We start from the raw sequence: 48,614 nt of genomic DNA, 5'->3' as shown, positions 1-48,614 counted from the left end.
CTGGGCGCTGGCGGCGGGGGCCGCAGCCGGCTCGGCCGGGCGCGCGCCGGGCTTGGGGGCCGCGGGCCTCGCGCCGGGCTTGGGCGCGGACGGCGTCTTGGCCTCCTTCTTCGCCTCTGCGGGCCTGGCGGCCTTGGGGGCCGCGGCCTGCGCCGCGAAGTGCTCGCGCACCCGCCGCGCGACCGGGGGCTCAACGGCGGAGGAGGCCGCCTTGACGAACTCCCCCTGATCCTTGAGCCACGAGAGGATCATCTTCGAGGTGATCTTCTTGCCAGTGGGGTCGAGCTCCTTGGCGAGCTCGTGAACGCGTGGTTTTGCCACTTTTCTCCTGTCAGGTTGCCCGCTCCCCGACAGGAGCGAGCGCTAGTAGAGGCAGCTCATCGCTGGGTACTCATCGGGTGCCCATCGGCTTCCTACCCGCCTTCGCTATCGGTGGTCCGGCCCCATGCGGGACCGGTCGGAATCATGCGCGGCCGCCCTCGCCGCGTGGGCGGCGAGCCAGTCTCGCACGGGGGCCGCGTCCAGCGGTCCCTCGGCGCGCAGCGCGCGCCCGAGGGCGCGCCTGCGCTCGGCGAGATCGAGGCACGCCGGATCCGCGTGGATCCAGGCGCCGCGCCCGGGCATGCGCGCCCGCGCGTCGACCGCGAGCTCGCCACTCGCGGCCAGGACCAGCCGCAGCAACTGCGGCCTGGGGGCCTTGGCGCGGCAGCCGATGCAGGTCCGCTCGGGAACATGCGAGGAGGCTGTCACCGACTCACCGTGTCCTTCCAGGAACTCATCGCCCACCGCTCGCGGGGGCGCGAGCGCTCCTCAGCGCTCCCGCGACCCGCCCAGGGCCCGCCGGAATTCTACCGAAAGCGCTGTCAGGAGCCGTCGTCGGGGTTTGAGGTACCTGTCACGTCGTCGGCACGCGATCCGTGGCCCGGCGCGATCTCGCCGAGCTCGGCGTCGGCGTGGATATCGATCTTCCAGCCGGTCAGACGCGCGGCGAGGCGGGCGTTCTGCCCCTCCTTGCCGATGGCCAGCGAGAGCTGGAAGTCCGGGACGACGGCGCGGGCGGTGCGCTCGGCCTCGTCGATGACCGTCACGGAGGCCACCCGGGCCGGGGACAGGGCGTTGGCCACGAAGCGCGCCGGGTTCTCGGAGTGGTCGACGATATCGATCTTCTCCCCGCCGAGCTCGGCCATGACGGCGCGCACGCGCTGGCCCATGGGGCCGATGCAGGCGCCCTTGGCGTTGACGCCACGGGTGCGGGCGCGCACAGCCATCTTGGTGCGGTGCCCGGCCTCGCGGGCGATGGCCACGATCTCGACGTCGCCGGAGGCGATCTCCGGGACCTCTCGCTCGAAGAGCTTCTTGACCAGACCCGGATGGGTGCGCGACAGGATGATCTGGGCGCCCTTCATGCCCCGGGATATCTCGGTGCAGTAGACGCGGACGCGATCCCCGTGCCGGTAGCGCTCCCCGGGCACCTGCTCATGCGGGGGCATGATGCCCTCGTGCTCCTCGTCGAGGCGCACGTGGATGATCCTGGGGTCGCGGCCCTGCTCGACGACGCCGGAGATGAGCTCCCCGGTCTTGTCCTTGAAGGCGCCCAGGACCTCGAAGTCGCGGCGGTCCTGGATGCGCTGGACGATGACGGAGCGGGCCGTGGCCTGCGCGATGCGCCCGAAGTCGTCCGGGGTGTCGTCGAAGAACTCGCCGGTGGGCTCGTCCTGCTCATCGACTTCCGGGGCCAGAACCGACATGTGCCCGGTCTTGCGGTCGATCTCGACGTGGGCGCCCCGGATGGCCCCGGGCACCTTGGAGTAGGCGCCGAGGATGGCGTCCTCGATGGCGGGCAGCAGGGCCTCGAGGTCGATGCCCAGCTCGTCGGCTGCGACGCGCAGCTCCGGCATGTTGATGTCCATGGTTCCTCTTGTCTGGTGCCGTAGGCGGATTCGGGGGCGGCGGGGGCCCGGGCGGTCAGAAGACGACGATCATTCGCGCGCTGGCGATGTCATCGAGCCGGAGCACCGTGGCGGTGCCATCGGCCTCGATCGTGACGGCCTCGTCGTCGGCACGGGACACGACGCCGGTCACGGTGATGGGGTCCGAGCCCTCGTCGCCGACGGTGGTGACGGTGGCGCTGTGGCCGACGGCGCGGCGGAAGTGCCGGGGGGAGCGCAGCTCGCGCTCGGCGCCGGGGGTGGAGACCTCGAGGGTGTACTGGCCCTTGACCGGGTCGGCGTCGTCGAGGGCGGCGGAGAGAGCTGCGGTGGCCTCGCCGATGCGGTCGAGGTCGAGGTCGCCGGGGCCATCGGGGAGGTCGACGATCACCCTCACCGCCGAGTGCCTGCCCGCCCGGGTGGTCTCAATGCCCTCGAGGAAGAGGCCCTCGGCCTCGACGACGGGGGCCAGCAGGTCGGTGAGCCGCGACGCGAGCGTGTCCGTCATGGTTTCCCTCGTTCCTCATCGGCGTGGCGCCGGCTGGTTCCGGCTGGTGCTGGCTGGTTCCGGCCGGCACTGGCATGGTCTCGGCGTGATGCCGGCGGGCATCGGCGCGTTCGGTCGGGCCAATCGTACCTGCCCGCGCCGACCGCCCGGGTCAGCGAGCGAGCGGCCCGCCGGGCCCGGCCCGGGCCCGGCCGCGCGCCCCATGGGCGCCTCTTGCTGAAGGATGGCCCGCCGCGTGGGAGGATCGACCCGTGAACGACATCGCGCGCCCACGCACCCCCCACCACTGCCACCAGGCGGCCCGCCCCCTGCCCTCCAGGCGATCCGCCCTGTTCAGGGTGGGTGCTGCCGCGCTCGGGGTTGCCGCCATCGCGGGGACCGCGGCCTGCGAGGTCCCCCTGGGCGACTCGGAGCCGGATCCCCTGCCGACGATGACGGGGGATGAGGCCTCGCGCGAGGCACTGGCCCGCCGCGCCGCGCTCATCGGCTCCACCGCGCGAGCCATCGCCGACTCCCAGGGCGGCCAGGGGGATTCCGGCGCGCAGGCGACGGTGATCGCGCAGGAGGCGGACGCCCAGCTCACGGCCCTCGGGGGCGTCTGGGAGCCCTGGCCCACCGGCGCGCCGACGGGCTACCCCACCGCCACTCCTGTGGAGACGGCCGCCGCGACGTCCACGAGCGAGGATCTGATCGCAGCGCTGAACGACGGCGCGGCCTCGGCGCGATCGGCGCTGGAGACCGCGCAGGAGGAGGGCTTCGCGAGGCTCGCCGCCTCGCTGCACATCGCGTGGTCCCTGCGCCAGGAGGCGCTCTCCCCCGGCTCGGTGACGGCTCCGGCGCGATCGGCCTCGACGATGGCCTCCCCGCTGCCGGACCCCGCCCTGGCGCTCTACGACCAGCTGCGCTACACCGGCGAGCTGCTGGCGGCGCAGTCGCCCTCCGACTCGACCGTGCGGGCGCGGGGCCTCGACGACGCCACGGCCGCCACGGCGGTGGTCAACGCCTCGATCGCGGCCGGGGGACCGGCGACGGCGCGGGCCACCGACCCGCGCCAGCCCGCCTACGGGGCGCCCACCGGGACGGATTCCGCCGATGCCCCCTCCGGCCAGTGGATGGGCGCGCTGTGGCGCTCGATCATGGTCGAGGAGATGTCGATCGCCGTCGCGGGCTCGGGCGAGCAGCGCCTGGTGGCCGCGGACGCCTCCGTGGCCGCCGCGCTGCGGGCATCCTCCTGGGGAGTCGAGACCGCCGAGGCACTGCCCGGAACCTCGGGCTGAGGCGCCAGGAGGCCGACGGGAGCGCCGCCGCGCCCGTCGTCGGCCTATCGGGCGAGGGCTTCGCGCACGAGTGCGCTGACCTGCTCGGCGGCCTGTTCGGCGGGCACGGAGCGGCGCTCGCCGCTGCGGCGGTCGCGGATCTCCACGGTGCCCTCCTTGGCGAGGTCGCGACCGACCACGATGGTGCAGGGCAGGCCCAGGAGCTCGGCGTCGGCGAACTTGACGCCGGCGGAGACCTTCCGGCGGTCGTCGTAGAGGACCTCGACGCCGTCGGCGTCCAGGGCGGTGGCGATGCCCTGGGCGGTGGAGAAGACGGCGTCGTCCTTGCCGGTGGCCAGGACCTGCACGTGGAAGGGGGCCACCGCGATGGGCCAGGCCAGGCCGCGCTCATCGTGGTAGGCCTCCGCCAGGGCCGCCATGACGCGGGAGACGCCGACGCCGTAGGAGCCCATGGTGACCACGCGGGACTTGCCGTTCTCGTCCAGGACGCTCAGTCCCAGGGCCTCGGAGTACTTGCGGCCCAGGGCGAAGATATGGCCGACCTCGATGCCTCGGGCGAGGCTGAGCGGGCCGGAGCCGTCGGGGGCGGGGTCGCCCTCGCGGACCTCGGCGGCCTCGATGGTGCCGTCGGCGGTGAAGTCGCGGCCCATGACGAGGCCGAGCACGTGCTTCTTGGGCTCGTTGGCGCCCGTCACCCAGCTGGTGCCGTTGACGACGCGGGGGTCGACGAGGAAGCGCACGGAGCCCACGAGGCGCTCGGCGCCGTCCTCGGCCCTCTCCACGCGGCGCAGGGGCGAGTTGGGGCCGACGGCGGCCGGCCCGATGTAGCCGCGCACGAGCTCGGGGTGCCCCTCGAAGTCCGCCTCCTCGGCCATGGCGACCTCGGCGGGGGCGACGGCCGCCTCCAGGCGCTTCATGTCGAGGTCGCGGTCGCCGGGGATGCCGATGACGAGCAGCTCGCGCTCACCGCCGGGGTGGGTGAGGGTGACGACGAGGTTCTTGAGAGTGTCGGCGGCCTCCCATGCGCGCCCGTCGGCGCGCGGGTAGGCCTCGTTGCACAGGGCGACGAGGGTGTCGATCGTGGGGGTGTCGGGTGTGTCGACGACGCGCGCCTCGGGCGCCCCTGTGGCGTCGACCTCGTCGGGAACGACGGTGGTGACGGCCTCCGCGTTGGCGGCGTAGCCGCCGGCGGAGCGCACGAAGGTGTCCTCCCCGATGGGCGAGGGGTGGAGGAACTCCTCGGAGTGGGAGCCGCCCATGGCGCCGGACATGGCGTTGACGATGACGTAGTTCAGGCCCAGCCTCTTGAAGAGCCGCTCGTAGGCGTCGCGGTGGAGCTGGTAGGAGGCATCCAGGCCGGTCTCGTCGATATCGAAGGAGTAGGAGTCCTTCATGACGAAGTCGCGGCCGCGGATGATGCCGGCGCGGGGGCGGGCCTCATCGCGGTACTTGGTCTGGATCTGGTAGACGATGGCGGGCAGGTCCTTGTACGAGGAGTACATGTCCTTGACCGCCAGGGTGAACATCTCCTCATGAGTGGGGGCCAGGAGGTAGTCGCCGCCCTTGCGGTCCTTGAGGGTGAACAGGGTGGGACCGTACTCGGTCCAGCGGCCGGAGGCCTTGTAGGGGTCGGCGGGCAGCAGTCCGGGGAAGTGGACCTCCTGGCCGCCGATGGCGTCCATCTCCTCGCGCACGATCGCCTCGATCTTGCGCAGGGTGCGCAGCCCCAGCGGCAGCCAGGTGTAGATGCCCGGCGCTGCGCGGCGGATGTAGCAGGCGCGCACGAGGAGCTTGTGGCTGTCGACCTCGGCGTCGGCGGGGTCCTCGCGCAGGGTACGGATGAAGGCGTTCGACATCGTCTGTAGCACGTGCCGATCCTACGTGCTCGGCGCGCGGGCGCCCGAATCAGGGCGGGAGGAGCGGGGCCGGGACGGCGGGGCCCGGATGCCCCGAGATCCCCGCGAGTCCGGTGGGACCGCCCGCCGCGCGGCCCCTGATGGTTCACAGCAGGATGGTGGCGAAGGCACCGTGCCGGGTGAAGCCGAGCGAGTGGTAGAGCGCCTGCGCCGGGGCATTGAAGTCGTTGACGTACAGGCTCACCCCACCGTCGGGCCCCACATGCTCGCGCCGCACGGCGTCGACGGCGGCGGCCAGCGCCACGCCGCCCACTCCCCTGCCCCGCATGTCCGGGCGCGTCCACACGCCGGTGAGCTGGGCGACCGCGCCGTCGGGCGCGTGCCAGATCCCGCCGACGTCGACCTTGAAGGCCACTCGCGCCGGGCCCCCGGGGCGCGCGGGACGCCCCTGGCCGTCGTCGAGGAGCACGTAACTGCGGCCCTCGCTCACGAGCCAGGAGACGTGGCGGGCGTAGGAGCCCCCGGAGGACATGGGGTCGTAGCCGACCTCCTCGGTGAACATGGCCACCGAGGCCGGCAGGACGAGGGGCTCCTCCTCGGGGCGCGCCTGGCGCGTCCCGCGCGCGGCCCAGTCCAAGGAGGGGCGTCGGGCCAGCGCCTGGGCGGCGAGTCCCCCGGGCGGGCTCGGCGCGACGAGGACGGGCTGGTTCCACCGCGCCTCCCGGTGCCGCATCCCGGCCGCCTCCAGGTGCTCCCACAGCAGGGCCACGTCCTCGGGGCTGCCGAGGATCGAGCCGTTGCGCGTCAGGCGCGGGCGGGAGTGCTCGGCGAGCGCTCGGGCGCCGACGCGGCCCGCCCCGGGCAGGCCCAGCTCGGGGCGCGGGGCGAGGCCCATGACGATGAGGGAGCCCGTGGACCAGGCCGCAGCGTCGGGGGCGGCGGGCCGCCCCAGGACGACGACGTCCCCCGATCCCCAGTGCCTCCAGCGCTCGAGCTGCTGGGCGAGCGGCAGGGACAGGACGGGATCGCGGGAGCACAGCGCGAGCACGCCCCCGACGCGGCGGGGGCTGACGGGGGTCAGTCGGCGCGTGAACAGGGGCATGACGATACGGGCGAGGCGGGCCGCTCCCGCCGGACTGCCGTCCCTCAGACCGTCAGGACCGAGGGGGCCGTGCCCTTGAGGGCGTCCTCGCCGAGCTCGGCGCGCATCTGCTCGGCCATGGCCTCGGCATGCTTGATGAGGGTCTCGACGACCTGGTCCTCGGGCACGGTCTCGACGACCTTGCCGTGGACGAAGATCTGGCCCTTGCCGTTGCCCGAGGCGCAGCCGAGGTCGGCCTCGCGGGCCTCTCCGGGACCGTTGACGACGCAGCCCATGACGGCCACGCGCAGCGGGGCGCTGATGGACTTCAGGCCCTCCTCGACGGACTCGGCGAGACTCCACACGTCCACCTGGGCGCGGCCGCAGGAGGGGCAGGAGACGATCTCGAGCTTGCGCTCGCGCAGGCCCATGAACTCCAGCAGCTTGGTGCCGACCTTGACCTCCTCGACCGGCGGGGCGGACAGGGAGACGCGGATGGTGTCCCCGATGCCCTGGGCGAGGAGGGTTCCGAAGGCGGCGCAGGACTTGATGGTGCCCTGGAAGGCGGGGCCGGCCTCGGTGACGCCGAGGTGGAGCGGCCAGTCGCCCATCTCGCTCAGCAACTGGTAGGCCCGCACCATGGTGACGACGTCGTGGTGCTTGACGGAGATCTTGAAGTCGTGGAAGCCGCACTCCTCGAAGAGGCCGGCCTCCCAGACGGCGGACTCCACGAGGGCCTCCGGGGTCGCCTTGCCGTGCTTCTTGAGCAGGCGCGGGTCCAGGGAGCCGGCGTTGACGCCGATGCGCAGGCTCACCCCGGCGTCGGAGGCGGCCTTGCAGATCTCGGCGACCTGGTCGTCGAACTTGCGGATGTTGCCGGGGTTGACGCGCACGGCCCCGCATCCGGCCTCGATCGCCTGGAAGACGTACTTCGGCTTGAAGTGGATGTCGGCGATGACGGGGATGCGGGACTGCTTGGCGATGATGGGCAGCGCCTCGGCGTCCTTGTCCGTGGGGCAGGCGACGCGCACGATGTCGCAGCCGGAGGCGGTGAGCTCGGCGATCTGCTGGAGGGTGGCCCCGATGTCGTGGGTCTTCGTCGTCGTCATGGACTGCACGGTGATGGGGGCGTCACCGCCGACGGAGAGGTCGCCGACCCGGATCTTCCGGGTGGGCCTGCGGGGGGCGAGAACAGGGCGCTCCTCGCGCATGGAGGGGATGCCAAGGGCGATCGCTTCAGTCACGCGCCCCAGTATGGCACCGCGCTGGGCGCGCGCACGACGCCGCCGGGTGTGGTGAGCGAGCCATCGCGTTGCCGTTCGCTCCGGCGCCCGCCTGGTCGGCATATGGAAGAGGATGGCGATGACGGGCAACAAGGCCGGCCCGTCAGCAGGGCATCACCTGGTCAGTGCCCCTATCCGGTGATCGGGGCGACGAGGTCGACCCACACGAGGATGACGGTCATGACGATGAGGATGCCGAAGACCACCTGCCCCACGGGCAGCATGCGGGCGGTGTCCACGGGGCCGGGGTCGGGGCGCCCGTGCGCCAGCGCCCAACGACGCCGGGCCCCCTCCCAGAGCGCACCGGCCACGTGACCGCCGTCGAGGGGGAGCAGGGGGATGAGGTTGAAGGCGAAGAGCGCCAGGTTGAGCGAGCCGAGCAGCATGAGCATCTGGGCCACGCGCAGCTCCAACGGGATGCTCGCCGCGGACGTGCCCGTGCCGGCGCTGGACACCTCGCCCGCGATGCGCCCGACACCCACCAGGCCGATGACGCCGCCGGCGGAGCGCTCCTCATGGCCGAGCCCGGCGGCCACCGCGTGGTAGAGGCCCACCGGCAGGGTGGCGATCACCTTGACCGTGCCGGTCACGGCCTGCCCGATCGTGGATGGGAGCTCGCCGATCGGCAGGGGCACCGCCCCGTAGGCGGGGCTGATGCCGACGTAGGGGCGAGTGGTGGTCATGGGACTGCCGTCGGAGTCGAGCACGGGGTTTCCCTGGGCGTCGAGGACCCGGCGCTGGACCTCGGCGGCGGTGACGGTCAGGGTGACCTCGGCGCCATCGCGCTCGACGACGACGGGCACGGAGCGCGTTCCGGAGGCGGCGATCGCGGCCTGGATGTCCTTCCAGGAGGAGGTGCGCGCGCCGTCCCAGGAGCGGATCTCATCGCCCGCTCGGAGATCCGCGGCTGCCCCGGGCGCCACGGGATCGTCGTCGGTGCAGGCGGTGTCGGAGTCGACGTCGGAGGTCAGGCAGGTCGAGACGGTCTTGAGCGTGGTGGTGCCGCCCGGGATGCCGATGCCGCAGAAGGCGATGGCGAGCAGGAGGGCTCCCAGCACGAGGTTGGTGAGGATCCCGCCCGCCATGACGAGGAGCTTGCGGGGCACGCTGAGGCGGTAGAAGGCCCGGTGCTCCTCGCCCGGCCCGATCTCCTCCAGGGCCTCGGCGCGGGCCTCGGCGATCTGGGATCCGGGCTTGTCCGGGCGGCCCGGCCGGGCCGGGGGAATCATCCCGACGAGTTTGACGTAGCCGCCCAGCCAGATCCATTTCACCCCGTACTCGGTCTCCCCCCGGCGCGTGGACCAGACACGGGGCCCGAAGCCGATGAAGTACTCGGGGACCTTCACGCCGAAGCGCTTGGCGGGGATCATGTGCCCGAGCTCGTGGAGGGCGACCGAGATGCCGATCCCGATGACGAGGACGAGGACGCCGAGGGCGTATGCGAGGGCCTGAGTCATGCGCGCAGTCTGCCACGGGAGGAGATGAGCTCGTCGGCGCGCGCCCTCGCCCAGGCCTCCACCTGCGCCACCTCGTCGAGCCCGGGCGCGGCCAGGCCCTCGTGCTCGCCCAGGACGGCGGCGTCGATGCCCACGATGTCCAGCCACTCCAGGCCGCCCGCCAGGAAGGCGGCGACGGCCTGCTCGTTGGCGGCGTTGAGGACGGCGGGGTGGGTGGCCGAGGCGGCCACGGCGCTGCGCGCCAGGCCGACGGCGGGGAAGGCATCGTCGTCGAGGGGCTCGAAGCCCCAGGCCGCAGGGGCGCTCCAGTCGTTGGGGGCCACCAGCCCTGCCAGGTCCGGGCGCTCGGGCCAGGTCAGCCCCAGCGCGATGGGCAGTCGCATGTCCGGCGGGGAGGCCTGGGCGATCGTGGCGCCGTCGATGAACTCGACCATCGAGTGGATGACCGATTGGGGGTGGACGACGACGTCGATGCGCTCGGGCGGGATGTCGAAGAGGAGGTGCGCCTCGATGAGCTCGAGCCCCTTGTTGACGAGGGTGGAGGAGTTGATGGTCACCACGGGGCCCATCGCCCAGGTGGGGTGGGCCAGGGCCTGCTCGGCGGTGACGCCGGTGAGCGAGGCGCGGTCGCGTCCGCGGAAGGGCCCGCCGGAGGCGGTCAGGATCAGGCGGCGAACCTCGCTGGCGCCGGTGATGACGGGACTGGTCAGACCCTTCTCGTGGCGGCCGGAGGCCAGGGCCTGGGCGATCGCGGAGTGCTCGGAGTCCACGGGGACCACTTGACCGGGGCGGCGCAGGGCCTCCTTGACCAGTGCCCCGCCGACGACGAGCGATTCCTTATTGGCCAGGGCCAGGCGCGCTCCGCTGGCGAGCGCGGCCAGGGTGGGGCGCAGGCCCACCGAGCCGGTGATGCCGTTGAGGATCGTGTCCTGCTCCCCCGCGCCCGAGGCCCCGATGGCCGCCGTGGCGGCGTCGGGACCGATGAGGATGGTGGTGACGGGATCCGGGAGCCCCAGGTGCTCGGAGGCGGCGGACAGGGCGTCGCGCAGCCCCCGCTCGATACCCGGGCGCGTATCGGCCAGGGCCACGATCGGCACCTCGAAGCGCAGCGCCTGCTCGGCCAGGAGGCCGAGGCGCGAGCCCCCGGCGGCGAGGGCGGCGACGCGGGGGGCGCGATCCCCGAGGCGCCGGACGACCTCGAGGGCCTGGGTGCCGATGGATCCGGTGGAGCCCAGGAGGACGAGCGCCCCGGGGGCGCCGACACGGGCGGTCATGCTCGTCCCCTTCCGGACGCGGCCCTGGTGGGCGTCACTCGACGGAGAAGACGACCTCGACGACGCGCGCGAGGTACCGGTCGACGCTGGACTCGTCGTAGGCCTTGGAGCCCCGTGCCGTGCCGAACACGGCCGTGCGGACCTCGGCGGAGGTCAGGGGCGCCTCGGAGTCGAAGTAGGCGGCGATGCGATCCATGAGGGCATCGACGTCGGCCTTGGCGTAGCCGTGGCGGCGGGCCGGGGCGAAGCGCTCCCCGGAGGGGCGCAGGAGGCGCGGGTAGAGCGTGGTGGCGAGCTCGGCCACCTGGTCCATCCAGGCCTGGCGCCCGTTCTGGGCGACGAACTCGGCCCGGCGCCGCTGCAGGAAGGCGGTCTCGAGGCGGTCGAGGGCCGCGTCGACGGCGCCGGGCTCGTAGCCCCGGCGCACGATGTCGAAGGCGACGGTGCGCACGCCCTCGGAGTCCATCTCATCGAGGTCCTCGGACTCATAGATGTCCTTGGCCGTCTCGAAGTAGCCGTCCACCTGCGAGGGACGGTATCCCCGGCGGAAGAACGACGTCCTGGGGAACATGGTCATGACCTGATCCTCTCCTGTTTGAGAACCTCCGCCGCCAGCTGGCCGCAGGCGCCGTCGATGTCGCTTCCGCGCGTGTCGCGCACGGTGGTGGTGATGCCGGCGCGCCGCAGCGTGCCCACGAATAGATCTTGCACGCTCGGCTCGGAGCACGTCCAGATCGATCCCGGCGTGGGGTTGAGCGGAATCGGATTCACATGCGCCCAGCCGCGGCCGCGCCGGTTCAGCTCATCGGCGAGCATCTGGGCCCGCCAGGCGTGGTCGTTCATGTCCTTGATGAGGGCGTACTCGATGGACACGCGCCTGCCGGTGACGCGGAAGTAGTCGTGGGCGGCGTCGAGGAGCTCGCCGACCCTCCACTTGGAGTTGACCGGGATGAGGGCGTCCCGCAGTTCGTCGTCGGGGGCGTGGAGGGACACGGCGAGTGTGACGGGCATCCCCTCCCCTGCCAGCTTGCGGATGAGCGGCACGAGGCCGACGGTGGAGACGGTGATGCCGCGGGCGGACAGGCCGAAGCCCTCCGGGGAGGGGTTGACGAGGCGGTGGAGGGCGGCGACGACGTTCCTGTAGTTGATCATCGGCTCGCCCATGCCCATGAAGACGACGTTGCTCAGGCGCGCGGGACCGCCGGCCAGGGCGCCGTCGGCGGAGGCGCGGGCGGCGCGGCGGACCTGCTCGACGATCTCGGCGGTGGTGAGGTTGCGGGTCAGGCCCATCTGCCCGGTGGCGCAGAAGGGGCAGGCCATGCCGCAGCCGGCCTGGGAGGAGACGCACAGCGTGGTGCGGTCCCTGTAGCGCATGAGCACGGACTCCACGCGCACCCCGTCGTGGAGCTCCCAGAGGTGCTTGAGGGTGCGGCCGCCGTCGGCGCGCATGACTCTGGCCTCGGTGATGAGCTCGGGCAGGAGCTCGGCCGCCAGCTGCTCGCGCGCCCCTGCCGGCAGGTCCGTCATCTCAGCGGCGTCACGGGTGAAGCGGGTGAAGTAGTGGCGGGAGAGCTGATCGGCGCGGAAGGGGGGAAGACCGGCCTCGGCGAGCGCCGTCCTCCGGCCGGTGAGGTCGAGGTCGGCGAGGTGCCGGGGGGCCTTGCCCCGGGCGGGCGGCACGGCGAAGGACAGGCGGGGACGCGCGTCCGGGGTGGCGGCGCCCTCGGGCGGCTGGTCCGTGGGCATCACCTGGACCTCGCCGGGCACCGGCCCACCGGCCCGGCGCCGGAGGGCGGCGGGCTCGGGGCTCCTGGTGCGGGCGGCGGGGCTCACGGGGCTCGGGGTCCTTTCTCTCACTGACGTCTCATGCTCTCGTTCCGCGTGGCTCTCACCAGGGGATGAGGGTGAACAGGTACACGATAGGCGCGGTGACCAGGATCGAGTCGAGCCGGTCCATGAGCCCGCCGTGACCGGGCAGGAGCGTGCCCATGTCCTTCAGGCCGAGATCGCGCTTGAGGAGCGACTCCCCCAGATCCCCGAGCGTGGCCACGATCGTGCAGCAGGCGCCGAGCGCGGCCCCCGCCCACAGCTCCCCGTCGAGGAGCGCCAGGCAGCCCACGCCCGCCCCGACGGCCGCGATGAGGGATCCGGCGAACCCCTCCCAGGACTTCTTCGGGGAGACGGAGGGGGCCATGGGGTGGCGGCCCATCGTGATTCCGGCCAGCCAGCCGCCGGTGTCGTTGGCGATCGGCAGGGCGAAGAGGGTGATCACCTTGGTCACGCCATGGTCCTGGGCGACGAGCAGCACGGCGAAGCTCGCGAGGAACGGCAGGTAGGTGGCGGCCAGGACGGAGGCCGTGGCATCGACGGAGCGCGAGCGCCGGGCCTCGTCATGGGCGTCGGTGCGCGGCACGTCGTGGGGGCTGGCCTCGAGGACGGTGCCGTCCTCGGCCTCGGCGTGGTCCACGAAGGACCACAGGACGCACGCCCCGGCGGTCGCGAGGTAGGCCCCGAAGGCGCCCTCCGCCCCGAGGGTCCAGGCGGTTACGGCGACACCCGCGGTGCCCACCCACAGGGGCAGGAGCGGCAGGGCGATGCCCTTGCGGGCGAAGGCGCCCGCGAGCTCCCAGAGCGCGCCGCACACGGCGAGGATGACGACGCCGACGAAGTACTTCTTCTCGAAGATCAGGGAGGCCAGGATCGCGCTGATGAGGACCACGGAGACGCCGACCGCGGCCGGCAGGTTGCGGCCGGCCCGGCCCGTGGCGGGCAGGGGCGCGCGGTTGCGCGTCGGTGGCGGTGTCAGCAGGGCGCTCAGAATGGTCACGAGGGGTTCTTCGGGGTAGGGGGGCCGCGCCGTTCGTACCGGCCTCACGAGGGGCGGGCGGCGGGATCAGACGGAGAGGAGCTCCTCCTCCTTGGAGGCCAGGGCCTTGTCGATGGCGTCGACGAAGCGCTTGGTGAGGTGGTCGAGCTCGCCCTCGGCGCGCTTGACGTCGTCCTCGCCGGCCTCGCCGTCGCGCTTGATGGCCTCGAGCTCCTTCTTGGCCTTGCCGCGCACGCCGCGGACCTGGACACGGGCCTCCTCGGCGCGCGAGCGCGCCAGCTTGACGTAGTCCTTGCGGCGCTCCTCGGTCAGCGCGGGCAGGGTGACGCGGATGACCGTGCCGTCATCGGTGGGGTTGACCCCGAGGTCGGATTCGCGGATGGCGGTGGTGATCGCCTTCATCGCGGAGCGGTCGAAGGGGCTGACGATGACCGTGCGGGCCTCGGGGATCGTCAGGGAGGCGAGCTGCTGAAGGGGTGTGGGGGCGCCGTAGTAGTCCACCATGATCGAGTTGAACATGGAGGGGTTGGCGCGGCCGGTGCGGATGGCGGCGAGCTCGCCCTTGGCGGCCTCCAGGGCCTTGTCCATCTTCTCCTCGGTGGAGAGCATGACATCGTCGATCATCGTTCTTCCTTCGCTTGAGAGGTATCTGGGTGGTCATCGCGCCGCCGCGCGGCACTGGTCGTCGGACTGGATCGGTTCGGCGCCCTGCGGCTCAGGGCCTCTCGCTGGAGACGAGCGTGCCGATCTTCTCACCCAGGAGGGCCTTGGTGATATTGCCGTCCTCGCCCATCCCGAACACGCGCATCGTCAGGCCATTGTCACGGGAGAGGGCGAAGGCGGAGGCGTCGACGACGGCGAGGCCGTCGGACAGGGCGCGCTCGTACGTGAGGTGGTCGAGCTTGACGGCGCTGGGGTCCTTGCGGGGGTCCGCCGTGTAGACGCCGTCGACGCCGTTCTTCCCGACGAGCAGCTCATCGCAGCCGGTCTCCAGGGCCCGCTGCGCGGCCACTGTGTCCGTGGAGAAGTAGGGCAGGCCGGCGCCCGCGCCGAAGACAACGACGCGCCCCTTCTCCAGGTGCCGGATGGCGCGCAGCGGGATGTAGGACTCGGCGACCTGCCCCATGGCGATGGCGGTCTGCACGCGGGCGGGCACCCCGGCCTTCTCGATGAAGTCCTGGAGGGCGAGGGCGTTCATGACGGTGCCGAGCATGCCCATGTAGTCGGCGCGGGCGCGCTCCATGCCATGGGCCGAGAGCTCGGCGCCGCGGAAGAAATTGCCCCCACCGACGACGACGGCGACCTGCACGCCGGCGCGCACGGCGTCGGCGATCTGCTCGGCGGCATCGGAGACGACGTCGGGATCGAGGCCGATGGAGCCCCCGCCGAAGACCTCGCCCGAGAGCTTGAGCAGGACGCGCCGCGGGTGGTGGCCGTGCGCGACGCGGTCGTCTCTGCTGCTCTTGTCTGCCATCTCTGCCTCTCTGCCTGTGCCGTGGGCGCCCTCGCGGCCCCGGGAGCCGATCATGCGCCGGCGGGGCGGCCGTCGCGGGCGGGCATTGCGCCGCCCGGTAGAGCGTACCCGCTCGCGGCCGGACGGGAGACCCGGGCGGATCGGCGACCCGACGGGAGGCCCGGGGACAGGCACAGGGGAGCGCGGGGTGAGCACTGGCGGATCAGGGCGCCGAAACGGTCACGATCCGCGGGAATGGCCGTTAGGCTCACTCTATTCACGTGTCTCGGTTCACTCCCAGGAGGCGTTGATGACCACATCCCATCTGATCCCGTCCCTCGCCGCGTCAGGCTCCTCCACCCTGCTGGAGGCCCGCTGGTACGACTACTTCCCCATCGTCGTCTACTTCGCCTTCGTCCTGGCCGTCGGCTTCATGGCCAAACGGCGCATGGCCTCCTCCGACGACTTCCTCACCTCCGGGCGCTCCCTGCCCGCGTGGGTGACCGGCATCGCCTTCGTCTCGGCCAACCTCGGCGCCGTGGAGATCATGGGCATGTCCGCCAACGGCGCCCAGTACGGCCTGCCGACCTTCCACTACTTCTGGATCGGCGCCATCCCGGCCATGATCTTCCTGGGCCTGGTCATGATGCCCTTCTACTACGGCTCCGGCGTGCGATCAGTGCCCGAGTTCATGCTCAAGCGCTACGGCAAGGCCGCCCATCTCATCAACGCCCTCTCCTTCGCGCTGGCCCAGCTCCTCATCGCCGGCGTCAACCTGTACCTCCTGGGCTCGATCGTCCACCGCCTGCTGGGGTGGCCGCTGTGGGTGGCGCTCATCGTCGCCGCCGTCATCGTGTTCAGCTACATCAGCCTGGGCGGGCTGTCCGCCGCGATCTACAACGAGGTCCTCCAGTTCTTCGTCATCATCGTGGCGCTGCTGCCGCTGACCCTCATCGGCCTCAACCGGGTGGGCTGGTGGGGCGGCCTGAAGGAGAAGATCACCGAGGCGGCCACCACCCACGGCACGGGGGCCTACGCCGACCCCAGCGCGCAGCTGCACTCCTGGCCCGGCAACCTGCTGTCCGGCTTCGACTCCTCGGCCCTGTCCGTCTTCGGCATCGTCTTCGGCCTGGGCTTCGTGCTGTCCTTCGGCTACTGGACGACGAACTTCGTCGAGGTCCAGCGCGCCATGGCCGCCGACTCGATCTCGGCGGCGCGCTCCGCCCCCATCATCGGCACCTTCGCCAAGATGGTCGTGCCCTTCCTCGTCATCATCCCGGGCATGGTGGCCGCGGTCCTCGTCTCCGAGATCGTCGGGCTCAAGCAGTCCTCGCTCAGCGGCGCCACCGCCGGTGGGGAGGTCACCTACAACGACGCCGTCCTGCTGCTCATGCGCGACGTCCTGCCCAACGGCCTGCTGGGCCTGGCGATCACCGGCCTGCTGGCCTCATTCATGGCGGGCATGGCGGCGAATATCTCCGCCTTCAACACCGTGTTCACCGTGGATCTCTACGAGCGCTACATCAACACGAAGGCCGATGACGCCACCTACCTGCGCATGGGCAAACTGACGACGGCGCTCGCCACGACCGTCGCTATCTTCACCGCGCTCATCGCGTCGAACTACTCCAACCTCATGGACTACCTCCAGCAGCTCTTCTCCATGTTCAACGCCCCGCTGTTCGCCACGTTCATCATCGGGATGTTCTGGCGCCGGGCCACGAGCCACGCAGGCTGGTCCGGGCTGGCCTGCGGGACGCTGGCGGCCCTCGCCCTCAACCTGTCGTCCTGGTTCGGACCCCTGAAGCTGCCCGGCCAGGGCCTGGCCTTCCTCGCCGCGGGCACGGCCTTCGCCGTCGACATCCTCGTGACGATCGTCGTCTCGTTGATGACCGCGCCCAAGCCCGCCGCGGAGCTGGAGGGCTTCGTCTACTCCCTCACGCCGCACGAGGCGCGCACCGACCCCAACGAGGCGGCGCTGCCCTGGTTCCGCAAGCCGGTCCCGCTGGCGATCTGCGCGGGTGCGCTCGTCATCCTGCTCAACTCGATCTTCCACTGAGGAGCCCCAGACATGTCACTGCTGTTAAAGATCCTGGCTGATATCCGCACGGTCATCGCCGCGGTCCTCGGCATCTTCGGCCTCTTCCTGCTCGTCTGCTCGGGATTCCTCAACGGGGAGGACGAGATGGCCAAGACCGGCGGCGTCAATGCGAACCTGTGGGCGGGCATCGCCCTCATCGTCGTGGCGGTGCTCATGGCCCTGTGGTGGGGCGTCTCCCCCGGTGACTCGGGCAAGGACTCGGGCGGCTCCCCGTCCGATCCCGGGGCCCGGCACCAGGGCTGAGGCCGCCCCACTCCTCGGATTCCCCCGTCGTCCCGCGTCGCGCCTCTCGATCGCCGTCGCGCGTGCCACGGCCCCCGGTCCGCGAGGAACCGGGGGCCGTGGTATCGCTGATCGCCGCGTCAGTGGGCTCTGATGGTCAGGCGCCGACGCGGAAGCGCACGAAGCCGACGAGCTCGCCGCCGGTGGCCTCGATGACCTTGCCGACCGTGGTCTTGGGGTCCTTCGCGAAGGCCTGCTCGACGAGGCAGTTCTCCTTGAAGAACCCGCCCAGGCGGCCCTCGACGATCTTCGGGATGGCCTTCTCGGGCTTGCCCTCGGCACGAGTGGTCTCCTCGGCGATGGCGCGCTCCTTGTCGACGATGTCAGCGGGGACGTCCTCGCGGGTGGCGTAGGCCGGCGAGTAGGCGGCGGTGTGCATCGCGACGTCGTGGGCGACCTCAGCGGCCTTGGCGTCGGTGCCGACGAGCACGCCGACCTGGGCGGGCAGGTCGGGGTTGGTGCGGTGCAGGTAGAGCTCCACCTTGGGGGCGCTCAGGCGGCCGACGCGGCGCACGACGATCTTCTCGCCGATGACGGCCTGCATGCCGTCGGTGAGGTCCTTGACGGTGGAGCCGTCGACCTCGACCTCGGCCAGGGCCTCGGCCGACTCCGCGCCGGAGGCCAGTGCGGCGGCGAGGACCTTGTCGGCGTAGTCGAGGAACTTCTCGTTCTTGGCGACGAAGTCGGTCTCGGCGTTGATCTCGACGAGCACGCCGGTCTGGCCATCGGCGTCGTCGACGACCTTGGCGGCGATGAGGCCGGCCGAGGCGGCGCGGCCCTCGCGCTTGGCGATGCCCTTGAGGCCCTTGACGCGGATGATCTCGATGGCCTTCTCGACGTCGCCCGCGGCCTCGTCGAGGGCCTTCTTGACGTCGAGCATGCCGGCGCCGGTCTTCTCCCGCAGCGCCTTGATGTCAGCGGTGGTGTAGTTCGCCATGGATTCTCCTGGTGTTGAAGCGTGAGGAATGTCGTCGGGGGCGCTCAGGCCTGCTCGGCCGGGGCCTCGTCAGCGGCAGGGGCGGCGGGCGCCTCTTCGGCGGCCTCGGCGGCGGGGGCGCCCTCGGAGGGCTGCTCGGCCGCGGCGGCCTCGGCGCCGGCGAGGAGCTCGGCCTCCCACTCGGGCAGCGGCTCGGCCTCGGGCGTGCCGGCCTCGGCCTCGGCACCGGTGCGGGCGCGGCCGGCGGAGCGGGCGAGGAGGCCCTCGGCGGCGGCGTCGGCGACGACGCGGGTGAGCAGGCCGACGGAGCGGATGGCGTCGTCATTGCCTGGGATGCCGTAGGTGACCTCATCGGGGTCGCAGTTGGTGTCGAGGATCGCGATGACCGGGATGTTGAGCTTGGAGGCCTCGGAGATCGCCAGGTGCTCCTTCTTGGTGTCCACGACCCACACGGCGGCGGGGAGCTTGGCCATGTCGCGGATACCGCCGAGGGTGCGGATGAGCTTGTCCTTCTCGCGGCGCATCATGAGCAGCTCCTTCTTCGTGCGGCCGGATCCGGCCACGTCGTCGAAGTCGATCTGCTCGAGCTCCTTCATGCGGTCCAGGCGGGCGCGCACGGTGGAGAAGTTGGTGAGCATTCCGCCCAGCCAGCGCTGGTTGACGTAGGGCATGCCGACGCGCTGCGCCTGCTCGGCCACAGCGGCCTGCGCCTGCTTCTTGGTGCCGACGAACAGGATGTTGCCGCCGCGGGCGACGGTCTCCTTGACGAAGTCGTAGGCGGTGTTGATGCCGTCGACGGACTTCGTGAGGTCGATAACGTAGATGCCGTTGCGCTCGGTGAGGATGAAGCGCTTCATCTTGGGGTTCCACCGGCGGGTCTGGTGCCCGAAGTGGACACCGGACTCGAGGAGCTGGCGCATGGTCACGACTGCCATGACTTGTCCTTTCGCGCGGCCGGGAGGTTGCCCGGTCCGCCATGTGTCAGGGGGCGCCGCCGATCGGCGACGGCGTCCCACGGGTTCTTTGAGTTGATCCCCTGCGCCCGGGCGAGCCGGGTCCGCCAATGCGGGCGGATAGGGCCTGGTGCCCGCGACGCGCGGCCACCCGCCTGCGCCTCGCCGTGCATCGGGAGGGGCCTGCGGGACCGCGACCGCGGCGTCCGAAAGGACGATCCCAGGGCCCGAGGGCACTGGGTGCGGGCACGCGAAGTCAGCTGCCGCTCCGCGAGGATCCGGGCCTCGGGCCAGTGGCGGGCCGTTGCGCTCAGAAGAGCCGGGCCGGCAGGAGTACTGACACGAGTATCGATACGCATCGCAGCGAACTGCGTGCGCGAGGCTATCACAGCGATACCGACCTTTCCGCATCGTGGCGGGCAATGATGCCGCTGGTCGGATGTCGTTCTCATCACGGGGCGCTCCCGCTCGGGAACCACAGGCGCTGCGGCGCGTGGCCCCCCGGCGCCCCTGTGAGGCGGGCGGGCCGGGGCGCGGCGGCCGGGTCGAGCATGGAGCCATGCCCGCACCGCGCGCCGCCCCCTCGTCGATCCCCCGCCCCTCCTCGCGGCCGAGCCGCGCGCCGCTCCTGCCGCTCGCGCTGCTCGCCGTGCTCGTACTCGTGCTGCTCGTCCCCTCCCCCGCCCTCGGCGAGGCGCCCGGCGGCACCGTCGCCGGAGCGATGACCGCCCATCGCCCGGCCCGTCCGGTGGGGGCAGCGCCCGCGCGCGATGATGAGGCGCATCGGCGCACGCGCTACGTATGGCCCACGGGAGGGCCGGCGGCGGTGGTCGAGGGCTTCGATCCCCCCGCCGTCACCTGGGGCCGGGGGCACCGGGGCGTGGACCTCGCCCTGGCCGCGGGCAGCCCCGTGCGGGCGGCGGGCGCCGGCACGGTGGCCTTCGCCGGAGTGGTGGCGGGACGCCCCGTGGTCTCGGTCGAGCACGCGGGCGGCATCCGCACGACCTACGAGCCGGTCGAGCCCTCCGTGCAGGCGGGCCAGGCGGTTGCGCCCGGGCAGGTCGTCGGCACGCTCCTGCCCGGGCACCGCTCCGACGGCGTCGACGCCCTGCACTGGGGCGCGCGCACCGGGAAGAAGTCCTACATCGATCCGCTTCGCCTGCTGCGCCCTCCCGTCATCCGTCTCAAGCCCACCGCGCCCACCGGTGCGGCTCGCACCCACTAGCGGGCAGGACGCTCCGCTCGGTGCGAACGGCACCGCTCGGTGCGGCTCGCACCTGCGGGGGCGCCGGGGCACCACTGGGCTCAGGCCCGGGGGAAGGCCTGTTCGTAGACGGCCCGCAGCCGCTCGGCGGAGACGTGCGTGTAGCGCTGGGTCGTGGCCAGGGAGGAGTGCCCGAGGAGCTCCTGGACGGTGCGCAGATCAGCGCCCCCGCCCAGGACATGGGTGGCCGCCGAGTGCCGCAGCCCGTGCGGGCCCAGGTCCGGTACGCCCGCGGCGGCGGTCGCCCGGTGGACCACGTCGCGGATGGCGCGGGCGTCCACGCGCCCGCCCCTGGCGCCGAGGAAGAGGGCGGCGCCCGTGCGCGGGCCGACGAGGGCGGGGCGGGCCTCGAGCCATCGCTCCAGGGCGCGGGCGGCGGGACCGCCGTAGGGGACGGTGCGCTCCTTGCCGCCCTTGCCCATGACGCGGATGGTGCGCCTGCCGGAGTCGACGTCCCCGAGGTCCAGCCCGGCGAGCTCGGAGACCCGCATGCCGGTGGCGTAGAGGATCTCCAGGAGGGCGAGGTCCCGCGCGGCCAGGGGGCGCTCGGCTGGCGGGGCCTGGCCGGCCCGCTCGCCCGCCGTTGTCAGGAGCGCCTCGGCCTGCTCGGTTGTGAGGACGGTGGGCAGGCGGTTGTCCACGCGCGGGGAGCGCAGGCGCGCCGCGATGTCCTCCCGGAGGAGGCCGGATCGTCGCGCCCAGGTGGAGAAGGCGCGGATCGCCGCGCCGCGCCGCGCCATGGTGGCCCGCGAGCGCCCGGCGCCGGACATGGAGGCGAGCCAGGCGCGCAGGTCGGCCAGGTCCAGGCCGGCCAGGGCCGGCCCGATGGGCTCGGACTCCCCCGCGCCCACCCCGAGGAAGTCGAGCAGGTCCTCCAGGTCCCCCACGTAGGCCCGCACCGTGTGCTCTGACAGGCCCCGTTGCAGGCCCAGGTGCCGGAACCAGGCGTCCAGGAGCTCCCCGCGCAGGGCGGGCGGGCCGCCCCCCGGCGAGAGGTGGCGGGTGCCCTGGGAGGTCATGCCTTCAGGGTAGACGACGGCGCTGCGGCATCGGGGGCCGCGCGGCGCTGGGCGGGGCGGCGCCAGCGGGCGCCGTCGCGCCTGGCGCGGCCCGCCAGTTCGAGGGCTCCGAGGGCCGCCAGGGTCTCGCGCTCGGACAGTCCCGCAGCCCGGGCGATGGACTCGATGCTGGCCGCCGCGCGCACGGGAAGGGCATCGACGACGGCGGCGGAGACCGCGTCGAGGCCATCGAGCAGCCCGGGCCGCCGCGCCCCGGCGCTCTCCTCCTTGAGGGCGTCGGCGTCGGCGTCGCCCACGGGCAGGAGCAGTTCGAGCGCTTCCTCGATGTCGGTGACGCAGGTCGCGCCCTGGCGCAGCAGCCGGTGGCAGCCGCCGGAGGCCATGGAGGTCACGGGCCCGGGCACGGCCCCCACGGGACGACCGATCTCCATGGCATGGTGCGCGGTGGACAGCGCGCCCGAGCGCCAGGCGGCCTCCACGACGAGCGTGGCGCCCGTCATCGCAGCGATGATCCGGTTACGGGTGAGGAACCGGTGCCGAGCGGGCTGGCTGCCGGGCGGCACCTCGGCCACCAGGGCCCCGTGGTCCACCACGGCCTCGAGCAGGGCGGCGTTGCCGGCAGGGTAGAGGCGGTCCACGCCCCCGGCGGAGACGGACAGTGTGGGCCCGGCGGTGAGCGCCCCCCGGTGCGCGGCGGCGTCGATCCCGAAGGCGCCGCCGGAGACGATGAGGGCGCCGGCCTCGGTGAGCCCTCGGGCGAGATCGTTGGCCATGCGCTCGCCGTAGGCGGTGGAGTCGCGCGCGCCGACGAGCGCGAGCGCGTGACCGGCGCCGCGCCCCGCGCCCATGCGGTCCTCCCGCAGCGGCAGCCCCAACGAGCTCTCCGCGGCGCCCGCCTCCTCGCGGCCCACGAGCAGGGCGGGATCGCCGCGCAGCCACAGGCAGAAGGGCGGGTGCTCGAGGTGATCCAGGCCCGGTGGCCACCAGGGGTCGCCGGGGACGACGAGCGAGCCGCCCAGGCGCTCCAGGACATCGAGTTCACGGCGGATGTCCAGGCCCGCGAGCCTGGGCGCCCATCGCTCCACCGCGCTCGCCCATCGGCGGGGCGCGGTGCCCTCCAGGAGGGGCTCCGGCAACGGCGGGGCCTCAGGGCGCCCCGAGCCGTGCTCGGCCCTGTGACGCGCCCAGGCCAGGGCCTCGGGCGCGCCGAGGCCCGCCACGAGGAGGGTCGCGGCGTGGTCGGCCGGCTCGGCGAGCCGCGACCAGGTGGCGCGGGCCAGGAAGTCCGCCTCATCGGGCGGTTCCGCCGGTCGCGCCTCCGGAGGCTGCGGCATCGGTGCGTCTCCGGATGGCGCGGTGCCATCGATCGGCAGGACGGGGCGGAGGGCGGCGTCGGGGGCGACAGGGGCAGTGGTGCTCTGGGCGCTCATGGGCGGGCTCCCCGTGTGCGCAGGGCCAGGGCGGCCCCGAGATCGGGCGGGGTGGGGCGGTCGCGCTCGGCGAGGTCGGCGAGCGTCCAGGCCAGGCGCAGGACGCGGTCCACGCCTCGAAGGGTGAGGTCACCGCGGTCGAGCGCATCCATGAGGGGGCGCATGAGGGAGGGATCGGCCCCGCCCCTCTCGCTGCGCAGGTAGGACCCCGGCACCTGGGAGCTGAGGCGCCATGGCGTTCCCGCCAGTCGCGCGGCCGCTCGCTCACGGGCGGTGAGCACCCGCGCGGCCACCACCGCGCTCGACTCCCCGGGAGCGCCCGAGGCGAGATCGGCGGCGCTCACGGCGTCGACCTCCACCTGGATGTCCACGCGGTCCAGGAGGGGCCCGGACAGGCGGGAGAAGTAGCGGCGGCGCTGGAGGGATGTGCAGGTGCACTCCAGGCCCTTGCCACTGGCGCGCCCGCAGGGGCATGGGTTGGCGGCGAGGACGAGCTGGAAGGCCGCCGGGTAGTCGGCGCGGCCGCCGACGCGGTCGATGCTCACCTCCCCGGCCTCCAGGGGCTGACGCAGGCAGTCCAGGACGCTGGCGGGGAACTCGGGCGCCTCGTCGAGGAAGAGGACGCCGCGATGCGCCAGGGACACGTCCCCCGGACGGGGCAGGCCGGAGCCCCCGCCGATGATGGCGGCGCGCGTGGCCGTGTGGTGGGGGCAGCGCATGGGCGGGGCGGTGAGCAGGCCGGCATCGGCGTTGAACAGGCCCGCCAGGGAGTGCAGGGAGGTGACCGCGACGGCGTCGCGCTCGGCCAGGGGAGGCAGGATCGAGGGCAGGCGCTCGGCGAGCATGGTCTTGCCGGCCCCGGGTGGCCCGACCATGAGCAGGTGGTGCCCGCCGGCGGCCGCCACCTCCAGGGCGTGGCGGGCCTGGGCCTGACCGACGACGTCGGCGAGGTCCGCCCGATGGCCGGAGCCCGCCCGGCTGCTCGCGGGGGCGGCGATGGAGGAGGGAGGGCGCTCCTGGGCGCCGCGCATGATCTCGACGGCGGCTCGCGGCAGGCGCCCTCCCAGGCCCTGGACGAGCTCGCCGAGGTGGTGGACCGCCTGGATGCTCGCCCCCGGCACCAGGCGGGCCTCCGAGGCGCAGGCCGCGGGGACCGCGATGCTGCGCACGCCCGCCTCGACGGCGGCGAGGACAGCGGGCAGGACGCCGCGCACGGGGTGCACGGCGCCGTCGAGGCCGAGCTCGCCGATGTAGGCGACGCGGGCCATGGCGGCCAGGGCGCGGGGCGGGAGCGCCCCGCGGGCGCCGAGCACGGCCAGGGCGAGGGCGAGATCGAAGCCGGTGCCCGTCTTGGGAAGGTCCGCCGGGGAGAGGTTGACGGTGAGGCGCTGCTCGCCCCAGGTGGTGCCGCAGACGGTCAGGGCGGCGCGCACGCGCTCCCGCGACTCGCGGATCGCGGCATCGGGCAGGCCCACGAGCACGAATCCCGGCAGGCCGGACGTGGCGTGCGCCTCGACGTCGACGATATGCCCCCGCAGCCCGGTGAGGGTGACGGCGAGTGCTCTCGCGATGCTCATGATCCGCTCACCGCCCTGTGGTGGCGCAGGAGCGCGGGGACGCCCTCGCGCAGGAGCACGGAGACCACGTCCAGGCGGAGCCGGTGGGGCGGGGCTCCCCTCCGACCGGCCCAGGCGGCGGCCAGGCGCCGCAGGCGCGCCTCCTTGGCGGGGGTCACGGCCGCGGCGGGCGGCCCGGCCCGCAGGCTGGATCGCGTCTTGACCTCGACGATGACGAGCGCACCGATGGGGTCCTCGGCGATGATGTCTATCTCACCGCGCAGGCCGGAGCCTCGCGGGGCGCGCCAGTTGCGGTCGATGATCCGCCAGCCCGAGTCGCGCAGGTAGCCGACGACGATGTCCTCGCCTCTCCGGCCGGTCAGGCGCCGCTTCTCCGCCGGGCTCAGCGCCGGGGCGCTCCGTGGGGCGGGCGCGCCCGGGCCCGGTGGGCCGGGCGGCGCGGTCGATCGCATGGCCGGGGCTGCCGGGGTCTTCGGGGGCGTCAGGCGCGCTGGGGCTGTCGGGGTCGTCGGGGTCGTCGGGGTCACGGTGGTCACCTCCGCGACCACGGTGCCCCACCGTCGGCCCGACCCGCGGTCCCCGTCCCCAGCGCTGGGCGGGACCCGCGCGCGGCGGGCGTGGTGGTTCCCGACGCGGCGGCGCCGGGTCAGGCGCTCAGGAGGGGATCTCCATCTCCGGCTTGGACAGCTCCTCGACGTTGACGTCCTTGAACGTGACCACTCGCACGGATTTCACGAAGCGGGAGGAGCGGTAGATGTCCCACACCCAGGCGTCCTCCAGGCTCAACTCGAAGAACACCTCGCCGCCGTTGGTGCGCACCTGCACGTCCACGGAGTTGGCCAGGTAGAAGCGGCGCTCCGTCTCGACGACGTAGGCGAACAGCCCCACGACGTCCCGGTACTCCCGGTACAGGTCGAGCTCCAGATCGTTCTCGTATGCCTCAAGGTCCTCTGCACTCACCGGGCCATCATGCCCGTCGCCCCGTCCCGGGCGCGAGAGGCGGACGGGTTGCGTCGCCCACCCGGGGCGGCCCGGGCCGGCTGCGGTGGCGCGGGGGCCTCAGCCCAGCCCCGGCAGGCGCCAGCTGCGGCGGTGCTGCTCGCAGGCACCGAGCTCGGCCAGACCCGCCTGGTGCGCCGCCGAGCCGTAGCCCTTGTTGGAGGCCCAGCCGTAGCCGGGGTCGGGAAGGGCGGACATGATCGCGTCGCGCTCGACCTTGGCCAGGACGGACGCGGCCGCGACGACGGCGCAGCTCGCGTCCGCCCTGACGCGCATGATGACGCCGGGGACGTCGTCATCGGGGATCGCGGGGCCGTACTCGTGGGCGGACGAGAGCGCCTCCGGCCGGTCGAGGGCGGCGAAGAGGTCATCCGCGGGCGGTGACAGCCAGTTCGCCGCGCCGTCGAGGATGATGATGCCGGGAAGGTTGCCGCGCTCGCGAACCTTGGCCAGGGCCCGCCGCCCGGCCAGGCGCAGGGCGGCGGCGATGCCGAGGGCGTCGATCTCGGCGGCTGAGGCGTGGGCGATGGCATGGTCGGCGAGCCATTCGGCCACGGGCGCGACGAGCGCCTGGCGCCGGGCCGCACTGAGCGCCTTGGAGTCGGCCAGGCCCTCGGGGAAGGCGTCCGCGGTGCTGCGGGAGACCACGGCCAGGCCCACGGTGACGGGTCCGGCCAGGGCGCCCCTGCCGACCTCGTCGAGGCCGCCGACGAGCCCGTGGCCCTCCAGGAGCGAGGCCTCGAGCGCGCGGTCGGGTCGGATGCGCGGCATGGGTCAGGCCGCGCGGACCATGCCCGCGGCCGCGCCCTGCCGGGAGGCGGTGGCGGCCGTGGTGGCGGCCGGGTCGGCGGCGGGAACATCCTTGAAGGCCTCGCGCCCGCCCGCGAGCGTTCCCCAGTGGGACAGGGGCCAGACGATCCTCTTGGCCACGCCCACGACATCAGTCAGGGGCAGGGCGCCCCCATGGGCGTCCTGGATGTGGAATCGGGAGTCGGCCGAGTTGGAGCGGTTGTCCCCCATGACCCACACGCAGCCCTCGGGCACGACGACGTCGAAGGCGGTGGTGGATGGCGAGCTCCCCTGGCGCAGATAGGGCTCGTGGATCTGAACGCCGTTGACGGTCAGGCTGCCCCGGCCGTCGGCCACGACGTGGTCCCCCGGCATCCCGATGATGCGCTTGATGAGATGGTGCCCGGAGTCCTCGGGCAGGAGGCGGATCGCGATGAAGAAGTCGCGCATCGCTCCCTTGAGGCCCGTGGGGTCGGTGGTGGTGAGCCAGGAGTCGGGGTCGCGGAAGACGATGATGTCCCCGCGCTGCAAGTCCTTGGAGTCGTACATGGTGACGGCCACGCGGTCCCCGTTGACGAGGGTGGGCTCCATGGACGCCGAGGGGATCTCGAAGGTCTGGACGACGAAGGACTTGATGAGCGCCGAGCCTGCCAGGACCACGGCGATGACGATGAGGCTCGAGAGCAGGCGCCGCCAGCGGCTGGGGGCGGAGGGCGTGGGAGCGGAGTCGGCCAGGCGCGTGCCCGTGGCATTGGCGACCGCCTGGCGGGGAGGGAAGGCGGGGGGAAGGGACTGGGGGGAGTCCTGGCCGTCCTGGGGGGAGTCCTCGTCCCCCGGGTCGTCCTGGGAGGTGCCCAGGACGATGATCGGGTGGCGCTGATCGGTCACGGGGCCTCCTCTCGACGATCATGCTGTCGGGCGTGCTGCGGTCCGGCGGCGCCGGATGGATTCAGCGCCCGGGGCGCGGGGCCCCGGGCGCTTGAGGGAGAGGCGGGATCAGGACTCCCGGCGCTCCTTGATCTTGGCGGCCTTCCCACGCAGGTTGCGCAGGTAGTACAGCTTGGCGCGGCGCACGTCGCCCCGGGTGACGACCTCGATCTTGTCGATCGAGGGGGTGTGCACCGGGAAGGTGCGCTCGACGCCAACGCCGAAGGAGATCTTGCGGACCGTGAAGGTCTCGCCGATGCCGCCGCCGTGACGGGCGATCACGACGCCCTGGAAGACCTGGATGCGGGAGCGGCTGCCCTCAACGACCTTGACGTGCACCTTGACGGTGTCGCCGGGGCGGAAGCTGGGGATGTCGCTGCGCAGCGACTTGGCGTTGATCTCGTCGATCAGGTTCATTGTTCTCTCCTGCGCACGTGCCACTGGTCATGAGCGCTTGATAAGTGGGACCGCGCCATCCCCTCGAGGATGGGGCCGCCCCGGTGCGTGAGCCCGACGGGTCCTGCGGTGCCGGGCCCTCCCCAGTGGCGGAGCGCCCCGAGTCCCGTGGGCGGGCCCAGTCTGCCACAGGGCCGCGGGGCGCGGCGATAACGCCCCCGCCCAAGTGCGCGACCTCACGCGGGCCCTGCGACGTCAGGAGGCGGGGGGCACGCCGGTGAAGGCCCTCTCACCGTCGGTCAGACCGCCCCAGCGGGAGAACGGCCAGGCCACTCCCTTGGCGACGCCGACGACGTCGCTCAGCGGCACGGAGCCCCCGTTGGCATCATCCTGGTGGTAGCGCGAGTCCTCGGAGTTGGCGCGGTTGTCCCCCATGACCCAGACCCTCCCGGGCGGGACGACGACGTCGAAGGCGAGCTCGGAGGGGGCGCGGCCGGGCTTGATGTAGGGCTCGTCGACCGGGGAGCCGTTGACGGTGATGGGGCCGACGCCATCGGCGACGACGTGGTCCCCGGGCATCCCGATGACGCGCTTGATGAGGTAGTCGCCGGTGCGATCGGGCAGGATGCGCACGGCGATGAGGGTGTCCTGGAGGAGGCCGCGGAGCCCGGTGGGCTGGGGGTCGTTCAGCCAGTCATCGGGATCGGCGAAGACGACGACGTCGCCGCGGTGGATATCGGTGCTGTCGTACATGGTGACCACGACCCTGTCGCCCTCCTGGAGGGTGTTCTCCATGGAGCCGGACGGGATGACGAAGGACTGGGCGACGTAGGACTTGACCAGGGCGGCGCCGATGAGACCGACGATGAGGAAGGCGACGACGGTGAGGCGGCCCCGCCAGCGGTCGGCCCGGCTCCGCTCGGCGCCGTCAACAGCGTCGGTCGCGTCGGTACCCTCGGCGGTGCCGGCGGGCTCGGTCTCGGCGTCCCGGTCGGCCGGGGCGTCCTCGGTTCTGGTCAGCGCGTCACTCATGCGCGCGGCTCCTTCCTGGGGCCGACCCCGCCGGCGGGGTCGAGGGTCAGGGACATGACGACGTCGCGGCAGGCGGTTCCGCCCACCTCGTAGACGCGCTTGCCGCGCTGCCGGAACCCGGCGCGCTTGTAGGCCTTCTGCGCCCGCTTATTGCCCTCGTGGGTGCCCAGCCAGATCTCGGTGGCGCCGGCACGGCCGGCGCCGGCGAGGGCATGGGAGATGAGGGCCGAGGCCAGGCCCGAGGCGCGCAGCCGGGCGTCGGCGTAGACCTTGGACAGCTCGGCCACGGCCCTGCCACTGGCCGGGTCGGGCGCGGCGATGCTGGGCGGGCGGGCGTCGAGGCCCTCGGGCAGGGCGCCGTCGGCGTCGCGGGCCTCGAGGAGGCAGACCGTGTAGCCGACGAGTTCGCCGGGGGCGATCGGCTCGGCATCGGGGCCGGCGGGCGAGCCCTCGGGCAGCTCCGCGACGGCGACGCCGGCGCGCTCGTCGGCGATCCACCGGGCGAAGCGCTCGGGGGTGAGGGAGTGGGCGATATGCGCGGCGATCCCCTCCTCAGTGAGGAAGGGCGGGCAGGCGTCCGGGAAGGTCCGCGCGGCCAGGGCGGCGAGGGGCTCGGCGTCGGCGGGCTCGGCGGGGCGCAGGCGCATGGGAACGGGGCGCGGGGCCCCGGCGGGCACCACCCAGCCGTGGCGGGCGAGGGCGGCGCGGTCCTGGGAGTCGAGGGCAGTGGGATCCAGGGCGCGGATCATGTCGGGGCGCCGGGCGGCGGTGCGGGCGATGGCCCCATCGCGGCGCGCGCGGGCGATGCGGGCGTGGTCCCCGGAGAGCAGGACCTCGGGGGCATCCAGTCCCCGCCAGGACACGGGGCGGGTGAGGACCTCGTGCTCGAGGAGGCCGGCGGCGCTGTGGGACTCCTCGATGACGGAGGCGGGGTTGCCGACGACGCCCGGCAGGAGTCTGGCGATGGCCTCGATCATGACGATGGCGGCCGCCTCTCCCCCGTTGAGGACGTAGTCGCCGATGGACAGCTCGCGCACCTCGATGCCGCGCGCCGCGTAGTGGCGCGGCACGCGCGAGTCGATGCCCTCGTAGCGCCCGCAGGCCACGATGAGGCGGTCGGCCCCGGCGAGGTCCTCGGCGGTGCGCTGGGTGAAGACCTCCCCGGCGGGGGTGGGGATGAGGAGGACGGCGCGGCCCGCCCCGGGCGCCTCGCCCGGAGCCCCGGGGGTCCCCGATGCCTCGCTGCCATCAGCGAGGACGTCATCGAGGGCCTCCCCCCACACGTCGGGCTTCATGACCATGCCGGGGCCACCGCCGAGCGGGGTGTCGTCGACGGTGCGGTGGCGGTCATGCGCCCAGTCGCGCAGGTCGTGGAGGCGCAGATCGATGAGGCCGTCCTCTCGGGCGCGCCCGATGAGGGACAGATCCAAGACGCCGAGGAAGGCCGGGAAGATGCTGACGACGTCGATGCGCATCCGACGGGCGGGCGCGGCGCTCATCTCAGCCATGGTCACCGCCGTCGGCCGTGGTCTCCTCGCTGATCTCGATGGCGCCCAGGCCCGGGAAGAGGCCGCCGGGAGGGTCGATGAGGACCCGGCCGGCCCCGGGATCGACCTCGGGCACGAGCGCCTCGACGAAGGGGACGGCGATGCGCTGCCCGCCGGGCGTGGTGATGATGAGACGGTCCTGGGCGACGCCGGGCTCGAGGTCGGTGACGGTGCCGAGCCCGGTGCCGTCGATGTGGTGGGCGGCCAGGCCCACGAGCTCATGACGGTACCAGGCGTCGTCGTCCTCATCCTCGGGCTCGGCGTCGGTGTCGATGAGGAGGCGGTGGCCGCGCAGGGCCTCGGCGGCGGTGCGATCGGGGGCCTCGGCGAAGGCCGCGAACCAGCGGGTGCCGTCGAAGCGCAGGCGCTCCACGGTGAGGTCGGCGGCCGGTCTCCCGGAACGGTCCTGGGTGGCCAGGACGGCGCCGGGGGCGAGGCGGCCGTCCGGGTCGTCGGTGCGGATCTCCAGGCGGACCTCGCCCTTGAGGGCGTGGGCGGGGCCGATGATGGCGACGGTGAGCTGCACCTAGTCTCCTGGGTAGGCGTGGGTCGGCGGCGCGATCGATCCGCCGCGCATCAGTGACCAACCTACCGCGCCGCCCGGCCCGGCCCCCGCGTCGACGCGAGGAGGGGTGAAGGTCACTCCCCGAGCAGGAGGTAGCCCTGGCGTTGCGCCCTCGTCCCCTTCTTACCGTCTCATCCCGGCGTTGCGCCCTCATCCTCGTAGTTCGAGGACGCAACGCCGGAATGAGACGGTTTCTGCGGGCCGAGCCCGTCTCCGCTCAACGCCGCGCTGGCGGGCCCTCAGGCGACGGCGTCGGACAGGCGCGTGAGGCGATCGGTCTCCTCCGGGGCCAGTGCGAGGTCGAGCGCGGCGGTGATGGCCGGGAGCTGGGCGAGGGAGCGGGCCGAGGCCAGGGGCGCGACGACGCCGGGGCGGTCGCGCAGCCAGGCCAGGGCCACGGAGGCGGGCTCGACGCCGTGGGCGGCGGCGATCTCGACCACGGCGTCAACGACGTCGAAGCACTCGGGGCGCAGGTAGTCGGCGACCATTCCGGCGCGGTCACCGGTGGGGGCCTCATCGCGCCGGTACTTGCCGGCGAGGAAGCCCGCGGCGAGGGAGAAGTAGGGCACGAGGCCGAGGCCGTGCCGGGCGGCGACCTCGCCGCGCCCGCCGGGGCCCTCGACGTCGCCGCGGTGCAGGAGGTTGTAGTGGGGCTGGAGGGCGACGGGGGCGGCGGCGCCCTGCTCGGCGGCGAGCGCCATCCACTCCTCGATGCGCTCAGGGGTGTAGTTGGACAGGGCGACGTGGCGGATCTTGCCGACGGCGCGGATCTCCTCGAAGACGGCGACCGTCTCCGCCAGGGGCACGGTGGGGTCGTCGAAGTGGGCGTAGTAGAGGTCGATGGCCTCGACTCCCAGGCGGGTGAGGGACTCGTCGACGGCCAGGCGCACGTTGTCGGGGGCCAGTCCGGCCCGGTCGGGCTTGGTGGAGACCTTCGTGGCGATGACGAGGTCGTCGTGGCGGCCCCGCGCGCGGATCCAGGAGCCGATGATGGTCTCGGACTCCCCGCCGCGGTGGCCGCTCGCCCAGTGGGAGTAGCCGTCGGCGGTGTCGATGAAATTGCCGCCCGCGGCGACGTAGGCGTCGAGGACGGCGTGGCTGGTCGCCTCGTCGGCGGTCCATCCCAGGACGTTGCCGCCGAATCCGATCCTGGCGACGTCGAGGTCCGAGTCTCCTAAGCGCATGAGTCTGTCTCCTTCGTCGAACTGCGTGTTGCGGGCAGGTGATCCGGCCCGGATGAGGGCCGATGGCAGGCACAACGCCGTCGCCCGGCCCTCCATTCCTGGAGGGCCGGGCGACGGCGCGGGGTGAGAAGGCCGCTCGGCCGACCCGCGCTCAGCGGCGGTCGGTGTCGACGACGTCGACGCGCACCGGCGAGTCCGCCAGCGCGCCCACGACCGTGCGCAGGGCCCGGGCGGTGCGGCCCGAGCGCCCGATGACGCGGCCGAGGTCCTCGGGGTTCACACGCACCTCGAGGAGGTCGCCGCGGCGCAGCGACCGGGAGGTGACGGTGACGTCGTCGGGATTGTCGACAATCCCGCGGACGAGGTGCTCGAGCGCGTCAGCGAGCATGTCAGGCCTCCTCGGCGGGGGCCTCGGGAGCCGCCTCCTCGGCGGTACCCTCCGCGGCCTTGGCCTCGGCGGCGGCAGCGTCGGCCGCCTCCTTCTCGGCATCGGCCTTCGCCTTGGCAGCGGCGGCCTTGCGCTTCTCGGCGTCATCGGAGACGGCCTTGACTGCTGCCTCCTTGGCCGCCGCAGCGGCCTCGGCGTCCTTGATCTTCAGACGACCCTCGGCGCCGGGCAGGCCCTTGAACTTCTGGTAGTCGCCCGTGATCTTGAGCAGGTTGAAGACGGTGTCGGAGGGCTGGGCGCCCACGCCGAGCCAGTACTGGACCCGCTCGGAGTCGATGCGGATGAGCGAGGGCTCCTGCATCGGGTCGTAGAGGCCGACCTCCTCGATGACACGGCCATCGCGCTTCTTGCGGGAGTCGAGGACGACGACCCGGTAGAAGGGGGCGAACTTCTTGCCCATGCGCTTGAGGCGAATCTTGACTGCCACTTGGTTGAACTCCTGGTTCTGGATGGTTTGGCCCGCGCCGATCCCCGGTGGGGTCAAGCAACGGTTTCCGGCGGGAGCCGAGACGCGAGCGCGTTGGGGAGAGGGACCTCGCGCGCCCGAGTGCACAGGGGATTGTGCCAGATGCCGCCAAGAGGCCGCTACTGCGGGGGCCGCCGACCGGCCGCGATGCCGTGCGAGATCGCCCACAGGACTTCACGGGGCGCAGCCCCGGTGTCCAGGGCCCCGCGGGTGGGCCCCGGGCGGCTCAGGCCTCCTCGTCGAGGCTGGCCACGCGCGCGGCGGCCTTGTCCGCCGTCCAGATGTCGCCGTCGAGGGCCGCGGGCAGGCCGGCGCGATCGGCGACGAAGGCCGGCTCGGCGACGCCGTCGAATCGCTGGCGGTCGTAGTCGCGCAGGACGGCGAAGACCCAGCGGCTCAGCCAGAGCACGGCCACGAGGTTGAGGATCGTCATGAGGGCGAGGGCGACGTCGGCCATCACCCAGGCCAGGTCGAGGGCGACGACCGCGCCCAGTCCCGTGGTCGCCGTCATCGCCAGTCGCAGCGCCACCCCGGCCCCGCGCCCGCCGCCCAGGTAGCTGAGGTTGATCTCGGCGAAGTTCGAGTAGCCCAGAACCGAGGAGTAGGCGAAGGTCGCCACGACGAAGGTCATGAACCACACGACCCACCCGCCGGGCAGGGCGTCCGCCAGGGCGTGCTGGACGAGCGTGGTCTCGGCCCACGCGGGCTGGACCCCCGGGGTGTATATCGAGGGGGCGGCCAGCAGCACCGTCAGGCCGGTGGCGGTGCAGATGACGATCGTGTCGATGAAGACGCCGAGGGACTGGATGAGTCCCTGGACCACGGGGTGGGCGACGTCGGCGGTGGCAGCGCCGTTGGGTGAGGAGCCCTGGCCCGCCTCGTTGGAGAACAGGCCGCGCTTGGTGCCGTTGAGGAAGGTGGCGAACAGGCCCCCGCCCACGCCCGCCAGGCCCGGCCGCAGGCCGAAGGCACCGGCGATGATGTCCCCGAAGACCCCGGGGAGGCTGGGGAGGGAGACGATGATGACGACGGCGACCACGACGATGTAGGCCAGGGCCATGAGGGGCACCAGCCACTCGGTCACCCGGGCGACGAAGCGCATCCCGGCCAGGAGGATCGGGGCGGTCACCAGCATGAGGACGATCGCGGTGGCCGTGGTGGACACGTGGTGGGAGGAGTCGAGGGTGGCGGCGATCGTATTGGACTGGACCATCGGGAAGATGAGCCCGTAGGAGAAGATGAGCATGAGCGCGAAGACGATGCCCATCGCCCGGCCGATTCCACCGCGCCCCTCGAGGGCCAGGCCCCGCTGCATGTAGTAGGCGGGCCCGCCCCGGAAGATGCCATCGGCATTGCGGACCTTGAAGACCTGGGCGAGCGTGGATTCGGCGAAGGATGTGGCCATGCCGAGCAGGGCCACCACCCACATCCAGAACAGCGCGCCGGGCCCGCCCAGGGTGACCGCCAGGGCGACGCCGGCGATGTTGCCGGTGCCCACGCGCCCGCCCAGGCCGATGACGAAGGCCTGGAAGCTGGAGAGGGATCCGCGCTGATGACGCGAGCGCAGGACCAGGCGGAGGCTGCGGGCGAAGAGGCGCAGCTGGACCCCGCGGGTGCCCAGGGTGAGGAAGAGCCCGGCGCCGAGCAGGATCCACACGAGGATCTTGCCCGACACGAAGCCCTCGAAGGCGCCCAGCGACTCGGTGAGCCGCTCGGCGAGGGGCGCGTCCGAAGCCGCTGCTGTGATCGTCGCGGGGAGGGCGGCCGGGAGGGCGAGGGGCATGGCGATCGGCATGAGGGGTCCCGTCAGTCCGGTTCCGAGGTGAACCCCGTGAGACTAGCCGAGACCGTGAAACGCCGCGTTCTCACGTCCGGCCCTCGGCTGGGGCGCCGAGGGCCGGCCCGCCCGCATGACATCTGTCATCGGCGGATGGTGACAGCGCTCAGTACCCGGCGCCGCCCATCGCGCCGACCATGGGGCCATGACACAGCACATGCCGGGCGGCCCAGGCGCCGCGGAGCCCCTGCCCCCAGGTCACTCGCACTCGCCCGCCCCGGGCCCGCGCAGTGGGAGGAGCGCCCCGCCTCCGGCCGTCGGGGTGACCGGTTTGGTCAAGACCTTCGGGCCGGTGCGCGCGGTCGACGGCATCGACCTGCGCGTGGCCCCCGGTGAGATCGTGGCCTTCCTCGGCCCCAATGGCGCCGGCAAGTCGACCACCCTGGACATCATCCTCGGCTTCTCCGCCCCCGATGCCGGGATCGCCCGGGTCTTCGGCCTCACCCCCGCCGAAGCGGCCCGGGGGCTGCGCACCGGCGCAATCCTCCAGGAGGGGGGCCTCCTGCCCGACTACACGGTGCGCCAGACGATCAGCGCCGTGTCCGCCATGCGCGGCGCCCGCCACGATGTCCCGGCCGTCCTGGAGCTCGCCGGTATCGGCCCGATCCTGGGCCGGAGGGTCGCCAAGTGCTCCGGGGGCGAGCGTCAGCGCCTGCGCCTGGCCCTGGCGCTGCTGGGCAACCCGGATCTCATGGTGCTCGACGAGCCCACCGCCGGCATGGACGTCACCGCCCGCCGCTCCTTCTGGGCCGCGATCCGCGAGCGCGCCGCCGGGGACAAGGCGGTCCTGTTCGCCACGCACTACCTCCAGGAGGCCGCGGACTTCGCAGACCGGATCGTCATCATCCACCGCGGCCGGATCATCGCCTCGGGCTCGGTGGACGACGTGCGGGCGCTCGGGGAGGGCACCATCGTCACCGCCACCTGGCCCGGCATGGCTGGCATGGCCGGCATGGCCGGCATGGCCGCGCTCGAGGAGGTGCTGGCCGGCGTGCGCGACTCGCTCCAGGACGTCGCGGTGCGCGGCGAGCACGTCGAGCTGCGGACCACCGCGCCCGACGACGTCGCCCGCATCCTGCTGACCCGCACTCCGGCGCACCACCTGGGGATCACGGCCCTCAGCCTCGACGACGTCTTCGCCGATCTCGTCGAGGACTCCGTGCCGGTCGGGGGAACAGCCGGAGGATCGTCCGCCCCTCCGGCGCGATGAGCGCCCGAGTGCGCCCGCCCACGACCATCTCGACACCTCCCGGAGAACACCATGAGCACTGATGACAGCACTGCGACCACTACCTCGGCCCCCGCGCCCCGCCGCCCCGGGCCCGCCCCGGCCCCCTCGGAGCGCCCGAGCCTGATCCCCTACCTGCTCTGCGAGCTGCGCACAACGGTCCTGAGGGCGGACACGATCATCTTCATCGTCGTCATGCCGCTGGGCATGTACCTCCTATTCGGGACCATGGCCTCCTACAGCGACATCGATGCGGGCCGAGGCAATGTCAACGCCGTCGTCATGGTCAATATGGCGGCCTTCAGCGCCGCCATGGCGGCCACGACCGTGGCGGGGAGCAGCGCCGTCGAGCTCGCGGGGGGATGGGGCCGCCAGATGGGGCTGACCCCCGGTGGAATGCGCGCGTACTACCTGGTCAAATCCGCCGCGGCGGTCCTGCTGTCGCTCGTGCCCACCACCCTGCTGTTCGGCACCGGGGCCGTCATGGGCGCGCACTGCGACACCCCGCTCGTCTGGATCGCCTCCTTCCTGGGCTGCCTGCTGCCGACGATCCCCTTCGCCCTGTACGGCCTGGCCATCGGCATGTGGTTCCCCTCCCAGGGCGCCGTGGGCACGGCCGCCGCCTCGGTGACGGTGTGGGCCTTCCTGTCCAATATCTTCATGCCGCTGTCCGGGACGCTGTTCACGATCGCCCACTACACGCCCCTCTACGGGGCCGTGACCCTCGCGCAGCGCCCCATCATGGGCGATGTCATCAACACGGCCTCGAGGATCGTCCACGAGAGCCCGTGGATCCAGGCCGCTAACCTCGTGGCATGGACGCTCATCATCGCCGTCGTCTGCCTGCTCTCCCGCCGTCGGGCGACGGTGCGGCGATGAGCGGGCGCGGCCCCGGCCAGGCTCCGCCCTCGGCGCCGGGGCCGAATTGGAGGGACTGGCGCGACACCTGGCCCGGCACGCCCGGATGGCTCGGCGTCGACTGGGAGGCCTCCATCTGGATCGGCTTCCTCCTCCCGGTGACCGCCTTCCTCCTGGCATCGCGGGCCCCGCTTTGGGCGAAGATCCTGGGGTCCTGCGGCCTGGCGGCCTTCGCGGTGATCTACGTGATCGAGGTCAGCCTTATCGCCAAGCGCGGCGACTTCGCCCGCCTCTCCCCGCAGTCGACGCCGCGCGAGGAGCTGGCCCCCGCGATCCGCCCGCTCGTCCTCCTGGGAGTCTGCGCGGTTGGGGCCACGATCGCGATCACCTGGTACTCCGCGGTGTTCCTGCCCTACTTCTGCGCTGTCGTCCTGTTCACCACCAGGCTGCGCACGGGCCTGATGGCCAGTGCGGGAATGTGCCTGGCCGCCCTGGCCGTCATCCTGACAGTGGACACGGGCGAGCCGGGGCTCGTGTACATGGCACTCGGCTGCATCACGTCGTCGGGGTTCGTGATCATCTCCCGCTTCTACTCCGAGCAGGAGGTGCAGCGCGCCCGGCAGGCCCGCGCGGAGGCGGCGATGGCCGAGCGCGAGGAGATCGGCCGGGACGTGCATGACATCCTCGGTCACTCGCTCACGGTGCTGACACTCAAGGCGGAAGTGGCCCAGCGGCTCCTGCGCCGGGATCCCGAAGCGGCCGAGCGGGAGCTCGCCGAGGTCATCGAGCTCTCGCGGGCCGCCCTGGCGGACGTGCGGGCGACCGTCACGCGCCTGCGCACCCCGGATCTGGCCAGCCAGATCGAGTCCTCGCGCACGGCCTTCGCGGCGGCCGGAATCGACGCCGAGATCGCCGGCGGTCCCGAGGACCTCCCCCTGGGGCAGCGCGAGCTGGCCTCCTGGGCGCTGCGCGAGGCCACGACGAACATCCTGCGCCATGCGGGCGCCACAGCGGTGAGGGTGGCCCTGTCCCCCGGGCGGATCGTGGTGGCGGACAATGGCCGCGGGCTCGATGGGGCTCCCGCCGGGAACGGGCTGCGGGGCCTGCGACAGCGGGTGGAGGCCGCTGGGGGCGAGGCGCGCTTGACGAGCCCGGCGCCGCGCCCCGTTCCCGGCCCGGGCGGGGCCGGCCCGGGCACCGAGATGGAGGTCCTGCTGTGAAGGCGACGGATTCCGAGCGCGGCAGCGGCGTCATCCGCCTGCTCATCGCGGATGACCAGGCGCTGGTGCGCGGCGCGCTGGCGACCCTGCTGGGCCTGGAGGCGGACCTGGAGGTCGTGGCGCAGGTGGGCTCCGGCAATGACGTGGTGACCGCGGCCCACGAGCACGGCGCCGACGTGGCGCTGCTGGACATCGATATGCCCGACGGCGATGGGTTGGCCGCGGCTGCGGCCCTGGCCGCCTCGGGGCTGGCCTGCCGAAGCCTCATCGTGACCACCTTCGGGCGCCCGGGGTACCTGTCGCGGGCGCTGGAGGCGGGGGCGAGCGGCTTCCTGGTCAAGGACACTCCCCCGGAGCAGCTGGCGGACGCGATCCGTCGCATTCACGCGGGGCTGAGGGTCATCGACCCGACCCTGGCCCAGGAATCGGTGCTCCTGGGGCCCAATCCGCTCACCGAGCGGGAGAAGGAGGTGCTGCGCCTGGCGGCCCGGGGGGACGGGGCCCATGGGATCGCGGCCGGTCTGCGCCTGGGTGAGGGGACCGTGCGCAACTACCTGTCGAGCGCGATCGCCAAGACCCACGCGCGCAACCGCACCGAGGCGGCCCGCACGGCCGAGCGCAACGGCTGGCTGTAGGAGCGGATGGTTGTCGGAGCAGCCGGCAGCCCCCTCCGGCATCGAGCTCGCACTGCTGATGACGGGCTCCGTCCTCCTGCCCGCCGAACTCGGCGCATAGGGCGCATCATGTTGGTTCAGGGGCTGGCTTTCCGTTGCGTAGGCTCGTTGAACCGGCTTCTCCACTCACCTGCCGGTGGAAGCCGACCCATGAGGGCGCCGTGGTGATCCGCCCGGGGACCGTGGTCGCGTTGGCGTCGGGATCGGTGCTCGCCGCGGCCCGGCGCGGGCCCCACCTGGGCACCGCCTGCGCCGTCGTGAGCACCGCGGGACCGTGTGGGGCAGCGCTGAGCCGTTGAAAGCACCGCTTGGCCGTCCAGAGCAGCGCGGGGAGCGCTGCCCCGAACGGCCCGCTGCTACTCCCGACGGCCCAGCGCCGCCCTCGACGCGGGGCCCGGGGGACCGCCCGCAGCCCCAACACACGGCGGCGACCCGGACGAGGACCAACCCGACCAAGACACCCACAACCAACAGATAACACCCCACAAGCCGGCACGCGCAGCCTCGACGTCCACGGAGCCTCAGCGGTGCGTTCCGCACTGAACGGTGCCGTCCGCACCCATTAGTGCGTCCTGCCCGCACCAGTGGGTGCGGAGGGCACCACTCAGTGGGAAAGGCATCACTCGGTGGGAGCCCCCGCCAGTTGGCGCAGCCCCCGTCTCATACCGCGGCCTCAATCCGCCTCCGCGCCCTCCGCCGATGGGGAAGCACTGTCATTTCTGCTGCCGTGGAACCAGCGCCGCGAGAAACACGCGACCAATACCGTTGAGATTCCGCTGATTCCCCGCTCGCCCCCAGCGCGCGCCCTCCGCCACGGCAGCAGAATTGACGCGGCGCTCGTCGCCACTCGCCGCCCAGTGCTCCGGGGCACGGGCATGATCTGTCGGTCGCTCAGCGCTTCGCAGGCCCTCGCCAACATGGAGTACGCGGCCGAAGCCGGGAGCGGGACCACCCGAGTGTCCATGACGCCGCCTGCGCAGCCCTCGCGGGGGCGGAAGGCCCCGGATCGGGCCGACGACGCCGATGGCCGGAACGACGCGACCCTCGCGGAGGCGGGCCCCTCGTCACCTGCGGGGTGCGTCGCCGAGGCCCCGGGGACCAGGGGCGGGATCGAGGTCCTCGGCGCCCGCGCCCAAGGCCGCTGCCCCGCCGGTCTCGGAGCCCGGGCCTCAGAGCCCGAGGCGGCGGCGCAGGTCCTCGGGAAGCGCTGCCATGGCGTCGGCGACGTCGTCACCACTGGAGGCCGCCTGCTGGGGCTGCGCGGGGGCGGCCTGCTGGCCCGGCATGATGCCGTAGCCGCCGGCAGTGCTGGCAGCACCGCCCACTCCCCCGCCCGCCGCCTGGCCCAGCCCGAAGGAGGACCCGGCCACCGGCGCGGCGGGCGCCTCCTGGGCGCCCTGCGCGGCCTCCCTGGCCTGGCGCGCCGCCTTGGCGGGGTTGCCGGAGCGTCCCTTCTTGCCGCCCTTGCCCTTCTTCTTGGCCTTGGGCGCCTGACGGGCCTTGGAGTGCTTGCCCATGGACGGCAGCGACCCCATGCCGGGCATTCCACCCGGGCCGCCCGCGCCTCCCATGCCGCCCGATGCCATGGCCTCCATCATCTTCTTGGCCTGTTCGAAGCGGTCGACGAGCTCGTTGACCGCCTGGACGGTGGTGCCCGAGCCCTTGGCGATACGGGTGCGGCGCGAGCCGTTGAGGATCGTGAGGTCCTTGCGCTCCGCGGGCGTCATGGAGCAGACGATCGCCTCGATGCGGTCCACCTCGCGGTCGTCGAATGCCTCGATGGCCTCGCGCATCTGCCCCATGCCGGGCATCATGCCCAGCAGCTTCTTCATCGATCCGAGCTTGCGGATCTGGCGCAGCTGGGTGAGGAAGTCGTCGAGGGTGAACTCGCCCTTGGCGAGCTTGGCGGCGGCATCCTCGGCCTCCTTGGCGTCGAGGGTCTTCTCCGCCTGCTCGATGAGGGTGAGCAGGTCACCCATGTCGAGGATGCGGCTGGCCATGCGGTCGGCGTGGAAGCGCTCGAAGTCGTCCAGGCCCTCGCCGGTGGAGGAGAACAGGACCGGGGCGCCGGTCACCCCGCGCACGGACAGGGCCGCGCCGCCGCGGGCGTCGCCGTCGAGCTTGGAGAGGACGACGCCGGTGAAGCCCACGCCATCGCGGAAGGCCACCGAGGTGTTGACGGCGTCCTGGCCGACCATCGCGTCCAGGACGAAGAGGATCTCATGGGGGGCGACGGCGTCGCGGATGCGGATGGCCTGGTCCATCATCTCCGCGTCCACGCCCAGGCGGCCGGCGGTATCCACGACGACGACGTCGTAGCCCTTGGCGCGGGCCTGCTCGACACCGCTGGCGGCCACCCGAACCGGGTCCCCGACGCCGTTGCCGGGCTCGGGGGCCCAGATGTCCACGCCCGCGCGCTCGGCGACGACGCCGAGCTGGGTGACGGCGTTGGGGCGCTGGAGGTCGGAGGCCACGAGCAGGACTCGCTTGCCGTCGTCCTTGAGCCAGCGGCCGAGCTTCCCGGCGAGCGTCGTCTTACCGGCGCCCTGGAGGCCGGCGAGCATGATGATCGTGGGGCCGCGGTCCGCCCAGTTGATCTCGCGGGTGGCGCCGCCCAGGACCTCGATGAGCTCGTCGTTGACGATCTTGATGACCTGCTGGGCGGGGTTGAGGGCCTGGGAGCGGGCGGCGTCGACGGCCTTCTCGCGCACGGCGGCGGTGAAGGCGCGCACCACTGGCAGCGCGACGTCGGCCTCGAGGAGGGCGCGGCGGATCTCGGTGACGGTCGCCTCGACGTCGGCCTCGGTCAGGCGGCCCTTGCCGCGCAACGAGTTGAAGGAGGCGGTGAGCCGGTCGGAGAGGTTGCCGAACACGGGGGTCCTTCCTGGGGCGCGGGCGCGCCGGTCGGGGATGCGGGCCCGGGCGGCATGGCGCCGCCCGGGCATCGCGCGTTGCTGCCGCCCAGGATAGCGGCCAGGGCAAGCGCGCTCCCCCACCCCGCGCGTCACTCCCAGGTGACGGAGCCCGGGTCCACCCCCTGGGCGAGGGCGGAGGCGTCGATGACCTCCTTGAGCCAGGCAGCCAGACCCTTCTCCCTGGAGTCGTAGTAATCGGTGAAGCGCTGATCGGCGACGTACCCGCGGGCGATGAGCACCTGCTTGGGCACGCTCACCTCGAACCAGCGGTTCAGGTCCGCCCGATGGCGCTCGGCCAGGGCGTTGGCCTCCTGGCTGCCCGGCGCCACGCCACGGCGCATGGCCTCGGCGAGGCCGTCCTCGAGCTGCTTGGTCTCGCTGATCGCCCGCTGCCAGTCCTCGGGCGTCATGGCGGCCTTGCGGCGCTGGGACTCGACCCAGTCGTCCGTGTCGCCCCAGCGCTCCTCGGCCTCAGCGGCGTACGCCTCGGTCCACTGACCGCCCCAGGCCTCGGCCCGCTCGGTCCCGCTCATGTGATTACCCATCGTCTCCGCCTCCATCATGGTGTCGATGACGCGGACCATCCGCGTCAGGCGAGAGACCCTCTCGGTCAACAGGCGCCGCTGCTGCACCAGGTGATCGATCGCCGTCGTCGGGGCGGCGTCGAGCAGCTCGCCGATCGCGGACAGGCTCATACCGGTCTCGCGGTAGACGAGGATCTGCTGGGCGCGGTCGATGTCGGCGTCGCTGTAGAGGCGGTAGCCGGACCAGCTGCGCCCCGAGGGGGTGAGCAGGCCGATCGCGTCCCAGTGGTGGAGCGCGCGCACGCTCACGCCCAGCAGCCGCGCGGCGGCGCCGACCGTGCGGTCGCTCTCTCGCGCGGGGGCCTCGGCAGCGGCGGGGGCCGGTGCCGGGGCGCTGGGGTGGGGCGCGTCGTTCATGCCCTGAGGATCTCTCATGCGACGCAGCCTGTCGCCTCACGCCGCGTGAGGGTCAAGGATGCGGCCGAGTCCGGGCCCTGTCCCTCCGATCCCCGCCCGGGCCCGGACCTCACCAGGACTTCGCCGGCCCCCTGCTGACCACAAGAGACAAAATGGCGCAGGTCAGAAAATTCCAGTGAAGTCGAGCAAGAATAGCGACACCATTAGAAAGACGGCCGCCACGGCCGCAACGGCAATCAATCTCCAGCCAAGGGCCTTCTGACCGGAAGACGATTTGCCGGCCAATGAGCGGGACAGAAATTCCGCTTCCAGGATTAGAATCAGGAACGCGGCACCCCAAGCCCACCAGGGAATACCTCGACTGAACATCGATGCAACCCCAAGAATACAGGCCACAATAAGAAAATTATTGCCACGACTGACGCGCATTAACACATTCCTCCGTGAAGCCAATATCAATCGTCAGCAGGAAATCGCAGTGACCAGCGCACCGCCAGCAGCTTCGCAAGCAGCGGCCGTAGCAGCGCCAGCGATCGGAGTAGCAACACCGCTCGCGCCCGCCGATGCTGGAAGACACACAAGCCCTCCCCAGGCGATATTGAAAGCCCAACCAATCCATTTCGGCATGCAGTACCCTTGAGGAAGATCAGGCGAAACGAACGATGCGCCCTCTTCTCGAATCATCTGAGTAGATTCATCGAAGTAGAATGTCATTCCGGAATCTGGAGAAGTTATGTCAATCCTCGCTACAATCAGTCCGGCCGAGTCGGTCCACGTGACAGCATCACCTTCAATTGAGATTTCATCCCCTTCAACCATATTCAATTTAAGACCTTGCCCCTGCACGGGAACTGCGGAACGCTGAGCACCGGTCCGAGGATCTACTGCAACTTGATCCTGAGACGCAAGAACCTGCTGATATCTTTCTCGGACTACCGCACCTGCGGGAGCACCGATCGATGCGCACAGCACAGTGGCGGCAATCACGAGCATGATCGACTTCACTGTCGTTTTCATAATGCACTCATCTCCCTTAGTGGCGCGCGCATACATGGCTTGAAGATCAAGTGCCCTTGATCCGATCCCCAAGCGGCAACATCGTAATACTGCTGGTCAAAGGATGTCAAGAGGTCGACTGGACTCATCTTGGACGCCCGCACAGAACTGCGCCTCACATGAATACGCGCTCGGCGTCGATGGACTCGGCCTTGCACAGATCGTTGACCGTCTCGGTCATCGCTTTGTCGTAGCTGTATCCACGGCCCCAACCGGGGCGCGGGGATAGCGGGAAACGCCCAGCCAACGATCCGGCGGGTGAAGACATCGGCGATGAATACAGTGCGGCAGAACCCGGTCCGCGCGCAGGAAGGGGCAGCCTCCCACTCGCGGAGTTGAGGGCCTCGGAGCCGGCCGCTCGGCCGTCTTTCAAGCGGTGGCCCGCAACCAGGCGAGGACGGCGCGCACTCGCCGGTTCTCCTCCTCGGGGGGCAGATCGAGCTTGGCGAGGATATGCGCCACGTGCTTGGCCACCGCGCCGTCGGAGACGACGAGTCGAGCGGCGATCTGACTGTTGGACAGGCCCTCGGCCATGAGGGCCAGGACCTCCCGCTCGCGATGGGTCAGGCGCTCGACGGCGCTGGAGCCCTGTGGGCGCGCCGCCGCGCCATCCGGGCTATCCATCGCGCTCATCTGCGACGGCGTGGACGGGCCGGCCGTCGTCGTGCGGGCCAGGAGGCCCGCCACAACCTCGGGATCCACGACCACTCCCCCGCCGACGACGACCTGGAGGGATCGCATGAAGTCCTCGACGCGCCCCACCCTCTCCTTGAGGAGGTAGCCGACCCCGCCGGACTCCTCGGCGAGCAGGTCGCGCACGTAGTCACCGGCCGTGTAGGCCGACAGGACGACGACGGGCAGCCCCGGGTGGGCGGCGCGCAGGGCGACGACGGCCCTGAGGCCGTCGTCCGCGTCGCCCGGGGGCATGCGCACATCGGTGATGACGGCATCGGGCAGAGCACCGCGCGAGGCCAGCCCCTCCACGGCATCCACGAGCCCGGGCGCGTCGACGGCCTGGGCGACGACCTCATGCCCGGCGTCGGCAAGGAGCGCGGCCAAGCCCTCGCGCAGCAGGGCGGCGTCGTCGGCCAGAACGATCCTCATGGGGACGATTGTGCCCGAAGGACCGCACTCGCTGGGCCCCGCGCCGTCGGCTCACCACGGCGGCGCGGCCGGGGCGCTCAGGCGGATCGTCGTTCCCCGTCCGGGCGGGGAGTCGATGGCCAACTCGCCGCCGACGGTCGCCATCCGCTGGGCGATACCCGCCAGACCCGTGCTCCCGCTCCCTGCCTCCTCGATACGGGCGCCGCCGACGCCGTCGTCCTCCACGCCGGCCTCCACCCCCGCGGCCGAGCAGACCATCGCCACCCGGGCGGCGGACGCGCCCGAATGCCGGGAGACATTCGTCAGGGCCTCGCTGATCGCGAAGTAGACCGCGGTGGCCACCGGTGGGCTGATCGCCGAGTCGTCCCCGCTGATCGACGTGCCCGTCTCCAGGCCCGACCCCGCGCAGAGCTCGCGCACGGCCGCCGCCAGCCCTCGATCGGTGAGCACGGCGGGGCGCACGGCGCGCACGGTGGCGCGCAGTGACACCAGGGCGGCCTCGGCCTGCTCCTGGGCGCGATCCACGTGGGCCAGCACCGCGTCGCGCTGCTCCTGGTCGCCCATGCGCGCCGCAGCGAGTCGCGCCGATCCGAGTGTCATGGCCAGGGCGCTCAAGTGCTGCTGAGCGCCGTCGTGCAGATCGCGCTCGATGCGACTGCGCTCGGCCTCGAAGGCATCGACGAGGCTGGCCCTCCCCCGCGTGAGATCACCGACCCGGGCATCCAGCTCGCGGGCGCGCTCGGCAACGGTATCGCGCCCAAGGGCCTGCGTGATCACCAGGCGCAGTCGGCCGATGGCCGCCAGGAGCGCCAGGCAGATGACGCTCATGAGCAGGACCGCGGGGGTGGCCCACCAGGCATCCTTCGGCCCGGTGGCCTCCCAGATCCCGATCCTCGCCGGGCGCTCCTCGGAGGCGATCCACGGCAGGCCGACCGCGATGGCGGCCATGATGATTCCGGTCATCGCCACGAGCATGGAGGCCAGGCCGAGGACCAGGGAGGCGACCGCCAGAGGGAGGTCCTGGCGCCAGAAGGCCGCCGTCACCGCACGTGAGGAGTACCAGCGCGCCAACGGCTCGCCGTCCTGGCGGCCGGAGGGGGCGTTGGCGCCGAGACGCCGGGCGGCCCACCGCTCGGCCTGCGCCAGGGCGGGGATCGTCAGATGCGCCAGGAGGAACCCGAGAGCCATGATCATGAAGAGCGGCAGCCATAGCCCGGCGTGGATCAACTCGTAGAGGACGACCGCCGGCCAGCGGCGCGAGGAGGTCTGGCGCGTCATCATGGCCCGGACGCTACCCTCGCGGGTCGCCGTCGTCAGTGGCGCTGGCACCACCATGGGCATCCACCTGCCTCCCCCGAGGGGCAGGCGGGTCGCCAGTGCATTGGGGCCCGGGCGCCAATGACTCACCGCCCCGCCCGGGATGAGATCGGAGCATGAGACCTCTTCAGCACTCGCCCCGCCGCGGCCCCCTTGACGGCGCCTCCGTTCCAACCGCCCCCGCCTCACCCGCGCAGCCGCCCCCGGCGGTCTCCGCGCGCGCCCTCAGGCGCGACTACACGGTCCCAGGGCGCCGGGCGGCCGATGTCCACGCTCTGGCCGGAGTGGACCTGGACCTGCATTCCTCCTCCTTCACCGCGATCGTCGGTGCATCGGGATGCGGGAAGTCGACGCTCCTGCACGTGATCGCAGGCCTGGACCGCCCCACGGCCGGGAGCGTCACCCTGCTGGGTACGACGACGACGTCGCTGCGCCCCAGCGCGCTCGCCGCTTTCCGGGCGGCCCACGTGGGAGTGGTCTTCCAGGAGGACAACCTCGTCTCCTCACTGTCGGCCGAGGACAATGTGGCGCTGCCCGGGCGTCTCCGCCGTCGGCCGCTGCCGCGCGGCCGGGCGCGGGCCGCCCTGGAGCGCGTCGGGCTCGCGGCCCAGGCCGGGGCGCTGCCCGAGCGCCTCAGCGGCGGCGAGCGCCAGCGGGTGGCGATCGCCCGCGTCCTCGCCTCCCGACCGGCCATCGTCCTGGCCGATGAGCCGACGGCCGCGCTCGACGTCGTCTCGGCGCGGATCGTCCTGGACTGGTTCGCCCAGATCGCCTCCGAGGGGGCCTGCGTCCTCATGGTCACCCACGACCCCGCCGCGGCGGCCCGGGCGCGGCACGTCATCGTCATGGACGGCGGGCGCGTGGTCGAGGTGCTTCCCGGGGGCGAGGCGACGGGGGTCTCACGGGCCCTCCTGCGTGCACGGGCCGCCGGGACCGATGAGGGGAGGCTCGCCTGATGCTGCGACTGGCACTGACCGACCTGCGCCGCAACGCGGGCCAGTGGCTCTGGTCCCTCATCATCGTGGCCGTGGCGGGCGCCTGCTCGGGCGCGCAGATGATGATCACCCGTGGCGCGCTGGCGGCGGCACGTGCCGCAGGGGATGAGAACATGATCGAGGGCGCCAGGGTGTTCCAGGGCTGGACCCTCACAGCCGTATCGCTGTCCGCCATCACCATCCTCACCATCGTGGCCGCCCTCGTCGTGCGCCAGCGCGAGCGCGCGCACGGGCTGTGGCGGGCTCTGGGCATGAGACCGCGCGTCCTGCGCGCCATCCTCCTCGGGCAGCTGGCGGTGGTCGGGGCGCTCGGCGCACTGGTGGGGCAGGCGGGCGCCTACCCGCTCGCGCGCCTCCTGCGCCCGATGCTCGTGGAGGAGGGCATCGTCCTGCCCGGGGCGGGCCTGGTCCCCAGCGCCGGGGACTTACCGCTGCTCGTGGTCCTGGCGATCGCGGTGAGCGCCCTCGGCGGTCTTGGCGCCACCCGCCGCTCCACGAGGGCCGAGGTGGTGAGCCTCCTGCGGGGTCTCGATGAGCGGCGTGAGCGGCGCTGGCGCCTGGGGCGCGCGGCCCTGAGAGGGACCTGCGTGCTGGGATGCCTCGTGGGGGTAGTGGCCGCCGCCGTGTCGGCGGCCGGCGCTGAGCCGGAGACAGAGCGCGCTATCGTGACCATCACCGGGGGCGCCTTCGGGGCGCTCGGGGCGGTACTCCTGGCGGCACCGTGGCTCGTGCCGGTCGTCGAGCGGGCCTGGACAGCGCTCATCCCCGCCCGCGCCCCCGCCTGGTTCCTGGCGCGGCGCGCGGCAGCGCATCAGGCGGGCCGTTCGGCGGCGACCGTCATCCCCTTCACCGTGGCGAGCGGCCTGGTCGGCATGTTCTACCCGATGAAGATCTTCGGGGCCAGCGGCGTCACGCCCACGGGACTGTTCTCCATGTTCGGCCCGGCGCTCATCGTGGCCTGGACCGGCGGGGTGGCGGTCATCGCCATGGGGGCGGCCCGGCGCCGCCGCGATGCCGCGCTGCTCGTAGCGGCGGGCTCCCGGCCCGGGCAGGTCCGCGCGGCCCAGGCCCTGGAGGGGGTGATCCACGCGGTGACGACGACGCTCCTGGGCGCGATCATTGCCGTCGCAGTGCAGATCATCGGCTATATCACCTGGGACAGGACCGTACCGGCGGCCCAGGTGGCCCGGGGAGGCCCCTGGGGAGAGCTCGGCGCGCTGGGGGCGGCGACGCTGCTGGTCATCGCGCTCGCCATCGTCGCGTCCTCCGCGCTGCTGGGCCGCTCCGCGGTGGAGACCCTGCGGGCCCGGGACTGAGGAGGCGACCGGCGGGCGCCGTCGGCGCCACCGGAGCCATCCGGCCCGACGTCAGCGTGCCCCATGTGCTCGTCGAGCGCGGCCTGTGCCGCCTCGGCGTCGGCCCGCTGACTGGTCGCCTCGCTCAGGACGGAGCGTGCGGCCTCCACCGCCTCGGCGAGCTCAGCCTCCTGTGCGACGGCGGCCTGCTTGGCCAGGGGCCCGAGCTGGCGGTGGAGCTCGTTCGTCAGGTCGGCGACGCGGGCCAGGTCGGCTGCCATGGAGTCGAGCTTGCGCAGGGCGCGCTCCTTGCG

47 protein-coding genes and 1 pseudogene are annotated in these 48,614 nt (G+C 72.6%); 11 read left to right on the top strand and 37 right to left on the bottom strand.

What is annotated here, in order from left to right:
- The 4 genes and pseudogenes from B1H55_RS08265 to B1H55_RS08250 all read right to left on the bottom strand — a co-directional run.
- A pseudogene (locus B1H55_RS08265) lies at positions 1 to 321 on the bottom strand (translation initiation factor IF-2 N-terminal domain-containing protein); the annotation flags it as partial.
- Between the two features lie 105 nt (positions 322 to 426).
- Positions 427 to 750, bottom strand: a complete 324-nt coding sequence (locus tag B1H55_RS08260) for a YlxR family protein (protein WP_096519565.1) — start codon at positions 748 to 750, stop codon at positions 427 to 429.
- 113 nt (positions 751 to 863) lie between these two features.
- Positions 864 to 1,910, bottom strand: coding sequence for a transcription termination factor NusA (nusA, locus tag B1H55_RS08255; RefSeq protein ID WP_073453189.1), 1,047 nt, complete (start codon positions 1,908 to 1,910; stop codon positions 864 to 866).
- A gap of 55 nt (positions 1,911 to 1,965) precedes the next feature.
- On the bottom strand, positions 1,966 to 2,436 hold the full coding sequence (locus B1H55_RS08250) for a ribosome maturation factor RimP (RefSeq protein ID WP_073453187.1): 471 nt from the start codon (positions 2,434 to 2,436) through the stop codon (positions 1,966 to 1,968).
- Between the two features lie 251 nt (positions 2,437 to 2,687).
- Here B1H55_RS08250 and B1H55_RS08245 point away from each other — a divergent pair, with 251 nt between their 5' ends.
- The gene (locus B1H55_RS08245) at positions 2,688 to 3,713 is read left to right on the top strand and encodes a hypothetical protein (RefSeq protein WP_080461679.1); all 1,026 of its coding nucleotides are present in this window, start codon (positions 2,688 to 2,690) and stop codon (positions 3,711 to 3,713) included.
- A gap of 44 nt (positions 3,714 to 3,757) precedes the next feature.
- Here B1H55_RS08245 and B1H55_RS08240 read toward each other — a convergent pair whose 3' ends face one another.
- The 10 genes from B1H55_RS08240 to pyrH form a co-directional block, all read right to left on the bottom strand.
- Positions 3,758 to 5,569, bottom strand: coding sequence for a proline--tRNA ligase (locus B1H55_RS08240; RefSeq protein WP_371836548.1), 1,812 nt, complete (start codon positions 5,567 to 5,569; stop codon positions 3,758 to 3,760).
- A gap of 145 nt (positions 5,570 to 5,714) precedes the next feature.
- The gene (locus B1H55_RS08235; protein ID WP_077240340.1) at positions 5,715 to 6,671 is read right to left on the bottom strand and encodes a GNAT family N-acetyltransferase; all 957 of its coding nucleotides are present in this window, start codon (positions 6,669 to 6,671) and stop codon (positions 5,715 to 5,717) included.
- A gap of 44 nt (positions 6,672 to 6,715) precedes the next feature.
- Complete coding sequence (gene ispG / locus B1H55_RS08230; protein ID WP_231952991.1) at positions 6,716 to 7,861, bottom strand: flavodoxin-dependent (E)-4-hydroxy-3-methylbut-2-enyl-diphosphate synthase; 1,146 nt, start codon at positions 7,859 to 7,861, stop codon at positions 6,716 to 6,718.
- 203 nt (positions 7,862 to 8,064) lie between these two features.
- A complete protein-coding gene (locus tag B1H55_RS08225; protein ID WP_077240341.1) occupies positions 8,065 to 9,390 on the bottom strand; it encodes a M50 family metallopeptidase in 1,326 nt (441 codons plus the stop codon).
- Complete coding sequence (gene dxr, locus B1H55_RS08220) at positions 9,387 to 10,664, bottom strand: 1-deoxy-D-xylulose-5-phosphate reductoisomerase (RefSeq protein ID WP_073453176.1); 1,278 nt, start codon at positions 10,662 to 10,664, stop codon at positions 9,387 to 9,389. The genes B1H55_RS08225 and dxr overlap by 4 nt, the downstream gene beginning before the upstream one ends.
- 34 nt (positions 10,665 to 10,698) lie before the next feature.
- The gene (locus tag B1H55_RS08215; protein ID WP_370427859.1) at positions 10,699 to 11,241 is read right to left on the bottom strand and encodes a DivIVA domain-containing protein; all 543 of its coding nucleotides are present in this window, start codon (positions 11,239 to 11,241) and stop codon (positions 10,699 to 10,701) included.
- Positions 11,238 to 12,410, bottom strand: coding sequence for a dual-specificity RNA methyltransferase RlmN (rlmN, locus tag B1H55_RS08210; protein ID WP_096519563.1), 1,173 nt, complete (start codon positions 12,408 to 12,410; stop codon positions 11,238 to 11,240). The genes B1H55_RS08215 and rlmN overlap by 4 nt, the downstream gene beginning before the upstream one ends.
- A gap of 142 nt (positions 12,411 to 12,552) precedes the next feature.
- Positions 12,553 to 13,482: a phosphatidate cytidylyltransferase gene (locus tag B1H55_RS08205; protein ID WP_073453320.1), complete on the bottom strand. Its 930-nt coding sequence runs from the start codon at positions 13,480 to 13,482 to the stop codon at positions 12,553 to 12,555.
- 75 nt (positions 13,483 to 13,557) lie between these two features.
- The gene (frr, locus tag B1H55_RS08200; protein WP_073453172.1) at positions 13,558 to 14,115 is read right to left on the bottom strand and encodes a ribosome recycling factor; all 558 of its coding nucleotides are present in this window, start codon (positions 14,113 to 14,115) and stop codon (positions 13,558 to 13,560) included.
- Positions 14,116 to 14,206: 91 nt separating this feature from the next.
- On the bottom strand, positions 14,207 to 14,965 hold the full coding sequence (gene pyrH / locus B1H55_RS08195) for a UMP kinase (RefSeq protein ID WP_073453170.1): 759 nt from the start codon (positions 14,963 to 14,965) through the stop codon (positions 14,207 to 14,209).
- A gap of 289 nt (positions 14,966 to 15,254) precedes the next feature.
- Here pyrH and B1H55_RS08190 point away from each other — a divergent pair, with 289 nt between their 5' ends.
- Positions 15,255 to 17,003, top strand: a complete 1,749-nt coding sequence (locus B1H55_RS08190) for a sodium:solute symporter family protein (RefSeq protein WP_077240342.1) — start codon at positions 15,255 to 15,257, stop codon at positions 17,001 to 17,003.
- 12 nt (positions 17,004 to 17,015) lie between these two features.
- Entirely contained in the window at positions 17,016 to 17,288 is a 273-nt protein-coding gene (locus tag B1H55_RS08185; RefSeq protein WP_077240343.1) for a hypothetical protein, read from the top strand.
- 136 nt (positions 17,289 to 17,424) lie between these two features.
- Here B1H55_RS08185 and tsf read toward each other — a convergent pair whose 3' ends face one another.
- Together tsf and rpsB are read right to left on the bottom strand one after the other, a co-directional pair.
- The gene (gene tsf, locus B1H55_RS08180) at positions 17,425 to 18,264 is read right to left on the bottom strand and encodes a translation elongation factor Ts (protein ID WP_073453167.1); all 840 of its coding nucleotides are present in this window, start codon (positions 18,262 to 18,264) and stop codon (positions 17,425 to 17,427) included.
- Between the two features lie 44 nt (positions 18,265 to 18,308).
- Positions 18,309 to 19,199 (bottom strand): 30S ribosomal protein S2, encoded by an 891-nt coding sequence (rpsB, locus tag B1H55_RS08175; protein ID WP_077240344.1) that lies wholly within the window; start codon positions 19,197 to 19,199, stop codon positions 18,309 to 18,311.
- A gap of 577 nt (positions 19,200 to 19,776) precedes the next feature.
- On the opposite strand from rpsB, the gene B1H55_RS08170 reads away from it, so the two are divergent.
- Positions 19,777 to 20,442 carry a murein hydrolase activator EnvC family protein gene (locus B1H55_RS08170; RefSeq protein ID WP_231952889.1) on the top strand — a complete coding sequence of 222 codons (666 nt, stop codon included), beginning with the start codon at positions 19,777 to 19,779 and terminating at the stop codon, positions 20,440 to 20,442.
- A gap of 80 nt (positions 20,443 to 20,522) precedes the next feature.
- Here the strand turns inward: B1H55_RS08170 and B1H55_RS08165 are convergent, their stop codons facing one another.
- The 15 genes from B1H55_RS08165 to B1H55_RS08095 form a co-directional block, all read right to left on the bottom strand.
- A complete protein-coding gene (locus B1H55_RS08165) occupies positions 20,523 to 21,500 on the bottom strand; it encodes a tyrosine recombinase XerC (RefSeq protein WP_077240345.1) in 978 nt (325 codons plus the stop codon).
- On the bottom strand, positions 21,497 to 22,834 hold the full coding sequence (locus tag B1H55_RS08160) for a DNA-processing protein DprA (protein ID WP_096519561.1): 1,338 nt from the start codon (positions 22,832 to 22,834) through the stop codon (positions 21,497 to 21,499). Before B1H55_RS08160 ends, B1H55_RS08165 begins: the two co-directional genes overlap by 4 nt.
- 92 nt (positions 22,835 to 22,926) lie before the next feature.
- Positions 22,927 to 24,507 carry a YifB family Mg chelatase-like AAA ATPase gene (locus tag B1H55_RS08155; RefSeq protein WP_080461677.1) on the bottom strand — a complete coding sequence of 527 codons (1,581 nt, stop codon included), beginning with the start codon at positions 24,505 to 24,507 and terminating at the stop codon, positions 22,927 to 22,929.
- On the bottom strand, positions 24,504 to 25,034 hold the full coding sequence (locus tag B1H55_RS08150; protein ID WP_231952887.1) for a YraN family protein: 531 nt from the start codon (positions 25,032 to 25,034) through the stop codon (positions 24,504 to 24,506). The genes B1H55_RS08155 and B1H55_RS08150 overlap by 4 nt, the downstream gene beginning before the upstream one ends.
- Before the next feature lie 127 nt (positions 25,035 to 25,161).
- A complete protein-coding gene (locus B1H55_RS08145) occupies positions 25,162 to 25,467 on the bottom strand; it encodes a DUF2469 domain-containing protein (RefSeq protein WP_073453159.1) in 306 nt (101 codons plus the stop codon).
- 99 nt (positions 25,468 to 25,566) lie between these two features.
- On the bottom strand, positions 25,567 to 26,277 hold the full coding sequence (locus B1H55_RS08140) for a ribonuclease HII (protein WP_077240347.1): 711 nt from the start codon (positions 26,275 to 26,277) through the stop codon (positions 25,567 to 25,569).
- Positions 26,278 to 26,280: 3 nt separating this feature from the next.
- A complete protein-coding gene (lepB, locus tag B1H55_RS08135; RefSeq protein ID WP_077240348.1) occupies positions 26,281 to 27,183 on the bottom strand; it encodes a signal peptidase I in 903 nt (300 codons plus the stop codon).
- Positions 27,184 to 27,291: 108 nt separating this feature from the next.
- Positions 27,292 to 27,639, bottom strand: a complete 348-nt coding sequence (gene rplS, locus B1H55_RS08130) for a 50S ribosomal protein L19 (RefSeq protein WP_073453153.1) — start codon at positions 27,637 to 27,639, stop codon at positions 27,292 to 27,294.
- 234 nt (positions 27,640 to 27,873) lie between these two features.
- Complete coding sequence (lepB, locus tag B1H55_RS08125; protein WP_077240349.1) at positions 27,874 to 28,650, bottom strand: signal peptidase I; 777 nt, start codon at positions 28,648 to 28,650, stop codon at positions 27,874 to 27,876.
- Complete coding sequence (trmD, locus tag B1H55_RS08120) at positions 28,647 to 30,125, bottom strand: tRNA (guanosine(37)-N1)-methyltransferase TrmD (RefSeq protein WP_172575577.1); 1,479 nt, start codon at positions 30,123 to 30,125, stop codon at positions 28,647 to 28,649. The genes lepB (B1H55_RS08125) and trmD overlap by 4 nt, the downstream gene beginning before the upstream one ends.
- Before the next feature lie 25 nt (positions 30,126 to 30,150).
- Positions 30,151 to 30,723 (bottom strand): ribosome maturation factor RimM, encoded by a 573-nt coding sequence (gene rimM, locus B1H55_RS08115; RefSeq protein ID WP_073453147.1) that lies wholly within the window; start codon positions 30,721 to 30,723, stop codon positions 30,151 to 30,153.
- A gap of 278 nt (positions 30,724 to 31,001) precedes the next feature.
- Positions 31,002 to 31,946, bottom strand: coding sequence for an aldo/keto reductase (locus B1H55_RS08110; protein ID WP_077240350.1), 945 nt, complete (start codon positions 31,944 to 31,946; stop codon positions 31,002 to 31,004).
- 151 nt (positions 31,947 to 32,097) lie between these two features.
- Positions 32,098 to 32,334, bottom strand: coding sequence for an RNA-binding protein (locus tag B1H55_RS08105; protein ID WP_003786440.1), 237 nt, complete (start codon positions 32,332 to 32,334; stop codon positions 32,098 to 32,100).
- 1 nt (position 32,335) lies between these two features.
- Positions 32,336 to 32,821: a 30S ribosomal protein S16 gene (gene rpsP, locus B1H55_RS08100; protein WP_080461675.1), complete on the bottom strand. Its 486-nt coding sequence runs from the start codon at positions 32,819 to 32,821 to the stop codon at positions 32,336 to 32,338.
- 265 nt (positions 32,822 to 33,086) lie between these two features.
- A complete protein-coding gene (locus B1H55_RS08095) occupies positions 33,087 to 34,655 on the bottom strand; it encodes an alanine/glycine:cation symporter family protein (protein WP_231952884.1) in 1,569 nt (522 codons plus the stop codon).
- A gap of 187 nt (positions 34,656 to 34,842) precedes the next feature.
- On the opposite strand from B1H55_RS08095, the gene B1H55_RS08090 reads away from it, so the two are divergent.
- Genes B1H55_RS08090 through B1H55_RS08075 form a run of 4 tightly spaced genes read left to right on the top strand, consistent with a single transcriptional unit; the run spans position 34,843 to position 38,638 of the window.
- Positions 34,843 to 35,907 carry an ABC transporter ATP-binding protein gene (locus B1H55_RS08090; protein ID WP_080461674.1) on the top strand — a complete coding sequence of 355 codons (1,065 nt, stop codon included), beginning with the start codon at positions 34,843 to 34,845 and terminating at the stop codon, positions 35,905 to 35,907.
- A 51-nt stretch (positions 35,908 to 35,958) separates the two neighbouring features.
- Entirely contained in the window at positions 35,959 to 36,804 is an 846-nt protein-coding gene (locus tag B1H55_RS08085) for an ABC transporter (RefSeq protein ID WP_080461673.1), read from the top strand.
- The gene (locus B1H55_RS08080; protein ID WP_231952875.1) at positions 36,741 to 38,003 is read left to right on the top strand and encodes a sensor histidine kinase; all 1,263 of its coding nucleotides are present in this window, start codon (positions 36,741 to 36,743) and stop codon (positions 38,001 to 38,003) included. The genes B1H55_RS08085 and B1H55_RS08080 overlap by 64 nt, the downstream gene beginning before the upstream one ends.
- The gene (locus B1H55_RS08075) at positions 38,000 to 38,638 is read left to right on the top strand and encodes a response regulator transcription factor (RefSeq protein WP_231952865.1); all 639 of its coding nucleotides are present in this window, start codon (positions 38,000 to 38,002) and stop codon (positions 38,636 to 38,638) included. Before B1H55_RS08080 ends, B1H55_RS08075 begins: the two co-directional genes overlap by 4 nt.
- 1,208 nt (positions 38,639 to 39,846) lie before the next feature.
- On the opposite strand, the gene ffh is transcribed toward B1H55_RS08075, so the two are convergent.
- The 6 genes from ffh to B1H55_RS08050 all read right to left on the bottom strand — a co-directional run bounded on the left by ffh (position 39,847) and on the right by B1H55_RS08050 (position 45,974).
- Complete coding sequence (gene ffh, locus B1H55_RS08065; RefSeq protein WP_077240354.1) at positions 39,847 to 41,550, bottom strand: signal recognition particle protein; 1,704 nt, start codon at positions 41,548 to 41,550, stop codon at positions 39,847 to 39,849.
- A 131-nt stretch (positions 41,551 to 41,681) separates the two neighbouring features.
- The gene (locus B1H55_RS08060; protein ID WP_080461671.1) at positions 41,682 to 42,533 is read right to left on the bottom strand and encodes a MerR family transcriptional regulator; all 852 of its coding nucleotides are present in this window, start codon (positions 42,531 to 42,533) and stop codon (positions 41,682 to 41,684) included.
- A 162-nt stretch (positions 42,534 to 42,695) separates the two neighbouring features.
- Positions 42,696 to 42,962, bottom strand: coding sequence for a hypothetical protein (locus tag B1H55_RS12345; protein WP_143221368.1), 267 nt, complete (start codon positions 42,960 to 42,962; stop codon positions 42,696 to 42,698).
- A gap of 33 nt (positions 42,963 to 42,995) precedes the next feature.
- Positions 42,996 to 43,550 (bottom strand): hypothetical protein, encoded by a 555-nt coding sequence (locus B1H55_RS12340; protein WP_143221369.1) that lies wholly within the window; start codon positions 43,548 to 43,550, stop codon positions 42,996 to 42,998.
- A gap of 408 nt (positions 43,551 to 43,958) precedes the next feature.
- The gene (locus B1H55_RS08055; protein ID WP_077240356.1) at positions 43,959 to 44,693 is read right to left on the bottom strand and encodes a response regulator transcription factor; all 735 of its coding nucleotides are present in this window, start codon (positions 44,691 to 44,693) and stop codon (positions 43,959 to 43,961) included.
- A 51-nt stretch (positions 44,694 to 44,744) separates the two neighbouring features.
- The gene (locus B1H55_RS08050; protein ID WP_077240357.1) at positions 44,745 to 45,974 is read right to left on the bottom strand and encodes a sensor histidine kinase; all 1,230 of its coding nucleotides are present in this window, start codon (positions 45,972 to 45,974) and stop codon (positions 44,745 to 44,747) included.
- 152 nt (positions 45,975 to 46,126) lie between these two features.
- Between B1H55_RS08050 and B1H55_RS08045 the strand changes: the two genes are divergently transcribed.
- The 3 genes from B1H55_RS08045 to B1H55_RS12670 form a co-directional block, all read left to right on the top strand.
- On the top strand, positions 46,127 to 46,966 hold the full coding sequence (locus B1H55_RS08045) for an ABC transporter ATP-binding protein (RefSeq protein ID WP_077240358.1): 840 nt from the start codon (positions 46,127 to 46,129) through the stop codon (positions 46,964 to 46,966).
- On the top strand, positions 46,966 to 48,321 hold the full coding sequence (locus tag B1H55_RS13025; protein ID WP_077240359.1) for an FtsX-like permease family protein: 1,356 nt from the start codon (positions 46,966 to 46,968) through the stop codon (positions 48,319 to 48,321). Before B1H55_RS08045 ends, B1H55_RS13025 begins: the two co-directional genes overlap by 1 nt.
- Before the next feature lie 65 nt (positions 48,322 to 48,386).
- Positions 48,387 to 48,614 (top strand): hypothetical protein (locus B1H55_RS12670; RefSeq protein ID WP_205635513.1); only part of this gene is annotated, 228 nt, incomplete at its 3' end.

The sequence above is a fragment of the Actinomyces denticolens genome, assembly GCF_002072185.1.
GTDB lineage: Bacteria > Actinomycetota > Actinomycetes > Actinomycetales > Actinomycetaceae > Actinomyces > Actinomyces denticolens.
Note: the sequence above shows the minus strand (reverse complement) of the source record. Positions and strands in the feature narration are given on the sequence as shown.

Excerpts from the sequence above, each read along its gene's own strand:
- nusA (WP_073453189.1), bottom strand. The coding sequence starts at position 1,910 with ATGGACATCAACATGCCGGAGCTGCGCGTCGCAGCCGACGAGCTGGGC.
- B1H55_RS08250 (WP_073453187.1), bottom strand. The coding sequence starts at position 2,436 with ATGACGGACACGCTCGCGTCGCGGCTCACCGACCTGCTGGCCCCCGTC.
- B1H55_RS08240 (WP_371836548.1), bottom strand. The coding sequence starts at position 5,569 with ATGTCGAACGCCTTCATCCGTACCCTGCGCGAGGACCCCGCCGACGCC.
- B1H55_RS08235 (WP_077240340.1), bottom strand. The coding sequence starts at position 6,671 with ATGCCCCTGTTCACGCGCCGACTGACCCCCGTCAGCCCCCGCCGCGTC.
- ispG (WP_231952991.1), bottom strand. The coding sequence starts at position 7,861 with ATGCGCGAGGAGCGCCCTGTTCTCGCCCCCCGCAGGCCCACCCGGAAG.
- B1H55_RS08225 (WP_077240341.1), bottom strand. The coding sequence starts at position 9,390 with ATGACTCAGGCCCTCGCATACGCCCTCGGCGTCCTCGTCCTCGTCATC.
- dxr (WP_073453176.1), bottom strand. The coding sequence starts at position 10,664 with ATGACCGCCCGTGTCGGCGCCCCCGGGGCGCTCGTCCTCCTGGGCTCC.
- B1H55_RS08215 (WP_370427859.1), bottom strand. The coding sequence starts at position 11,241 with ATGACCATGTTCCCCAGGACGTCGTTCTTCCGCCGGGGATACCGTCCC.
- rlmN (WP_096519563.1), bottom strand. The coding sequence starts at position 12,410 with ATGCCCACGGACCAGCCGCCCGAGGGCGCCGCCACCCCGGACGCGCGT.
- frr (WP_073453172.1), bottom strand. The coding sequence starts at position 14,115 with ATGATCGACGATGTCATGCTCTCCACCGAGGAGAAGATGGACAAGGCC.
- pyrH (WP_073453170.1), bottom strand. The coding sequence starts at position 14,965 with ATGGCAGACAAGAGCAGCAGAGACGACCGCGTCGCGCACGGCCACCAC.
- B1H55_RS08190 (WP_077240342.1), top strand. The coding sequence starts at position 15,255 with ATGACCACATCCCATCTGATCCCGTCCCTCGCCGCGTCAGGCTCCTCC.
- B1H55_RS08185 (WP_077240343.1), top strand. The coding sequence starts at position 17,016 with ATGTCACTGCTGTTAAAGATCCTGGCTGATATCCGCACGGTCATCGCC.
- tsf (WP_073453167.1), bottom strand. The coding sequence starts at position 18,264 with ATGGCGAACTACACCACCGCTGACATCAAGGCGCTGCGGGAGAAGACC.
- rpsB (WP_077240344.1), bottom strand. The coding sequence starts at position 19,199 with ATGGCAGTCGTGACCATGCGCCAGCTCCTCGAGTCCGGTGTCCACTTC.
- B1H55_RS08170 (WP_231952889.1), top strand. The coding sequence starts at position 19,777 with ATGCCCGCACCGCGCGCCGCCCCCTCGTCGATCCCCCGCCCCTCCTCG.
- B1H55_RS08165 (WP_077240345.1), bottom strand. The coding sequence starts at position 21,500 with ATGACCTCCCAGGGCACCCGCCACCTCTCGCCGGGGGGCGGCCCGCCC.
- B1H55_RS08160 (WP_096519561.1), bottom strand. The coding sequence starts at position 22,834 with ATGCCGCAGCCTCCGGAGGCGCGACCGGCGGAACCGCCCGATGAGGCG.
- B1H55_RS08155 (WP_080461677.1), bottom strand. The coding sequence starts at position 24,507 with ATGAGCATCGCGAGAGCACTCGCCGTCACCCTCACCGGGCTGCGGGGG.
- B1H55_RS08140 (WP_077240347.1), bottom strand. The coding sequence starts at position 26,277 with ATGCCGCGCATCCGACCCGACCGCGCGCTCGAGGCCTCGCTCCTGGAG.
- rplS (WP_073453153.1), bottom strand. The coding sequence starts at position 27,639 with ATGAACCTGATCGACGAGATCAACGCCAAGTCGCTGCGCAGCGACATC.
- lepB (WP_077240349.1), bottom strand. The coding sequence starts at position 28,650 with ATGAGTGACGCGCTGACCAGAACCGAGGACGCCCCGGCCGACCGGGAC.
- trmD (WP_172575577.1), bottom strand. The coding sequence starts at position 30,125 with ATGCGCATCGACGTCGTCAGCATCTTCCCGGCCTTCCTCGGCGTCTTG.
- B1H55_RS08110 (WP_077240350.1), bottom strand. The coding sequence starts at position 31,946 with ATGCGCTTAGGAGACTCGGACCTCGACGTCGCCAGGATCGGATTCGGC.
- B1H55_RS08105 (WP_003786440.1), bottom strand. The coding sequence starts at position 32,334 with ATGCTCGCTGACGCGCTCGAGCACCTCGTCCGCGGGATTGTCGACAAT.
- B1H55_RS08095 (WP_231952884.1), bottom strand. The coding sequence starts at position 34,655 with ATGCCGATCGCCATGCCCCTCGCCCTCCCGGCCGCCCTCCCCGCGACG.
- B1H55_RS08090 (WP_080461674.1), top strand. The coding sequence starts at position 34,843 with ATGACACAGCACATGCCGGGCGGCCCAGGCGCCGCGGAGCCCCTGCCC.
- B1H55_RS08085 (WP_080461673.1), top strand. The coding sequence starts at position 35,959 with ATGAGCACTGATGACAGCACTGCGACCACTACCTCGGCCCCCGCGCCC.
- B1H55_RS08080 (WP_231952875.1), top strand. The coding sequence starts at position 36,741 with ATGGACGCTCATCATCGCCGTCGTCTGCCTGCTCTCCCGCCGTCGGGC.
- B1H55_RS08060 (WP_080461671.1), bottom strand. The coding sequence starts at position 42,533 with ATGAACGACGCGCCCCACCCCAGCGCCCCGGCACCGGCCCCCGCCGCT.
- B1H55_RS12345 (WP_143221368.1), bottom strand. The coding sequence starts at position 42,962 with ATGCGCGTCAGTCGTGGCAATAATTTTCTTATTGTGGCCTGTATTCTT.
- B1H55_RS12340 (WP_143221369.1), bottom strand. The coding sequence starts at position 43,550 with ATGAAAACGACAGTGAAGTCGATCATGCTCGTGATTGCCGCCACTGTG.
- B1H55_RS08055 (WP_077240356.1), bottom strand. The coding sequence starts at position 44,693 with ATGAGGATCGTTCTGGCCGACGACGCCGCCCTGCTGCGCGAGGGCTTG.
- B1H55_RS08050 (WP_077240357.1), bottom strand. The coding sequence starts at position 45,974 with ATGATGACGCGCCAGACCTCCTCGCGCCGCTGGCCGGCGGTCGTCCTC.
- B1H55_RS08045 (WP_077240358.1), top strand. The coding sequence starts at position 46,127 with ATGAGACCTCTTCAGCACTCGCCCCGCCGCGGCCCCCTTGACGGCGCC.
- B1H55_RS13025 (WP_077240359.1), top strand. The coding sequence starts at position 46,966 with ATGCTGCGACTGGCACTGACCGACCTGCGCCGCAACGCGGGCCAGTGG.